Origin of the sequence: Flavonifractor sp. An52, assembly GCF_002159385.1 — a bacterium.
In the GTDB taxonomy this organism is placed as follows: domain Bacteria; phylum Bacillota; class Clostridia; order Oscillospirales; family Oscillospiraceae; genus Flavonifractor; species Flavonifractor avicola.
The window spans coordinates 55,729-100,192 of record NZ_NFIB01000008.1 but is presented as its reverse complement, the minus strand read 5'-3'; the positions used below and the strand labels follow the sequence as shown (position 1 = coordinate 100,192).

Sequence of the window (44,464 nt, the reverse complement as noted above, 5' to 3'; positions counted from 1 at the left end):
CACCAGCACGGATGTGGCCATTCTGGACCGCAACCGCCAGCTGGTGGCGGGATCACCCCCGCCACCAGCTGGCGGTTGCGGTCCAGAATGGCCACATCCGTGCTGGTGGACCCGCTGTCGATGCCCACATAATACCGTCCGCCGCTCATGGCGTTGCCTCCTTTTTTCGCCGTGGTTTGTGCCGGGACCATGGTCTCGGCAAAGGCCTCCAGCCGGGTGGAGAGCTGTCCGCTGCTCCCCGCCGTATAGTCCGACTCCAGCTTGAGCATGGGCACGGTGAGCTCATGGCGCAGGCCGGAGTATTCAAAACCGTAGTAGTCGCAGAATTTCACCGTGTGGTACACCACACCCTTGAGATGGGGATCGTTCACCAGCTGCCGCCGCCCGGCGGCGTCGGTCATGCGCATACAGGGGATCTGCTCCAGCAGGGCCCCGGCGTACCAGCCCATCAGGGCGTCAAAGTCCCCGCCCTCCGGCGGCGGGGCCACGCTGCGGTTGTGAACGCAGGTGTCGTTGCGTACCGGCAGGGGGAGCGCCTCCTCCATGGCCTCAAAGAGCTTGCCCCCTACCCTGCCCCCCAGTACGCTGAGGTAGGGATCCGTGGGCCGGTCCAGAGGCGTGAAGGCCGCCCGGAAGGCTTTTTCGTCAAACTTGGTGCCCTTGTAGGCCCCGTAGGCCTCCGCCAGAGCCAGCAGCTCCCCCTTCATCCGGGTTTTGGCGCAGTCGCCCCCGCAGTGGAGCAGGTCCATCAGGTAGAGAAAGTCCAGCTTGCCGTGCTGGAGCAGGATGTCGTACACGCTGCGGATCACGTCGCAGCAGTTGACCAGCACCAGCTCCTTCACCTGCCCGGACAGGCAGGCCTCCAGCACCGCCTTGCCGAAGCCGCACAGGTTGGGGTGGCCCAGCTGGTCGCTGAGGGGGAAGGAGTCTGGCATCTGGTCCAGCACCACGCACTCGCCCCCCAGGGCGCGCAAAAGCTCCACCGGGGTGTATTTACAGATATAGTGGGTCATGCCTGTCCCCCCTTTCCCTGCTTGAGCAGCTCCACAAAGGCCTCCATGCGGGTGGCCAGCTGGCCCTCGCCGCCGTGGCTGCGGTCGCAGCCGTCGCCGTCCAGTACCAGGGTGGGGATGCCGGCCCCCTCGAAGGTCTCCTTGGCCAGCTGGGCGCCCCCCAGGGTGTGCTTGCAGCCCCAGTGGCAGAACCACACTGCTCCGTCGGCCTTGAGCTGGCGGGCGGCCTCCACCCCCTTCTCAATGCGCCGGGACACCGGGCCGTTGAAGGCGGAGTACACCACCCGCTGGGCCATGGCCTCATAGGGGTCGGATGAAAAGGTGGGCTGGATGCCCTCAAAGCACATATCGCACCCCACGATCTGCACGTCCCGGTTGAAGTCGGTGACCTGCCGCAGGGGGGCCACCCAGAAGGGGGTGGTGTGGTGCCACAGCAGCCGCACCCCCTCCGCCGGTCCCGCCTGCTCCACATCCTTCAAACACTGGAGGGTGAAGGCCTCGGTCTCCGGGGTACCCAGCAGAATGTGGAGGGCGAAGGCGGCGAACATCTCCCCTGTCATCTCGCAGGGGATGCACTTGTCCGCCTTCAGGGTCATATAGCGGTGGTAGTTGGCAAGGCTCCGGTTGCTGCGCTCCACCGTCTCCTCCAGCGCGGACTGGCTCAGCTTCTGGCCGGTCTGCTGCTCCAGAAAGGCAACCATGTCCCGCAGCTGGCCGGCTACATAGTTCACGGCGCTCTGGTCGGTGCGGTAGGGCACGTCCACCATGAAGTGGGGCACGTCAAAGTACTCCGCCAGCCGCCGGAAGGTAAGCATATTGGCGTCGCAGGCCAGGGTGGTGGACAGGATGAACCGGGGCTTGGGCATCAGGCCCTTCTCCGCCGCCCCGATGAAGATTTTATGGTAGGAGCAGAAGGTCTCGGGCAGGCCCTCGCTCTCGGCGTAGCGGAGGAAGGCCCCCTCCGCCTGGGTGCCGGAGAGGAAACAGCCGAAGCCCTCGCAGGAGTATGGGGACAGCCCCAGCACCTGGAGGGGCTCACAGGGCAGAAACAGGCTGACCATGGCCGCCTTGTACGGGTGGGCCAGGGGCGCGATCATGGAGTTCATGGTCTGGACCGCCACCATCTGGGCGGATTTGGTGGTCAGCTTGCCGGGGGCCAGCTTTAATTGCAGGTTTTTGGCCCGGTAGCCGGTGGTGAGCCATTTCCGGGCCTTTTCCGGGTTTTTGTCGCACAGGGTCTGAATCCAGGCCCCGAAGGATGTGACGATGTCTTTCATGGAAAACCTCGCTTGGGAAGAAATAAATGAGGGCGGGCGACCGTAAAGGTCGCCCCTAAAAGAGGTAGGGGCGGGGTTTACCCCCGCCCGTTTCCCCTTAGGGTTTGCAGATGCCGCAGGGAGCATACCCCTGATCGATGAGATCCTGCCGGGAGCCGGTGTAGTCCTGGCGGTTGGAATCGCTCATGGAGGCCACCCCGGAGCAGTCGGGGAAATGGAACTTCATGGAGTTGGTGTTGAGCACATAGGTGCCCTGCTCCTCCTCCGAGCCGCTGGTGGTCTGAGCGGGAATGGAGGGCTGGGGTACCTCCTCACCGCCGGCGGCGCTGGCGCCGGTGGCGTAGTCGATGGTAATGCCGGGCTGCACGTTGTAGGCGTACACGCAGAAGGTGACCCCTTCCCCGCTGTCCTCCACGCTGTAGGCCTCCATCAGCACCCCGGAGGCCACCAGGTTGTCCCCCTCAAAGACAGGGGTCACCCGGTAGAGCACATGGTTGTTTGTCTCCTTCACATAGTCGGCCACCAGGTTCTCAAAGGGCAGCATCCCGTCCACGTTCATGTACCGGGTGCCGGTGATGAGGTTCTTCTCGTTGGCGTTCTCGCCGGTGAGCTGGAAACCGATCAGGTGGCAGCGGTTATAGAGGTACTGCCCGTCATACTCCACGTTGATCCAGCCGCTGGGCTTCACCGAGCTGATGCTCTCCCGGTCCTCGGTGGGCATGAGATCGGACCCCACGCAGGCGTAGGCCACCCCGCAGCGCCCCAGGTCGTCCAGGTCGCTGTAGGACTCAAAGGAGTTGGTGGTGTAGTCGTCCTCTGTAAAGTAAGGAACATTGTCATTGACCGCCACATAGGGATCGCCGCTGTAATCGGGCAGGCTGGTCAGGTCGTAAGAAGCGGCAGGGGTGGAACTGGGGACAGGTTCATTTCCTTTACAGCCACTGAGGGTCAAGGCACACAGCAGAGTCAGCGCCAGCAGAGCGGCAGAAATTCGTTTCATTTGGTGTAGACCTCCTTGGTCAGGGTTTTGTGGGAGGAGCCGGAAAAGTCGGCGGCGGAGACCAGCCGGAACCCTGCCGCCGCCGGGTCAAAATCCAGATACTGGTCGGCGGGATAGGTCCGGTTCCATCTGTAAAGGAGAATCCCCTCCACCCTGTCCAGCACCTGGGCCAGAGGGGGAAACTCGGCAAAGCAGACCTCGCCTGGGCCCGCCCGGAGCAGAAAGTCCTCCGCCGGGCGCAGGTTGGCTGGGGCGGGATCGAACTGTTTGGCGGTGTAGGGGCTCACCCACAGGGGGCCCTCCCCCGCCGCCGTCAGTAAATCGGCCCGCAGCAGCCGGTCCATGCTCTGCCGGCGGCCGTTGAAGGCCATGCCGTTTTTGTCGTCCACGCACAGTGCCAGGATCATGGCGGTCCCTCCTTCCAAAAAGGCAGAGAGCGGAGCCGGGCTCCGCTCTCCGTTTCTGTGGGTTGGCTTACTGCACGCCGGTGAGGGCGCGCATGACGGTGTAGGTCTGCTGATCCAGACCCTTCTTCATCTGCAGGGCCTCGTGGATGTCGTAGTCCACATAGGACTCGCCGTCCATGGCCACCACCCGGCAGGTCTTGCCCTCGGCCAGCAGCCGCACGGCCTCGTAGCCCATGTAGGTGGCCGCCACCCGGTCCCGGAGGGAGGGCGCGCCGCCCCGCTGGACGTGGCCCAGGATGGTAACGCGGGTGTCCAGAGAGGTGGCCTCGTGGATGTGCTGGGCGATGTCGTAGGCGCCGCCCTTCACGCCCTCGGCCACGATGATCATGAAATGGGTGCGGCCCGCCAGACGGGCCCGGCGGATGGGCTCGATCAGGTCCTCCTCGTAGTTGACCACCTGCTCGGGCACCACCACGGCGGTGGCGCCGCAGGCCACGCCCACGTTGAGGGCCACATGGCCGGCGTGGCGGCCCATGACCTCCACCACGGAGCAGCGCTCGTGGGACTGCATGGTGTCCCGCAGCTTGTCGATGGACTCCAGGGCGGTGTTGCAGGCGGTGTCAAAGCCGATAGTGTAAGTAGAGCAGGCGATGTCGTTGTCGATGGTGCCGGGGATGCCGATGACGCTCAGGCCCTTGTCGGCCAGGGTGAGCAGGCCCCGGAAGGTACCGTCGCCGCCGATGCCCACCAGGGCGTCCAGACCCAGCAGCTTGCAGGTGGCGGCCGCCCGCTCCCGGCCCACTTCGGACTTGAAGTCCTCGCTGCGGGCGGAGTAGAGCATGGTGCCGCCCCGGCGGGACAGGCCGCTGACGCTGTCAAAGTCCAGGGGAACAAAGTCGCCGTTGATGAGGCCGTGATAGCCACGGCGGATGCCGATACACTCAATACCCATATGGACGGCGGTACGAACCACCGAACGGATGGCTGCGTTCATGCCGGGGGCGTCGCCGCCGCTGGTAAATACGCCAATGCGCCGAACTGCCTTTTCCATGACAATTTCCTCCTTAAATTCCCGTTTGGTCCCTGTTTATACCTTCAATTCCGCGGTCTTGCCCTCCAGGGCGTGGGGATAGCGCTCCAGCACCGGTTCCACCTCTTCCTTGAGGAACTCCTCCACCTGCTCCGGGCAGCGGCCGATGTAGCGGCTGGGCTCCAGATGGGCGGTGAGCTCCTCCCGGCTGAGCATGGAGAAGGCCGGGTCGGCGGCAATGAGGTCGATCAGGTTGTTGGACAGGCCCAGGTCCTTCACGTTGGTGCCGGCCTGCTGGCTGAGGACGCGGATACGCTCGTGGAGGTCCTGCCGGTTGCCGCCCTTCTTGACGGCGTCCATCATAATGTTCTCGCTGGCCATGAAGGGCAGCTCCTCCAGCACGTGCTTCTCGATGACTTTCTCATGGACCACCAGGCCGTCGGCCACGTTGGCCCAGATGTTGAGGATGGCGTCCACCGCCAGGAAGGCCTCGGGCACGCTGAGGCGCTTGTTGGCGGAGTCGTCCAGGGTGCGCTCGAACCACTGGCTGGCAGCGGTGACGGCGGGGTTGACCGCGTCGGCCATCACGTACCGGGCCAGGGCGCAGATACGCTCGCAGCGCATGGGGTTGCGCTTGTAGGGCATGGCGGAGGAACCGATCTGGTTCTTCTCAAAGGGCTCCTCCACCTCCTTCAGGTGGCACAGCAGCCGCAGGTCGGTGGCGAACTTGCTGGCGGACTGGGCGATGCCGGACAGGGTGGAAACCACCTGATAGTCCACCTTCCGGGAGTAGGTCTGGCCGGACACGGCGGCGGTGGCCTCAAAGCCCATCTCAGCGGCAATCTTGCGGTCCAGCTCACGGCACTTGGCGTGGTCGCCGTCGAAGAGCTCCAGGAAGGAGGCCTGGGTGCCGGTGGTGCCCTTGCAGCCCAGCAGCTTCAGGTTGGCAATGCGGTACTCCACGTCGGCCAGATCCAGCAGCAGCTCGTTCATCCACAGGGTGGCCCGCTTGCCCACGGTGACCAGCTGGGCGGGCTGGAAGTGGGTGAAGCCCAGGGTGGGCAGGGCCTTGTACTGCCGGGCAAACCTGGCCAGCTTGTCCAGCACCCGCACCAGCTGGTCCCGGATGAGGCACAGGCCCTCCCGCATGAGGATCACATCGGTGTTGTCGCCCACATAGCAGCTGGTGGCGCCCAGGTGGATGATGGGCATGGCCTTGGGGCAGGCCTCGCCGTAGGTGTGGACGTGGGCCATCACGTCGTGGCGCAGCTTCTTTTCGTACTGGGCGGCCTTGTCGTAGTCAATGTCGGTGAGGTGAGCCTCCAGTTCGGCAACCTGCTCCGCGGTCACCGGCAGGCCCAGCTCCATCTCGGCCCGGGCCAGGGCGACCCACAGCCGCCGCCAGGTGGAGAACTTCTTGTCCGGGGAGAAAATATACTGCATCTGGTCGCTGGCGTAGCGGGAAGAGAGGGGACTTTCATAACGGGCGTGATCCATGCAAAAAACCTCTTTTTCGTAAAATCGACTCTACATAGTATACTATAAAACCGCCGCCGCCACAAGAAAAACTTCCTGGGGCGGTAAAGCTTGTCAGCGGCGGTATTCGGGTGTAAACTGAGGACGAAACCACACAAAGGAGGCATAAGCCATGCTCAGTGACTTTCCCTTTCACACCGAGCGGCGGACTCAGGCCGAGTGCAAGGCCCTGCTGAAGGTCCGGCGGGAGGAGCTGGCGGGCTTGCAGCAGCGGCTGCAGCAGGCGGGCCTGCCGGTGATCGTGCTGCTGGAGGGCTGGAGCGCCGCGGGCAAGGGCCGCACCATTCAGTCTTTGATCCGGGAGCTGGACCCCCGGTTCTTCAAGGTGATCAGCGTCAATTCCCCCACCGAGACCGAGCAGCGCTGGCCCTTCCTCAAGCGCCACTTTGAGACCATCCCCGCCCAGGGCAAGGTGCTCTTTCTGGATACCGGCTGGATGGAGGAGACTGTCCGGGCCTATTTGCACGGGGAGCTGTCGGAGGACGAGTACCAGGCCCGGCTGGAGAGCATCAACATCTTTGAGCGGCAGCTGGCCGCCGGGGGCTATCTGCTGGTGAAGCTCTTCCTCCACATCGACGCCCAGAGCCAGAAGGAGCGGCTGGACGGCCTGGCCGCCGACAAGGACACCGCCTGGCGGTGTACCGAGGCCGACCGGCGGCAGAACAGGAACTACCAGAAGCACCTGGCGGTCTTTGACGGCTACCTGGCCGCCACCGACAAGCCCTGGGCCCCCTGGAAGATCATCGACAGCACCCAGGCCGTCCAGGCCAACCTGGCGGCGGCGGACTGGCTCCACGACCAGATCTGCGCCGCTCTGGAGGCCCGCCCCGTCCCCGTCCACCCCTCCTATCAGTGGCCTCTGGCCCCCACCCTGCCCCTGGCCCAGGTGGACCTGGACAAGGCGTTGGAGGAGAAGGACTACCGCAAGCAGCTGAAAAAGTGCCGCAAGAAGCTGGCCGCCCTCCACAACGAGCTCTACCGGAAGAAGGTGCCGGTGGTGGTGGTGTATGAGGGCTGGGACGCCGCCGGCAAGGGGGGCAACATCAAGCGGCTGGCCTCCGCCCTGGACCCCCGTGGGTATGAGGTCCTCCCCATCGCCGCCCCCACCAAGGACGAGCTGGCCCGCCACTACCTGTGGCGGTTCTGGACCCGGCTGCCCAAGACGGGCCACATCGCCATCTTTGACCGCAGCTGGTACGGCCGGGTGATGGTGGAGCGGCTGGAGGGCTTCTGCACCACCGACGACTGGCAGCGGGCCTTTGACGAGATCAACGAGTTCGAGCAGGAACTGGTGAACTCCGGCATGGTAGTCATCAAGTTTTGGGTGCAGATCGACAAGGACACCCAGCTGGAGCGGTTCAATGAGCGGCAGGCCGACCCGGCCAAGCAGTGGAAGATCACTGAGGAGGACTGGCGCAACCGGGACAAGTGGGACGCCTACGAGGTGGCGGTGAACGAGATGCTCCAGCGCACCAGCACCGCCTTCGCCCCCTGGCACATCCTGGAGTCGGTGGACAAGAAATACGCCCGCATCAAGGCCATGAAGATCGTCATTGAGGCCCTGGAGCGGGCTCTGGAGCAGCCTTCATAAGGGCGGGGTTTATCCCCGCTCTTTTTTATGCGTTTTTGGTTGACAACTGTCTACCATTGTGTTATGCTCCAATCAGAAGAGGTAGACAACTGTACACCAATGGAGGGATGCCCTATGAAGATCCACCTGTCCGACGGCGAATGGAAGCTGATGGACCGCCTGTGGGAGGACGGTCCGGCCACCATCACCCAGCTGACCCACGCGCTGGAGGGGGAGACCGGCTGGTCCAAGCACACCATCATCACCATGCTCTCCCGGCTGGAGGCCAAGGGGGCGGTGACCCACCATGAGGAGGGCCGGGCCAAGGAGTATACCCCCCTGCTCCCCCGCCAGCAGGCGGAGGAGACCGCCACCCGCCACTTCCTGGACAAGGTGTACGGCGGCAGCCTGGGACTGATGATGAGTACCCTGGTGGACAGCCGGGCGCTGACCCAGGAGGACATTGACCAGCTCTCCGCCATTCTGGAGCAGGCAAAGGAGGAGTCGTCATGAAAGAAGTGGTCCTCACCGCGTCGGTGCTGATTTTAGCCCTGATCCTGTTCCGGTTTCTTTTCCGCACCGCCATCCCCCGCCGGGTACAGTACGCCCTGTGGGCGCTGGTGCTGGTGCGGCTGCTGGTGCCGGTGCAGCTGCCCGCCCTGCCTGTTGTTTCGGTGCTGGATGTGAGCCAGCAGGCCGGGCAGCAGCTCACCGCCGTATTGGAGCGGCCGGTGGAGGTCCCCACCCAACCGGCCGCCGAACCGATTCCGGACAACACCCAGACCCAGGTGATCCAGGACATCCCCAACACCGCAGAGACCAGTACCCCACTCCCCGCCTCCACCCTCTCCCTGGCCCAGGTGCTGGACGTGGTGTGGAAGGTGGGCATGGTCGCTATGGCCGCCTTCTTCCTCCTTGCCAACCTGCGGTTCCGGCTGAGGCTGAAAAAGAGCCGGGTCCCCTTCCCGGTGGAGGGCTGTCCCCTGCCGGTGTATCTCAGCGACCGGCTCTCTTCCCCCTGTCTGGTGGGGCTGGTGCGGCCCGCCATCTACCTGACTCCCGCCGCCGTCCAGTCGGACCGTCTGGACTATGTGCTCCTCCATGAGCGCACCCACGCCAAACATCTGGACCCCCTGTGGGCCCTGCTGCGGTGTGTGTGCCTCACCATCTACTGGTTCCACCCCCTGGTGTGGGCGGCGGCGATCCTGTCCCGCACCGACTGTGAGCTGGCCTGCGACGAGGGAGCCATGGCGGAGCTGGACCACAGCGGGCGGCTGGCCTATGGCCGCACCCTGCTGGCCCTGGTGCCGGTGCGGAGCAGACCCACCAATCCCCTGCTGGCCGCCACCACCATGACCTCCGGCAAGCGGCAGCTGAAGGACCGCATCACCCGCATCGCCCACCAAAAGCGCCCCATCCTGGCCGCCGTGCTGGCGGCGGTGGTGCTGGCGGGTCTGGCGGCGGCCTGTACCTTCTCGGGACCCCGGACCGCTGTATATGAGGATGGGATCTTCACCCTGTCCCTTTCCGACCTGTCCCCCTACTCCGCCCCCGCCGTACCCCAAAATCCCACCATCGAGCAGCACTTCGACCTGGACTCCTATGGTGAGGGCGGCGAAACCCCACCCTGGACCATGCGGGAGGGTCCCAGAAGCGAAAACGCCGGCGCCATGCTCTTCCTGCATAGCAAACAATCCGGCAGCGGGGAGGGGCTGCAGGAGACCTACCAGCTGTTTTACTACCTGGACCTGATGGGCACCGACGGTTTCATCACCTCCTACCCCGGCGTGCCGTCGGAGCGGCAGGATGAATGGTTCTACGACCTGTTTGCCGTGGACGAGGAAGGAAACCGGTCTCTGCTGGCGGAGACCTACGGCAGCGCCGGCGGTCAGCTGCTGACCCAGGACCTGAACGGGGACGGGAAGGAGGAGCTGATCACCGACCGGCAGCTCCTGCTCCAGTGGGAGGATACCCTCTACGCCGTGAACTACGCCGACCTGCTGGCCCAGCGCTGGCCCGCCTTCCGCACCCTGGAGGGGGCCAGACTGTCCGCCAGAGGCAGCTGCATCCTGCTTTCCGGCACGATGGAGGATGAAACCGGCACCACCACCTCCTTCCTGCGCACCCTCACCTTCAGCGGTGACACCCTCACGGTGGACCAGCCTGCCGCCGGGACCGGGGAGCCTGTCGCCGTTCCCCTGGAGGAGCTGACAGTGTATGAGGAGCTCAGCGACCCCCAACCCGAGCCCTGGAGGGAGTCCATCCGGTTCGGCTCCAATTTCGACGACCAGTTCTACTTCGGCATCTACACCCTGGAGGACGGCACCTGCGTCCCCCGGATCACCCTGGAGAATGATGACGTGGTGCCCTCCTTTGACCGTCTCCCCCTGGGGGTTGTGTCCGGCAACCGGTGGCTGGACGACTTTCCCGCCCTGCTGGGCTACCAGGGCCTGCTGGCGGGCTGGAGCAATGACTCCAAGGAGGTCAACTGGACCATCGACCTGTACCGGTGGAACCAGGAGGAAGGTCTGGTCCGTTTCCTGCGGGCAGAGAGTACCCTCCTGGGAAATGTCCGCATCCTGGACCTGAACGGGGACGGAGACTGTGAGCTGATCACCGACAAGCAGCTCTTCTTCCGCCAGGACGGGACCATCTACACCGTCACCTATGCGGACTTTTTAAAGGAGCACTGGCCCGCCTTCCGCAGTCTGGACACCGCCGCCGCCGATCCTTTGGAGGGCTGCGTGGTGCTGGCGGGCACCTGCCAGGACGAAAGCGGCAGTACCGTCTCCTTCTTCCGGCAGCTCTATCTGGAGGACTCCGGCCTGATCCTGGGGGATTGACCCAACGAGAAAGGGCCTGTTGCAAAATAGCTGTTTTGCACAAACCTGTCATTGCGAGCCAGTGCGCACACTGGCGTGGCAATCCGTTTCCCCGGCAAAAGGGGCGGATTCCCACGAAAAACGGCCGCCCGGTGGGCGGCCGTTTTTCTCGGAATGACGGGTCTTTGTACGAGCTGCACATTTTGCAACAGACCCCTTTCCGTCTTTACGAAACTCCCCCGGTCTCCCGCAAGCCCCCCAGCACATGGAGGTACCGGACGGCCCGGAAGGCGTAATTCCCCAGGGGCTTCCGGTCCACGTCGTAGGAGTGGGCGGCTACCAGGGTATTGCGCAGGGTGGGCCGTGCCCCCACCTGGACCACCACGGCGGTATGGGTGAATACCTCCCCCTGGGGGCTGAACTGGACAATATCTCCCGGCAGCAGCAGGTCCAGACTGGTCTCCACGGCGTAAGGGCCGGGGCGCGCCTGGGTCTGGGTCAGGTAGCGGTAGAGAAACTCCACTCCGGTCCAGGCCGGGGCCTTGTTGTTGGCGTCCAGGTAATACCATCCGTATTCCGGGGTATAGTCCATTACACCGATGCCGGCATACAGGCACTGGGAGGCGAAGCTGGTGCAGTCGCCCCCCACCTCCTCATAGTCGTAGTAGGCCGGGTTGCGGCCAAAGGCCCAGCGGTGGGCGTAGCGCACGGCGGCACGGCGGTCGTATGGAACAGGCTCCCACATAACAGTTCTCTCCCTTCCCGCTATTCTATGCGGCAGCGGGTCAGGGTGCAAAAAAAGGAGAGGGTCTCCCCTCTCCTTTTCTGTGGTGATTTTGTTGGATCAGGCCTTGCCGTCGCAGCCCAGAACGTAAACCAGCTTGTGCTTCACCAGCTCCTTGATGGCGGCACGGGCGGGCTTCAGGTACTCACGGGGGTCGAACTTGTCGGGATGATCGTTGAAGAACTTGCGGATGGTGCCGGTCATGGCCAGGCGCAGGTCGGAGTCGATGTTGATCTTACACACAGCGCCCCGGGCGGCCTGACGCAGCTGCTCCTCGGGGATACCCACGGCGTCGGGCATCTTGCCGCCGTTCTCGTTGACCATCTTCACGAATTCCTGAGGCACGGAAGAGGAGCCATGGAGCACGATGGGGAAGCCGGGCAGACGCTTCACGACCTCGTCCAGGATGTCGAAGCGCAGGGGCGGGGGAACCAGCTCGCCCTTCTCATTGCGGGTACACTGAGCGGCGGTGAACTTATAAGCGCCGTGGCTGGTGCCGATGGCAATGGCCAGGGAGTCACAGTTGGTCTTGGAGACAAACTCCTCCACCTCTTCGGGGCGGGTGTAGTGGGAGTCGGCGGCGGACACGTTGACCTCGTCCTCCACGCCGGCCAGAGCGCCCAGCTCGGCCTCGACGACGACGCCGTGATCGTGGGCGTACTCAACCACCTTCTTGGTGATCTCGATATTCTCGGCGAAGGGCTTGGAGGAGGCGTCGATCATGACGGAGGTAAAGCCGCCGTCGATGCAGCTCTTGCAGGTCTCGAAGCTGTCGCCGTGGTCCAGATGCAGGCAGATGGGCAGGCCGGTCTCAATGATGGCGGCCTCCACCAGCTTCACCAGGTAGGTGTGGTTGGCGTAGGCGCGGGCGCCCTTGGAGACCTGGAGGATCAGGGGGGCGTTGACTTCCTTGGCAGCCTCGGTGATGCCCTGGACAATCTCCATGTTATTGACATTGAAGGCGCCGATGGCGTAGCCGCCGTTGTAGGCCTTCTGGAACATTTCCTTAGTAGTTACGAGAGGCATATCAGTCATCTCCTTTTTTTGATGCACCATGATTTTAGCAGGTCTCCTTGATAATTTCAAGAGGACGTGATATGATATTCCCGCAAAATCAAAATTTGTAAAAATTTATTCAACCAACAGGAGGCAACTTTCATGAGTGAACTGAGAGGCGCTTGTATTATCGGCCAGTCCGGCGGTCCTACCGCCGTCATCAACGCCAGTGCTCTGGGCGTGATCCGCACCGCCCTGGACACCGACTGCATCACCCGGGTGCTGGGCGCCGCCCACGGCATCAAGGGCGTGCTGGACGACAAGCTGTATGATATGGGCCAGGAGGACGCCGCTGAGCTGGAGCTGCTCAAGTACACCCCCTCCTCCGCTCTGGGCTCCTGCCGCTATAAGCTGGCCGACCCCGACAAGGACGATACCGATTATAAGCGTATCCTTGAGATCTTCAAGAAGTACGACGTGCGCTACTTCTTCTACAACGGCGGCAACGACTCCATGGACACCTGCAACAAGATCTCCAAGTATATGCAGAAGGTGGGCTATGAGTGCCGCATCATGGGCGTGCCCAAGACCATCGACAACGACCTGAACGGCACCGACCACTGCCCCGGCTTTGCTTCCGCCGCCAAGTATATCGCCACCTCCTGCGCCGAGGTGTGGCAGGACGCCCACGTCTATGACACCGGCATGGTCACTGTCATCGAGATCATGGGCCGTCACGCCGGCTGGCTGGCCGGCTCCGCCGCTCTGGCTTCCGTGGCCGGCTGCGGCCCCGACCTGGTCTACCTGCCCGAGACCGACTTTGACATGGATCAGTTCGTCAAGGACGTAACCGACATCTACAACAAGACCGGCAAGTGCATGGTGGCCGTGTCCGAGGGCATCCACTATGCCGACGGCCGCTTCGTGTCCGAGGCTGAGACCTCCGCCACCGACGGCTTCGGCCACGCTCAGCTGGGCGGCCTGGCTGTCAAGCTGGCCGACATCATCAAGAACAAGACCGGCGCCAAGGTCCGCGGCATCGAGCTGTCCCTGCTTCAGCGCTGCGGCTCTCACGTGGGCTCCAAGACCGACATCGACGAGGCCTTCCTGGCCGGTAAGACCGCCGTGGAGGCCGCTGTGGCCGGCACCACCGACAAGATGGTGGCCTTCCAGTGCACCCGCGACGGCGGCTACAAGTGCGAAACCGTGCTGCAGCCCCTGGACATCGTGGCCAACTTCGAGAAGAAGGTGCCCCGCGAGTGGATCAACGAGGCCGGCAACGGCGTGAAGCAGGAATTCATCGACTACGTCCTGCCCCTCATCCAGGGCGAGGCCAACGGCCCCAAGGAGCACTCCCTCCCCCGCTTTGCCCGCCTGAAGAAGGTCCTGACCGTCGATATGTAATCCAACGACAGAAAAGAGCCGTTCCCACCACGGGAACGGCTCTTTTTTCATATACCGGCAAAAAGAAGAGGCGGCACTGCCGCCTCTTCCCTGTTTTCCTTAGATCTTGGCGCAGATGAGATCGCCCATCTGCTTGGTGCCGATGGGGGTGACCCCCGGCTCGGCAATGTCGGCGGTGCGCCAGCCCTCGGCCAGCACAGCGTCCACGGCGGCCTCCACCGCGTCGGCCTCGGCGGCCAGGTGGAAGGAGTAGCGGAACATCATGGCCACCGACAGGATAGTGGCGATGGGGTTGGCCTTGTCCTGGCCCGCGATGTCGGGGGCGGAGCCGTGGATGGGCTCGTACAGGCCGGGAGCGGTGTCGCCGATGGAGGCGGAGGGCAGCAGGCCGATGGAGCCGGTGACCATGCTTGCCTCGTCGGACAGGATGTCGCCGAACATATTCTCGGTGACCACCACGTCAAACTGGCCGGGATCACGGACCAGCTGCATGGCGCAGTTGTCCACCAGCACGTCCTCGTACTGAACGTCGGAATACTCCTCCGCCAGACGGTGCATGACAGAGCGCCACAGGCGGGAGGTTTCCAGCACGTTGGCCTTGTCCACGGAGGACACCTTCTTCCGGCGGAGGCGGGCCAGCTCAAAGGCACGGCGGCCGATGCGCTCGATCTCCTTCTCGGAATAGGCCATCCGGTCGGCGCACTCCACGCCCCGATCGGGGGTGTCATACTTCTCCCGCTGGCCGAAGTAGATGCCGCCGGTGAGCTCACGGACCATCATCAGGTCGATGCCCTTCTCGGCCGTCTCCTTCTTCAGGGGGCAGGCATCGGCCATAGCGGGCCGCAGGGCGGCGGGGCGCAGGTTGGCGTACAGGCCCAGGTCCTTGCGGATGGCCAGCAGGGCGGTCTCGGGCCGCTGCTCGGCGGGCTTGTCGGAACCCCACTTGGGTCCGCCCACAGCGCCCAGCAGCACGGCGTCGCAGGCCTTGCACTTCTCAGCAGTGCCGTCGGGGTAGCTCTTCCCCACCGCGTCGGTGGCGCAGCCGCCCAGCAGCACGTCCTCATAGGTAAAGCTGTGGCCGAACTTCTTGCCCACGGCCTCCAGCACCTTGACGGCTTCACCCACTACCTCGGGGCCGATGCCGTCGCCCCGGATCAAAGCGATTTTGTAATTCATTTGGCCACACCTCGCGCTTTCAGGGAGTTGAGCAGGCCGCCGGCCTGGATGATGTTGTCCACGAAGGCCGGGAAGGGGGCGGCCTGCCAGGTCTTGCCCTGGGTCTCGTCGGTGATGGTGCCGGTGGCAAAGTCCACGCTCACAGTGTCCCCCGCCTGGATGGCGGCGGCAGCCTCGGGGCTCTCCATGATGGGCAGACCGATGTTGATGGCGTTGCGGTAGAAGATGCGGGCGAAGGAGGGGGCGATGACGCACTTCACGCCGCAGGCCTTGATGGACAGGGGGGCGTGCTCCCGGGAGGAGCCGCAGCCGAAGTTGGCCCCGGCCACGATGATGTCGCCCTGCTCCACGGTGGAGGCGAAGTTGGCGTCAATGTCCTCCATGCAGTGGGAGGCCAGGGATTTTTCGTCGGGGGCGTTGAGGTACCGGGCGGGAATGATCACGTCGGTATCCACGTTGTCGCCGTACTTATATACTTTCATGCCTGAAAACCTCCTTACAGCTTCCGGGGATCGGCCACGCAGCCAGCCACCGCGGAAGCGGCGGCCACGGCGGGGTTGGCCAGAATGATCTCGGAGGACACGGGGCCCATGCGGCCCACGAAGTTGCGGTTGGTGGTGGAGATGGCCCGCTCGTTGTCGGAGAGCACGCCCATGTGGCCGCCCAGGCAGGGGCCGCAGGTGGGGGTGGACACGGCGCAGCCCGCCTCGATGAAGGTCTGGATCAGGCCCTCGGCCATGGCGTCCAGGGTGATCTGCTGGGTGGCGGGGATGACGATACAGCGCACGCCGTCGGCCACCTTGCGGCCCTTGAGCACCGCCGCGGCCTGCCGCAGGTCGTCCAGACGGCCGTTGGTGCAGGAGCCGATCACCACCTGGTCGATGTGGGTGCCCTCCACCTGGTCGATGGTGCGGGTGTTGGAGGGCAGATGGGGCAGGGCCACCGTGGGCTGGAGGGTGTTCAGATCAATGACGATCTCCCGCTCGTACTCGGCATCGGGGTCGGCCTCCACCGCCTCCCACTCACGGGTAACACGGCCCTTCAGGTAGGCCCGGGTCTTGTCGTCCACCGGGAAGATGCCGTTCTTGGCGCCGGCTTCGATGGCCATATTGGCGATGGTGAAGCGGTCGTCCATGGACAGCTCCCCTACCCCTTCCCCGGCGAACTCCAGGGACTTGTACAGAGCGCCGTCCACGCCGATCAGGCCGATCAGGTGGAGGATCACGTCCTTGCCGGACACATAGGGCTGGAACTTGCCGGTGAGGGTGACCTTGATGGCGGCGGGCACCTTGAACCAGGCAAGGCCGGTGGCCATACCGGCGGCCATGTCGGTGGAGCCCACGCCGGTGGAGAACATACCCACCGCGCCGTAAGTACAGGTGTGGGAGTCGGCGCCGATCATGCACTCACCGGGGGCGGTGAGGCCCTTTTCCGGCAGCAGAGCGTGCTCCACACCCATGCAGCCCACGTCATAGAAGTGGGTGATGTTGAATTCCTTGGCAAATTCCCGGGCCTGGGCGCACAGCTGGGCGGACTTGATGTCCTTGCAGGGGGTGGAGTGGTCCAGCACCAGGGCGATCTTGTCTTGATCAAATACCTGAGTCAGTCCCGCCTTGCGGAACTCGGTGATGGCGACGGGCGCGGTGATGTCGTTGCCCAGCACCAGGTCCAGCTTGGCCTCCACCAGCTGGCCGGGTACCACCTGGTCCAGTCCGGCGTGGCGGGCCAGGATCTTTTGGGTCATGGTCATTCCCATACGAGGGCGCCTCCTTATTTCTTGTTGGTATCAGCATACCATACCCCCTTGCCAGAAGAATGTAAACCATGCTACAATCTTACCGTAAGGGCAGGGCTTGTCCCCGCCCGAAAGGAGGAAACCGCCATGCTGCGCAACATCTGGACGCCTCTGGCCGACGGCCAGCCCATTCTGCACAAGGAGCCGGGAGAGCTGATCTATCTCCAGGACACCCGGGCGGATTGCTTTTATTATATTGTATCGGGCACCGCCAAGTGCTTCATCAGTTCCCCCGAGGGCGAGGAGCGTATCCTCACCCTCCCCCACGCCGGCGAGCTGATGGGCGAGGCCGCCTTCTTTGACGGCCAGCCCCGGGTATCCTCCGCCATGGCGGTGACCAAATGCCAGCTGGTGGCGGTGGATCGGCAGCACCTGACCCAGGTCTTTGCCGCCCATCCCGATCTGGCCATCGCCATGCTGGAGGACCTGGCCCGCCGTGTGCGGATGCTGTCCGGCCATGTGGACGGGGACTTCCTCCAGGCGGACAAGCGCATCGCCCGCCACCTGCTGACCATCCTGCCCTGGCCGGAGGATACGGTGCGCTGCACCCATGAGGAGATTGGTGCCTCGGTGGGGGTGAGCCGGGTAACGGTAAGCCGGGTGCTGGGGGAGTTCGATAAAAAGGGCTGGATCAGGACGGGCTACAAGAGCCTGAAGCTGACAGACCGCCGGGGCCTGGAGGGCTTTTTGCAGGATGGAAACTGAATCCGGAATTTTCAGGATTGCCTCTGTACATTTCTGGCAGGAGCCGGTATAATATCATGTCTGCAAAACGGAAAATCACCCGAACTGTGGGGAGGAATTAGATTTGTTCACCATCAAGAGCTACGTGTTTCCCGAGACCCTTGAGGAAGCTGACGAGCTGCTCCAGCGGGACACCCGGACCAGCGTCATTCTGGGTGGCTGCTGCTGGCTGAAAATGGGCCGCCGCCGCATTGGCCGCGCCATTGACCTGACCCGGCTGGGCCTGGACCAGATCGAAGTGAAGGACGGCTATCTGGAGCTGGGGGCCTCGGTCACCCTCCATCAGTTGGAGACTCACCCCGCCGTCACCTCCCGCTTTGACGGCATTCTGGGGGACTGTGTATCCCACATCGTGGGGGTACCCTTCCGCAACTGCGCCACCGTGGGAGGCTCTGTGTTCTCCCGGTTCGGCTTCTCCGACCTGACCTGCGCCCTGCTGGCGCTGGACGCCACCGTGGTGCTCCATCGGGGCGGCGAGCTCCCCCTGGCGGAGTTCATGGCCTCCCCCATCGCCTTCAACGATATCCTGCTGAAGGTACGCATCAAAGACGACGGCCGCCGGGCCGCCTATCAGAGCGTCCGCCGCTCCACCACCGACTTCCCCACCCTGGCGGCGGCGGTGAGCTGCCGGGGCGGCCAGTGGACCGTGTCGGTGGGCGCCCGTCCCGCCCGGGCAGTGCGGTGCGAAAGCGCCGCCGCCTGCCTCAACGAGGGCAAGGGGGCCGCAGCCGCCGGACAGGCCGCCGCTGAGGAGCTGACCTACGGCACCGACCTGCGGGCGGGGGCCGACTACCGGAAGAAGCTGGCCGCCGTGCTGGTGCGCCGCGCGGCAGAGCAGTGCATGGAGGAGAACAAGGGATGAAAGTCAAGATCACCGTCAACGGGATGCTGTATAACAAGCACATCCCCAACGATATGATGCTGCTGGAGTTTCTGCGCAAGTACGGCTACGTCAGCGTGAAGCGCGGCTGCGACACCAGCAACTGCGGCCTGTGTACCGTGTGGGTGGAGGGCAAGCCTGTGCTGTCCTGCTCCTACCCCGCCGCCCGGGCCGACGGCCTCCACGTCACCACGCTGGAAGGCGTGAAGGAGGAGGCCGCCTCCTTCGGCCGGTACATGACCGCCCAGGGCGCCGAGCAGTGCGGCTATTGCAGCCCCGGCTTCATCATGGCTGTGCTGGCCATGCGCCGGGAGCTCACCGACCCCACCGAGGAGGAAATCTCCAACTATCTGGCGGGCAACCTGTGCCGCTGCTCCGGCTACGCCGGTCAGACCCGGGCCCTGCGGGCCTGGCTCCACGACAAGCCCTGGGAGAAGGAGGGTCAGGCATGAATCTGAAATTCGTCAATCAGGCCATCCCCAAGCTGGACGGCGCCGCCCTCACCGGCGGCAAGGGCGTATACACCGAGGACATGGTGCCCCGTGACTGCCTGGTGGTCCAGGTGCTCCGCAGCCCCCACGCCCACGCCCGCATCAAGTCTATCCGCAAGGACGCCGCCAGCCGGGTGCCTGGCATTTCCTGCATCCTGACCTGGGAGGACGTGCCCCAGATCCGCTACACCCTGGCGGGCCAGTCCTACCCGGAGCCCTCCCCCTACGACCGCTACATCCTGGAGCGCACCGTCCGCTATGTGGGCGACCCGGTGGCCATCGTGGCAGGCCGGGACAAGGACTGCGTGGCCAAGGCCATGGGCATGATCCAGGTGAAGTATGACATTCTGGAGCCGGTGCTGGACTTTGAGACCGCTCTGGACAACCCTATTGTCGTCCATTCGGAGGATGACTACTTCCACCACTTCGACATCGGCGGCGACCAGAAGCGCAACCTGGTGTCCAGCGGCTGCGACGCCGATGGCGACGTGGATGCCGCCATGGCTGCCTGCGACGTGGTGGTGGATCAGACCTATTATACCAAGGCCAACGCCCAGGCCATGATGGAGACCTTCCGCACCTATACCTATCTGGACCACAACCGGCGGCTCAACGTGGTATCCTCCACCCAGGTGCCCTTCCACTGCCGCCGCACCATTGCCCATGCTCTGGGCCTGCCCAAGAACATGGTGCGGGTGGTGAAGCCCCGCATCGGCGGCGGCTTCGGCGCCAAGCAGACCCTGGTCAGCGAGCTCTTCCCCGCCCTGGTCACCCTGCGTACCGGCAAGCCCGCCAAGATCGTGTATACCCGGAAGGAGTCCTTCCAGGCCTCCAACAGCCGCCACCAGATGCGGGTCCACGTCAAAGTGGGCGCCATGAAGGACGGCACCATCAAGGCGGTGGATATGCACGCCCTGTCCAACGCCGGTGCTTACGGCGAGCACGCCTCCACCACCATCGGCCTGGTGGGCCACAAGAGCATCCCCCTCTACGCCCGGCAGGCCGATTTCCGGTTCTCCTGGGACGTGGTGTATACCAACACCATGGCCGCCGGTGCCTTCCGCGGTTACGGCGCCACCCAGGGCTGCTTTGCCATGGAGTCCGCCATGAACGAGCTGGCGGAGAAGCTGAACATGGACCCGGCCCAGCTGCGGCTTATGAACCTGCCCCATGTGGGGGAAAATATGGCCGCCTACTACAACGAGCCCCTCACCAGCTGCAAGCTGCCCCAGTGCATTGAGCGGGGTATGGAGATGATCGGCTGGAAGGAGAAATACCCCTGCGTCAAGGTGGACGACCACCGCGTCCGGGGTGTGGGCATGGCGGTAACCATGCAGGGCTCCGGCATCTCCGCCATCGATACCGCGTCGGTGACCATCAAGCTCAACGACGACGGCTACTATACCCTGATGATCGGCGCCACCGACATGGGTACCGGCTGCGACACCATTCTGGCCCAGATGGCCGCCGAGATTCTCAACTGCCCCATGGACCGCATCACCGTGGACGGGGTGGATACCGACCACTCCCCCTTCGATACCGGCTCCTACGCCTCCAGCACCACCTATGTCACCGGCATGGCGGTGGTGAAGGCCTGCACCGAGCTCAACGAGAAGATCGCTGCCGAGGGGGCCCGCCGCCTGAACATCCACCCCGAGCGGGCGGAGTTTGACGGGGACAAGGTGTACGACCGCACCAACCCCGAGAACGCCATCACCCTGGACAAGCTGGCCCAGGACCTGGTGGTAGGCGAGGGCACCCAGTGGCTCACCGCCACCGCCAGCCACTGCAGCCCCACCTCTCCCCCACCCTTCATGGCGGGCTTTGCCGAGGTGGAGGTGGACCTGGAGACCGGCGAGACCAAGGTTGTGGACTATGTAGGCGTGGTGGACTGCGGCACCGTCATCAACAAGAACCTGGCCCGGGTCCAGGCCGAGGGCGGCATCGCCCAGGGCATCGGTATGGCCCTGCTGGAGGACATCAACTACGACCCCAAGGGCCAGATGGTCAACTCCACCTTCATGACCTACAAGATCCCCAGCCGCACCGACCTGCCGGAGATCCGGGTGGAGTTCCAGGAGAGCTATGAGCCCAACGGCCCCTTCGGCGCCAAATCCATCGGCGAGGTGGTCATCAACACCCCCTCCCCCGCCATTGCCCAGGCAGTATACAACGCCACCGGCGTGCGGGTGCGCTCCCTGCCCATCACCGCCGAGAAAATCCTCATGGGCCAGGAATCATAAAGACAGACAAAATGGACGCTGCACAGGCAGCGTCCATTTCTTTTTTCACAGGATGATGCAGATGAGCCCGCCGGAACCCTCGTTGATGATACGCTGGAGGGTCTCCTGCAGCTTGGACCGGGCGTCCTCCGGCATCCGCTTGAGCTTGGCGTTGAGATCCTCGCTGACCAGCTCGTGGAAGGACTTGCCGAAGATGTTGGACTGCCAGATGGCCTTGGTGTCCCCCTCGAACTCCTGAAGCAGGAAGTTGACCATCTCCTCGCTCTGCTTCTCGTTGCCTACGATGGGAGAGACCTCGGTCTCGATGTCCGCCCTTATCATATGGATGGAGGGGGCCGAGGCTTTGAGGCGCACCCCGTACCGGCCGCCCTGCCGGACGATCTCCGGCTCCTCCAGCACCAGCTCGTCGGTGCCGGGCACCACGATGCCGTAGCCGGTGGCCTTCACCTCCTCCAGAGCGCCCGCCACCTTGTCGTACTTGGCCTTGATCCGGGACAGGCGGCTCAAAAGCTCCAGCAGGTCCCCGTCGTCGTGGATGATGAAGCCGGACTGCTGGGACAGGGTGTCGTAGAAGAGGCTGCGGGGCAGCTCCAGGTCGGCGGCGGCCAGACCGGTGCCCAGATTTATGGAGGTGACCTGGGCACGGCTCACCGTGTCGCACTCTCCCATGGCGGCCACCGTGCTCTCTACGTCCCGGATGCGGCGCATTCCCTTGGCGCTCTCCCGGATAGCGGCGTACAGTCCGTGTTTGATGGGGTGATCCCAGGGCAGGGCATCCACCCAGGGGGGCAGAAACAGATCCAGCTCCTTCACCGGGAACTCGTACAGCACCCCCTTGATGATGCCGGTCACTGCCTCCTCCTCCAGCTCCAGGCAGTTGACGCACACGCAGGTGACATCATATCGGGAGGCGATGTCCGCCCGGATGGCCTGAGCCCGCTCAGACCGGGGCTGGGCGGAGTTGAGCACCACCAGGAAGGGCTTACCCAGCTCCTTCAGCTCGGTGATGACCCGCTCCTCCGCCTCCAGGTAGTCCTCCCGGGGGATGTCGGTAACGGTACCGTCGGTGGTGACCACGATGCCGATGGTGGAGTGCTCGGCAATGACCTTCCTGGTGCCGATCTCGGCGGCCTCCGTCATGGGGATGGGCTCCGGGAACCAGGGTGTGGTCACCATCCGGGGCACGTCGTCCTCCAGAGAGCCCACCGCCCCGGGCACCAGATAACCCACGCAGTCGATGAGCCGCACCTTGAAGGTGGCCCCGCTGTCCATGGTGACCTCCACCGCCTCCTCGGGGACGAATTTGGGCTCGGCGGTCATGATGGTGCGGCCCGAGCCGCTCTGGGGCAGCTCATCCTTGGCCCGCTCCCGGCGGTAGACGTTCTCGATGCCCGGGATGACCATGGTCTCCATGAACCGCTTGATGAACGTGGATTTTCCAGTCCGCACCGGCCCCACCACGCCGATATAGATATCCCCCTCAGTCCGCAGGGCGATATCCTCATAGAGCTTGCGTTGTTCCACTGGCAATTCCTCCTTCGGCCATGTTAAGCCGACGTTTTCTCTACATAGGTATGGGGATAAGCCGTGGATTATTCATGGCGGACGGAAAAGGGCCTGTTGCAAAATGCGTAGCTCGTACAAAGACCCGTCATTCCGAGAAAAACGGCCGCCCGGTGGGCGGCCGTTTTTCGTGGGAATCCGCCCCTTTTGCCGGGGAAACGGATTGCCACGCCAGTGCGCGCACTGGCTCGCAATGACAGGCTTGTGCAAAACAGCTATTTTGCAACAGGCCCTGCAGCTTGTCGAAAAAGCCTCGCAGAGTTCGCGCCCGCAGGCGCGAATAAAGTCAAATCCGTTTTCAGTCGCGACATGTGCGTGACTGAAAACACTTCTCAGGCTGCAAGTGTGGATTTTGTCCGCCTATGGCGGGCAAAATCTGCGCGCGGCAGACTGCAACCTACTCGAAAAAGTGGCGTGCCACTTTTTCGACAGTCTCAAGGACCCCGCCGAAGCGGGGTCCTGAACGGTTACTGCATGGATTCCACAATGGAGTCAGCCAGAGACTCCAGCTCGGCAGCCTTGTCGGCGTGGAGGGCGGAGGCGATGGACAGACGGTCATTGAGGACGGTCATGTTCTTGAGCTCCTCATCCACGAACTTCTGCATCAGATCGCCGGACTTGGGAGCCCAGGAGCCGTTCTCGATGAGGGCGAAGGTACGGTTCTGGAGGTTGAGCCCCTTCAGGTGCATGAGATAGTCGTGCATCACGGGGTAGATGCCCAGGTTGTAGGTGACGCTGGCCAGCACGATGTGGCTCAGCCGGAAGGACTCGCTGACCAGGTAGGACACATGGGTGTTGGATACGTCATACACCCACACGTTGGTGACGCCCTTCTCGCACAGCTTGGCGGCCAGCGCCTGGGCGGCGGCCTCGGTGTTGCCGTACATGGAGGCGTAAGCGATCATGACGCCCTTTTCCTCCGGCTCGTAGCGGCTCCACTTGTCGTACTTGTCGATGAAGTAGCCCAGATCCTTCCTCCATACGGGACCGTGGAGGGGGCAGATGTACTTGATCTGGTCCAGAATGCCCCCCGCCTTCTTGAGCAGCAGCTGGATGTGGGGGCCGTACTTGCCCACGATGTTGGTGAGGTAGCGGCGGGCGTCGTCGATCCAGTCCCGGTCGAAGTTGACCTCGTCGGCGAACAGCTTGCCGTCCAGGGCTCCGAAGGAGCCGAAGGCGTCGGCGGAGAAGAGAACGCCGTTGGTGGTGTCGAAGGTAACCATGGCCTCAGGCCAGTGGACCATGGGGGCCGCCACGAAGGTGACAGTGTGCTTGCCGAAGGTCTGGGTGTCCCCCTCCTTCACCTCGATGAGCTCATGGCCGTCGATCTGGAAGCCGAACTGGCGCATGAAGAGGAAGGACTTCTCGGTGGAAATCACCTTCACCTGGGGCCAGCGCAGCAGGATCTCCTCGATGGAGGCGCCGTGGTCAGGCTCCATGTGGTTAATGACCAGGTAGTCCAGGGGCCGCTCCCCCAGCAGATGCTCCACGTTCTCCAGCAGCTGGCGGCAGGCGGACCAGTCCACGGTGTCAAAGAGGACGGTCTTTTCGTCCAGCAGCAGATAGGCGTTATAGCTGACGCCCCGGGGAATGGGATGGATGTTTTCAAACAGGTGGAGCCGGTGGTCGTTGGCACCCACCCAGTACAGATCTTCCGTCACATTGCGGACACAATACATGATAGTCCCTCCTTCTTACTCAGGCTTCAATGAACATATCCTTGCCCTCGGCGCACTCGGGGCACACCCACTCCTCGGGCAGGTTTTCAAACAGGGTGCCGGGGGCCACTTCGGCGTCGGGGTCGCCCAGCTCGGGGACGTACTCGTAGCCGCAGCCACCGCAAACATACCGCTTGCCGATGGGCTCGGGCTTGGGGGGCGCGGGGCGCTTCATCTTCACCATGGGGGGTGCGGGCTGCTTCTCCCCGGTATCCAGGGCGGCGGCCAGCAGAGGCAGGATCTCATTGACATCGCCCACGATGCCATAGTCACAGTTCTTGAAGATGGGTGCGTTGCCGTTCTTGTTGATGGCCACGATGGTGGAGGCGTCCTTGATGCCCTTCAGGTGCTGGATGGCGCCCGAGATGCCGCAGGCGATGTACAGGTTGCCCTTGAACTTCTGGCCGGACATACCCACATACCGGTCCAGGGGCACATACTTCAGCGTCTCGGCCACCGGGCGGGAGGAGCCAATGGCGGCGCCGGCAGCCTTGGCCAGATTCTCCACCAGCTTCATGTTCTTCTTGTCCCCGATGCCCTGACCGGCGGAAACCACACGCTCGGCCTGGCTGATGGGGGTATCCATGGGGATACCAACAGTAAAGTCGTGGCCGTCCTTCTTCAGATGTTCCACCAGAGCGTTGACCTGGTCGGCGGCGCTCCCCTCCTTCAGCAGGATGCGCTTGCGCACGCCGGTGACGGGGGCGGGCTTCTTGGGCCGGCTGGAGGAGCCGCCCTCGCTCTTGGGGGGCTTGCCCATAATGGCGGAGGAGATAACCACCCGCTGGATCTCGTTGGTGCCCTCATAGATGGTGGTGATCTTGGCGTCCCGGTACATCCGCTCCACGTCCATGCCCTTGAGGAAGCCGGTGCCGCCGAAGATCTGGACGGCGTCGTTGGTGACCTCCAGGGCGATGTCGGAGGCATACATCTTGGCCATAGCGGACTCGGTGCCGTAGGGCTCGTGATGCTCCTTCAGGTCGGCGGCGGAGTAGACCAGCATACGGGCACAGCGGATTTTGGTTGCCATATCGGCCAGCTTGAAGCCGATGGACTGGTTAAAGCCGATGGGCTTGCCGAACTGGACCCGCTCCTTGGCGTATTCCACGGCGGCCTCATAGGCCCCCTGGGCGATACCCAGCGCCTGGGCCGCGATGCCGATACGTCCGCCGTCCAGGGTGGACATGGCGATCTTGAAGCCCTGGCCCTCCTTGCCCAGCAGGTTCTCCTTGGGTACCTTCACATCGTTGAAGATCAGCTCAGCGGTGGAGGAGGAACGAATGCCCATCTTGTCGTAGTGGTCGCCGAAGGTGAAGCCCTCCCAGCCCTTCTCCACGATGAAGGCGGAGATGCCCCGGGTGCCGATGTCGGGGGTGGTCACAGCAAAGACCACATAAGTATCTGCCTTGGGGGCGTTGGTGATGAAGATCTTGCCGCCGTTGAGGAGCCAGTGGTCCCCCTTGTCCACGGCGGTGGTCTCAGTGCCGCCGGCATCCGAGCCGGCGTTGGGCTCGGTGAGGCCAAAGGCGCCGATCTTCTCGCCCTTTGCCAGGGGCACCAGGTACTTCTGCTTCTGCTCCTCAGTACCGTAGGCGAAGATGGGCCAGGAGCCCAGGGACACGTGGGCCGACAGGATGACGCCGGTGCCGCCGTCCACCCGGGACAGTTCCTCTACCGCGATGGCGTAGCTCAGGGCGTCCAGTCCGGCGCCGCCGTACTCCTTGGGATAGGGGATGCCCATGAGCCCCATCTCCCCCAGCTTCTTGATGGCCTCGTCAGGAAATAGGTTCTCCTTGTCCATCAGGAAGGCCTGGGGCTTGACTTCCGCTTCCGCAAATGCCCGGATCTTGGCCCGCAGGGCCTCGTGTTGCTCCGTGGTCTTGAACAGCATGGTGTCGTCCTCCTTATCTGTATTTAGAATCAATAATGAGAATCATTATCTTGTGAGACCATCCTAACATAGTGGAGTAAAGTATGTCAATAGGAATTATGGCATTTTAACAAAATATTTCCCATATGAGAACCAGGAATTAGAAGAACAGACAGCGCATCCCACATCAAATGGGACGCGCTGTCTGTTCATTGGGCACAATATTGTTCTTTCAGCACCGCCATCAGGGCCTGAAGGCGGCTGTCTTTGATGGAATAGGTAACGAACTGGCCGTGCTTCTCCGCCTGGACCAGTCCCCCATCCTTCAGCTTGTGCAGGTGCTGGGACAGGGCGGGAGCGGTGATGTTGGGCACGCTCTCCCCCAGCTCCCCCACCGTCTTGGGTCCGTCCAGCAGGGCGCACAGGATGAGCAGCCGGTTCTCGTTGGCCATCTGGGCCATAAGCGAAGCGATGGTTTGGGCCTTTTCCCGCAGTTGTTCGTCCATATGCTTACCTCCGGCAGCCGGAACAGGCGGCGCAGGCCCCCGCCGGGGCCTTGCCTGCCCGCAGGGTGCAGATCAGCTGGGTCATGGTGCCCATGGGGCAAAACACGCACCAGGTCCGGGGCTTGAAGAGCACCATAACGATAAGGCCGATAAGGGTGGAGGTAAGCATGATGGAGTAGAACCCGAAGGCGAACTGGGCCACCCAGGGAGCAAAGAGGGTGCCGTGATAGGCCCAGTGCCAGGGCACCTGGAAGGTCCAGAACAGCTTGACGAGCTCCCCAATGTCTCTGGCTCCCGCCCCTACCAGGTAGGTGGTAAAGAGCATCTGGAAAAACATCACGAAGAAAAAGATGAGAAAGCCGTACCGGAAGGCTTTGGTCCGCATCCACCGGGGGGTGGGCTTGTTCCGGGACAGCTTGAGCCGCCCGCCCAGCAGGGACAGGAACTGCCCCCGGTCGCAGTAGCGGTTGCAGTAGAGCTTGCTGCCGCCGAAGATGGCGATGAGCAGGGGCAGACAGAAGAAGATCATGCCCAGCCAGGCAAAGAGGATGTTGAAGAACCCCAATCCCAGATAGATGGGGGTGACGATCCACAGATAGTCGTACCAGTGTTTTTTCTTGTTCATGCGCCCACCTCCCGGTCCCGCAGTTCAATGGTGCCAGCCGGGCACTCTTTGGCGCACTTGCCGCAGCCCACGCACTTCTCCCGGTCCACTTGGGCAGTTACGCCCCGCCAGATGGAGATGGCTGACATGGGGCACACCTTTACACAACAGCCGCAGGCCACGCAGTGCTTCCCCACAGCAGCATAACGCTTCGACGCCATAGATCGTCCTCCTAGCAATTAAGTAATTAAGCAATTACTAATATAACAGAACAACCGACGGAATGCAAGCGGAAAAATCGGGGCGATGCGCGCTCCATCAAAAATGGCCGCCAAATGGCGGCCATTTTCCCGGCTTATCGTTTTCTGGGGATGAGCAGCAGCTGTCCGTCGGGCAGCTCCTCCTCCAGGGCATTGGCCTGCATCACGTCCCGGGCGGTGGTGCCGTAGGCCTTGGCGATGTCCCACAGCCGCTCTCCCCCGCTCACCATCCGCAGCACGATGGAGGGCTGACCGGCGTGGTCAATGGGGGCATTCTCATCAAAGGACACGGCACTGACGGCGGCAGCCTTGCTGCCGGTGAGGGCCAGCCAGGCAAAGCGCACCGGGAACCGGACCTCCACGCCCCCGGAGGCGGGGGCCCCGTACACCGGAGCGGTGCAGGAACACCAGCAGGAGCACCGTGCCCCCTCGGGCAGATCCACCGGGCAGGACACGGGGATTGTGCGGGTGACAGCCGCCGTCTCCCCCGACTCGGTGCGGCAGAGCAGATGTACATTGGCCTGAACGGTGAGGGATACCCGCTCCCCCTCCCGGTTTTGGGTCACGTCTCCCATGGTCACATAGGCGTCCAGCACGTCCTGGGGGGCCACGCCGGTTTCCAGCAGCTCCCGGACGGCCACCTCCCGCTCTCCCCGGTCGGCCACCCGGCTCAGGTCCATGGTGCGGATCTCGTTGTCCAGCTGATAGAGGGTAGAGTACACGTCGGTAAGCAGGGTGAGGCTCCGCTCCTCCCGGATCACCGCCTGGGCCAGCAGGCCCATGGACACGCTGATGGTGCGGCCGTCCCCGTCGTCCAGCTCACAGCTCAGATCAGTGAGGATCAGGCCCACCTGACACATGGCCTCCTCCCCGGCGCCGCTCACCTCCATCAGCTGGGAGATGGGCAGCTCGAACTCCCCGGTGCTCAGCCCGCCGTCGGCACAGCGGTAAAGCACCTGGAGCCGGGCGGAGCCCTTGAAGATCAGCTTGCTGCCAATGACTTTGGTCTCCCCGCACTCCAGGGACACCCGCCACTTCAGCAGGGCCTCGGCCTCCGGGCGGCTGCCCGCCAGGGTAAGCTCGTCGCTGAATGGGAAGGGTTTTTCCTGTACACACACTGTCACACAGGTGTCACAGCTCTGACTGAGCTGCTCCACCCCCGCCTGCTCCGGGTCCAGCACCGAGGCGGGAGCCCAGTCGGCCACCGGTGCAAACACCTGTACGTCCACCACCAGGTCGGCCCGCACCAGCACCTTCCGGGGGTTGACCAGCCGGGCGTCCGCCCCCCGCAGCCGGGGCTGGGCCACCACCTTGCAGCCGGGGGTGATGTCGGGGGAATCGGCGGTGCAGGTGAAGGGCAGATCCACCTCCAGCCGCCGCAGGCCCACCTCCCCGTCGGGCTGGCACAGCAGCAGGGCGTGGATGGTGCCGGACAGCTCCACCCGGCCCTCCATGGCCTCCTTCCTATGGAGGCACACCACACCTTCGGTATCGCAGACCTCCAGCAGGTCCGGGCAGGCGTCGGGCACGATGCTCTCTACCGTCTCCTCCTGCGCCACGGCAGCGTCCAGCACCCCGCGAAATCCGTCCAGCGCCGTCCGTTCCAGTTCCAGTTCCATAGCGTTCCACTCCTTGTACGGGCCATTGCCCAGACTGATTGCTGCTAGGGCAATATATGTACAAGGGGGTCCGGCTATGACCGGCTTTCCGGCGCCAGGTCGGATTTTTTGATGCCGAATACCAGCCTCAGCAGGCTGCTGAGGGCTTTGGGGGACTTCACTACCACGATCTTCATACCTTATGCCTCCCTGTCAAGCCAATATCGTTTGAGCCAGCCAAAGCCCCGGCGGCCCAGCCAGGCCCCGGCCACAAAGACCGCCAGAGTGCCCGGACGAAACAGCAGCACCGCGCCCACGCCGCACAGCGCCGCCGCGGCAAGGGCCTTCTTGCCCTCCAACGTCAAAACAGCCGCCTCCCTTCACTGGTTCTGTCCCAGTATACGCACAGGAAGGCGGTTGTGTTCATGCCCCAGGGGCGGACAACAAAACAGGAGGCGGCAAAAGCCGCCCCCTGTGAGGTATTCGATATGCTTTTATGGTTCCCGCTGGCTGCGGATCACCAGCACTGCCCCCTGTTCCACGGTGATCTCCATCACCGGCCCGGAGGGCTCATTGCTGACGGTCAGGGTGTCCCCACGGGTGAGTTCCGCTCCTTCCAGAGGGTATTTGACGCCACACAAGGTAACACCCTTTACAGTTTTGTCAAGGGGGATGATGGACAGATAGTGGTAGTGGGGCGCATCTTCCAGTGTAAGGGCGCCGTTTTCCAGAAAACGCACCTCATTGTCCCCGTCGGCCATGACGGCTTTGCCGCCCCGGCGGGCGATCCACTCCAGCAGCACCAGATTGGAGGCGGTGTGGTCCAGCCTGCCGCCGGTGCAGCCACACAGCAGCAGCTCTTTGCATCCCTGTTCCAGGGCCCAGTGAGCCGCCGCCTGGAGGTCGGTAAAGTCCTTCTCCACCGGCAGGGTGGCATAGGGCACGTCCCCGGCGGGGCCGCCGCCGGAGTCCCAGTCCCCGATGAGGTAGTCCGGTTTCAGCCCGGCGGCCAGAGCGGTTTGCAGCCCGCCGTCGGCGCAGATCACCGTCCAGTCCTTTCCCTCCAGATACGCCCCCAGAAAAGCCAGGTCGGCGCAGGGGGCTGCGCCGACGATGAGGGCCTGTTTGGTTATTTTCTCTGCCATTCCGGCACTTCCTTTGCCTGCTGGTACAGCCGCACATAGCTCTGGTGACGGCTGGCCGGGATCTCCCCCGCTTTTACCGCCGCAAGGACTGCACAGCCTTTTTCCTTTACATGGGCGCAGCCGGTAAACCGGCACTGGTCCAGATAGGGAGCGAACTCCCGGAAGGTGTATTGCAGCTCCTCCGGCCGCCGCAGCTCCATCTCCTCGGTATCAAAGGAGGAGAAGCCGGGGGTATCGGCCACGATGGCCCCGCTGTCCAGCCGGAACAACTCCACATGGCGGGTGGTGTGGCGGCCACGGCCCAGCTTGTCGGACACCTCGCCCACCCGAATATGGAAGTCGGGCTGGAGGGCGTTGAGAATGGAGGACTTGCCTACACCGGAATTGCCTGTAAAGGCAGATACCTTTCCAACAATGGCAGCGGCCAGCTGATCAATGCCCTCCCCCGTCTGGGCGCTCACCCGCAGGGTAGTGAAGCCCGCCCTGGTGTAGGTGTCGTAGAGGCTGTCCGCCCCGTCCAGGTCGCACTTGTTGAGGACGATGATGCTCTCGCAGTCCCGCCCCTCGGCGATGGACACCACCCGGTCGATGAGGAAGGGGTCGGTGACCGGAATGGCCCCGGAGGCCACCACCACCAGCTGGTCGATGTTGGCCACCGCCGGGCGCTGGAACTCATTTTTCCGGGGCAGAATGGCGTCCAGGATGCCGCTCTCCCCCTCCAGGCGGGTAAACTCCACCCGGTCCCCCACCAGGGGACTCACCTTCTGATGGCGGAATTTGCCCCGGCCCCGGCAGGCGGTGAGCCTGCCGGAGCCGTCGTCCACATAGTAGAAGCCGCTGAGGGCTTTTAAGATGATCCCTTCCATATCAGCCGAAGTCTTTGGGCTCGCTCAGGCTGAGCTGGCCGTCGAAGTAGACGCCGACGGTCTGGGTGCCGCTGCCCTTCAGGGGCACCGTCACCAGCTGCTGAACCGTATCCATGGTCTTGCGGTACTGCTCCTGTCCGTCCACCGTGATCACCACCTCCACGCTGTCCCGATCCCGGGGCAGATTGACGGTGTAGGAGATGGTTTTCAGCTGGCTGCTGGGGGACTCGGTGGGCTGGTCGGTGGGCGGAGTGGACTCATTGGGATCGGTGCTGGGCTGGGTGGTGGGTTCGCCGGCGGAGGGGTCGGAACCCTTGCTCACCCGCAGGCGGATGGTCTGGCCCTTCTCCACCTCGGTGTTGGGATCGATGCTCTGCCAGCACACATGGCCAGCTTCCACCGAGTCGTCGTACACCTCTTCCACAGAGACCGTCAGGCCCAGCTTGTCGGCGGCATCCCGGGCTTCCTGCTCCGTCATGGTCACAAAGTTGATGACGGTCACCGGCTCCTCCTTCGGGCCGGTGCTCACCACCAAGGTCACCTTGTCCACGCCCTCCAGGCTGGCGTCGGCCTTGGGATCGGTGGAGATGACGTAATCCTTGGTCACGTCCTCGCTGGCCTCCTCCTGGATCACCAGGTTGCCCTTCTCCTCGCTGTAGCCCAGGGCGTTAAGCTCGCTGATGGCGATCCGCTTGTCGCGGTCCACCAGGTTGGGCATGACGCCCTCCTCCAGCTCGTCGGAGTCGCTGCCGTTACTCAGATCCACGGTAATGGTAGCGCCCGCCTGGGCGTTACGGCCGCTCTCCGGGTCCTGAGATACGATTTGACCGGCAGGCAGACTGCTGTCCACCGTATTGCCGACCACGATATGGAAGCCAGCCTCCACCACGTCGGAGTGCTGCTCGGCCTCCTCCACGGTCATGCCAATGAGCCTGGGCACATTATACTGGGTGGAACTGCCGCCGCCCAGGCCATTGAAGAAGGAGAACCACAGGAACACACCCATGCCCACCAGGAACAGAGCCACCGCACCGATGGCCAGGAAGATGGGCAGACGGCTGTTGGCGCCCCGGACCTCCTCATAGTCATCCTCGTACCGCTTATTTTTGGTACGGCTGCGGGGGTCCTCCTCCCGCCGGGGACCTCTGGGCCGGGTCCAGGTATCCTCCTCATAGCGGTCGGCGTGGGCGGGCTGGGTCCGCACATTGCTGGGGGTATTGGCCCCCAGCACCTGGGTAGGCTCATCCCCTTCGGTGACCAGCAGATCCGCCGGGGTATAGTCAAAGTTGATGGAGGGATTCTTGCGGAACTCCTCCAGGTCGGCCAGCATGGCGTCGGCGGAGATATACCGCTGGTTCACGTCGGAGGCCATGGCCTTCATGGTGATGGCTTCCAGAGCCTCGGGGATCTCCGGATCGATCTCTCGGGGAGACAGGGGGATGGAATTGATGTGCTGAATGGCCACTGCCACAGGGGAATCTCCCTCATAGGGCAGGCGGCCGGTGATCATCTCATAGAGCACCACGCCGGCGGAGTAGATGTCGCTGCGGGCGTCGATGTGGCTGCCCCGGGCCTGCTCGGGGGAAATATAGTGGACCGAGCCCAGGGCCTCCTGGGTCAGGGTGGCTTGTGCCGAGGAGGTGAGCCGGGCGATGCCGAAGTCGGCCACCTTCAGGGAGCCGTCCCGCAGCACCATCACATTGTGGGGCTTGATGTCCCGGTGGATAATGCCCCGGCTGTGGGCGTGGGACAGGGCCTTCATGATCTGGGTGATAAAGTGAAGGGCCTCCCGCCAGGCCAGCTTGCCACCCTTCTTCTGCATATACTGCTTGAGGGTGATGCCGTCCAGCAGTTCCATGACGATATAGTCCAGTTCGGGCGTGTGGGACACGTCGTACACCGCCATGATATTGGGATGGGACAGCATGGCGACAGCCTGGGACTCATCGTGGAAGCGGCGGCGGAACTCGGCGTCGGAGGCCAGCTCCTCCTTCAGGATCTTGATGGCCACCAGCCGGTTGAGCCGGTGATCCCGGCCCTTGTACACCACGGCCATGCCGCCGATGCCGATGCGCTCCAGAATTTCATATCGGTTGTCGAGTAATTTCCCTATGTACTGATCCATAGTTCATTACCCCCTTTTCAAAGGATCTGGAAGAGGACCGCCGTCACGTTGTCCGGCGCACCTCTTGAGATGGTGATGTCCAGCAGCCGCTGGCAGCAGCCGGCGGGATCTCCCCCGTGGATGACTTCATAGAGCAGCTCCTGGTCGGAGAGGATGTTGCTCAGCCCGTCGGAGCACAGCAGCAGGTAGTCTCCGCTGACCAGCTCCCGCTCATACAGGTCGGCCCGGATGCGCTCCTCCGCGCCCAGCGCCCGGGTGATCAGGTTCTTTCGGGGATGAGTGCGGGCCTGTTCCGGGGTGATATCTCCCCGGGCCACCATGTCCTCCACCACCGAGTGGTCCCGGGTGAGCCGGGTGATCCCCTCTTCGTTGATGTGGTAGGCCCGGCTGTCTCCGATGTTCAGCAGGTAGGCGGTGTTCTCCACCACCATCACCGCCACCATGGTGGTGCCCATACCGAAGCAGTCGGGATCGGAACTGGCCCGGCGGTATACCGCGCCGTTGGCCTCCTCCGCCGCACGGGCCAGCACCGCCGGCGGCGGGGTATCCGGCTCGCCCTGGGCGTGCTGGAGGGTATCCACGAAGGTCTCCACGGCAATGAGGCTGGCGATGTTGCCCGCCTTGGCGCCGCCCATACCGTCGCACACCACGCCCACAGCCAGGTGTTCCGACGGCACGTCTAAGTAATACCCGTCCTGATTCTGGGTACGCACCACGCCTTTATCGGTGATGCCCCACGCTTTGATCATAGTGAATCAGCCTCTTTTCCAGCCGGCCGGCCCTGCTGCCCGGGCCCGCGGCAAAACAATGGCCTGGCGCCTGCGCCAGTGCAGCTCAGTCATCGGTATGCAGCATGGCCTTCCTGCGGAGCTGACCGCAGGAGGCGTCAATGTCCCCGCCCAGCTTCCGCCGCACCGTGGCAGTGATGCCGTGGGACTCCAGGCGCTTCTGGAACTGGGCCACCCGGCGGCTGGGCTTGAGAGGGCTCTCCGCCACATGGTTCAGGGGGATCAGGTTCACATGGCCCGGGGTGCCCTTCAGGTGACTGGCCAGCAGGTCAGCCTGCCAGTCGGAATCGTTCACCCCGTCCACCATGGCGTACTCATAGGAGATCCGCCGCCCGGTCTTTTCAAAATACCGGCGGCAGGTGTCAAAGAGCTTCTCCACGCCCACGCTTCTGTTCACCGGCATGAGCTTGCTGCGGGTCTCGTCGTCGGGGGCATGGAGGGATACCGATAGGGTTAATTGTAACTGATGCTCGGCCAGTTTGTCAATTTTTTCGACCAGACCGCAGGTGGACAGAGAGATGTGGCGCATCCCGATGTTGAGCCCGTCGGGGCTGTTGACCAGGGAGAGGAACCGCAGCACCGTATCGAAGTTGTCCAGGGGTTCGCCGATGCCCATGAGCACAATATTGCTGATGGTGTGGCCGGAATCGATCTGCGTAAAGAGCACCTGGTCCAGCATCTCAGCAGGGGTCAAGTCTCTTACCTTGCCACCAAGAGTGGAGGCACAGAAGGCGCACCCCATGCGGCAGCCCACCTGAGAGGAGATACACACAGTATTCCCATGATGGTAGCGCATCAAAACGGTTTCAATGCAGTTTCCGTCGGATAAGCGCCATAAATATTTGATGGTGCCGTCCAGAGCGGACACCTGCTTGCGCTCCACCTCCGGCGGACACAGGAGGCAGTCGGCCTTCAGCTTTTCCCGCAGGGCCTTGGACAGGTTGGTCATCTCATCGAAGGAGCGCACCCCCCGATGGAGCCACTGAAAGACCTGTTTGGCACGAAAGGCGGGCTCCCCCAACTCCTTCAAATAGGCGGTCATTTCCGCCAGATCCATAGATTTGATGTCAGTCATGTTACTCTCCCCTGCCGGGCCTTTCCGGCGGTATCAGTCCATATTTTCTATGGAGGAACGCAATCATCTCCTCCGCCGTAGGCTCCCGCTCCGGAGGCGTTGGCTTGACGGGGTGGGCATAAGGGGCCGTGCCCGGCTCCAGAGGACACTGGGCCCGGAAGGACCCGGTCTGGACCCACACCTGGGCAAAGCACCAGCCGTGGTCCTGCTCGTACTCCAGATTTTCCGGCAGCGCCTGAATCAGCTCCTGGAATTCCGGAACCGCCAGCAGCTTGGGGTGATAGGCGCTCTCCCGCCACAGCTCCAGACCCAGTGCGGGAAATTCATAGGTACAGGCCAGCTCATGGTCCTCACAGTCACACACATAGCCGGTCTCTTTGGCCAGGGCCGGGATCAGGTCCTCGGCGTGGGTACCCATCAGATCCAGGCCTCGGTACAGGACCTTGAGATCCTCGCACCGGTCCAGTCCAATGCGGCTCAGCTTTCCGTCCTCATACTCCAGCTGGAAGGTCTGGGGCGAGCCGTACCCGCCGAAGCGGTGCCACACCTCCACGGCTTGGTGCTCTTCCTCATTCAGCTTGTTCAGGGCGTCCTCCGCCTCGGCCTGGGTCATGCCCAAGGTGAAGGGACCCATGCCCTCGTTAGGCCGGACCTCATACACCCCCCGCATCCGCCGCAGCTTGGCGAAGAAAAAGCCGTCGGTGCCGTGGCGGTGGGGCCAGCAGGTCACCATGCCCTCCCTGGCGCCTTCAAAGTCGCCGGGCAACTGAAAACGCTCTAATGTAAAGTCTTTATGCTTGTCTAAAAATGCCCGCACTACGTCCTCATTCTCCCGCTCCAGCAGAGTGCAGGTGGCATAGAGCAGCACACCGCCTGGACGGACGTAGCGGCACACATTGTCCAGAATGGCCTTCTGGACCCGGGGCAGCCCCTCCAGGGGCTTGGGGTCCTTATAGCGGATGTCCGGCTTCTTGCGGATGATACCAAGGCCGGAGCAGGGCACGTCGGCCAATACCAGGTCAAATCCGTCAAGGAATTCTTCTTTACACTCCCTGCCGTCCAGCACTTCCGCTGTAATACAGTCCAGGCCTAACCGCTTGGCTCCCGCCTGGATCAGGTCCATCTTATGTGGGTGGATGTCGCAGGAGACCACCTTTCCCTTGCCCCACATGGCAATGGCGGCGGCAAAGGACTTGCCGCCGGGGGCAGCGCAGGCGTCCAGCACGTCCATCCCCTCCCTGGGGTCGGCGGCCAGCACCGCCAGCTTGGCGGCGACGTCCTGAATGTAAAAGAGGCCCTCCCGGAAGGCGGCCAGCTCCTCCAGGCTGCCGGTGTGGGACAGCAGCAGGCAGTTTGGCAGCCAGGGGTGAGGCTGGACCTCCACTCCCTCCGCCCGGAGGGAATCGGTCACTTCTTCCACCGTGGCCCTGGTGGTGTTCACCTGGGCGCAGGTGGGCGGCTCCCCGTTGTTGGCCGCCATAAGGGCGGCGGCCTCCTCCCTGCCCAGCCGGCGGGTAAAGAGGTCGGCCAGCCACTGGGGATGGCTGTACCGCACCGCCGGGTCCTCCGGCGGCTCCAGGCTGTCCTTCTGCCGCACCAGGGACCGAAGCACACCGTTCACCAGACCGGCGGACCGGGGATTCTTGGAGCCCTTCCGGGCCAGATCCACCGCCTCGCTGACGGCGGCGTGGTCGGGCACTCTGTCAAGGGAAAGCACTTGATACGCCCCCAGCCGCAAGCTGTTGCGGACAGCGGGCTCCATCTTTTCCAGCTTTACCGTGGACAGCTTGCCCAGGTAGTAGTCCAGCAGCAACCTGTTCTGGAGCACACCAAAGCACAGCCGGGTGGTCAGGGCTGCGTCCCGGCTGTCCAGTCCGGCGGTACGCAGGATCTTCTTCAAAAAGCCGTCCGACCAGGCGCCCTGCTGTTCGCAGGCCACCAGGGCCCGGAGGGCCGCTTCTCTGGCAGTCATATGTCAATCCCTCCGGCGGCTGTTGAAAGCCAGGATATAGCGCAGCAGCTGGGCAATGGACACCAGCAGAGCGGCCACATAGGTCATGGCGGCAGCCCCAAGCACCTTCTTGGCCCCACGCAGCTCCTGGTCGTCCAGCATATGGGTATCCTGCAAGGATTGGATGGCTCTGCGGGAGGCGTTGAACTCCACAGGCAGGGTGACCACCTGGAAGAAGGCGGCCACGGCAAAGAGCACCACGCCCACGGCAAACAGGGGCCGGGAATACAGGACAAAGCCCAGGATAATGAGCAGGATGGAGATCTGGGAGCTGAAGTTACATACCGGGATGATGGCCCCTCTCAGTTTGATGGGACCGTACTCCTGGGCGTACTGGACGGCGTGGCCCGCCTCATGGGCGGCCACTCCCACCGAGGCGATGCTGGTGGAGCCGTACACCGCGTCGGACAGCCGGATGGTATTGGTCCGGGGGTCATAGTGGTCGGTAAGCTTACCGGACACCCGGGTGATGCGCACGCCGTACACCCCGTGGGCCTTCAGTACCTCCTCCGCAGCCTGAGCGCCGGTAAGGCCCCGGCGGCTGGCAATGCGGGAATAGCGGTTGAAGGTAGAGGACACATTGATCTGGGCCAGCAGGGCGATGAGCATAGCTGGCACCAGAATGATCCAGTAATAGGTGTCAAAATAGTAGAAAAAGGGCATAATGACCTCCAGTCACATGACCTGGCCCCCGGTAAGGAACCAGAACAGATTGAGCAGGAATCCCGCCCCCATGGCGGTGGTGATCGCCGCTGTCAGCTTGGGTCTCCCCTCGGTGAGGGCGGCGGCAAACAGGAAGAACGGCAGGGCGCAGGACAAATAGCGTCCGGCGCTGAGCAGCCAGGACAAAGAATAGTTGAGCACCAGGTAGACAAAGCCGTACAGGGTGTACATACCCCGGAACTTGTTCCGCGCCCACACCAGCAGGGCAAAGAACACCGGGAAGAGCACAATGGTGGGAATCCAGATCTGGTACCGCACCAGCTCCGTAGGGTAGCTCAGGGCGTTTTGCAGCACATACCACAGGGTATCGGCAATGGGACAGAAGCCCTGACTCCAGTGCTGCTGCATAACTGTAAAGGCAAATGGGTTGCCAGTTACAGACCAGTTGAGGGTCAAATAGATCAGGGTGCCCACAGCTGGCAGCAGTAGAGCTGGCAGTCTGCGGGCAATGGTTTTCCAATCAAAGCGGCCCATATGCTCCACCAGCTCGGCAGCTGCCGCCCCAATGAGCAGGACGCCGTGCATCCGGGTCATGGCGGCCAACAGTCCCCATACCCCCGCCAGCCACCAGCGGTGGCGGCGGATGTACCACAGCCCTGCGGCGGTGGTAAGCAGGAACAAGCTCTCCGTCATAATGCCGCCGAAGAAGAAGGCGTAGGGATACACCGACAGAAAGAGCACCGTCCGCCGGGCTCCTCCCCTGCCCAGCTCAAAGGCGGCCAGTTTGTAGAGAAAGACGCAGCCCGCCCCGTAACAGACAAAGGAAATCAGCAGCCCCGCCGCCATAGTATTGCCCGTGATAAGGGAAATCACCCGCATCAGCCAGGGATACAAGGGGAAAAACACCAGAAACAGATTTTTCCCGTCCTCCACATAGCCAGAATAGCCCAGCTCCGCCAGATTGACGTAGTGCAGGCCGTCCCATTTCTTCCAGATCCACAGGAAGGCGTCGGGACCGGAGCCGGGATAAAGCACGAAACAGGCCACCAACCCCACCAGCAGGAAGATCAAAATACGGAATCCAAATGTAACGGCAAATGCCTTTACACATTCTCTGCTGTCAGGCATATAGCCCTTGGCTGCAAGTCCTTTGGCGGCCAGGGGCACCGGCACACCGGCCCGGCCCAGCCACCGCAGCACCAGGTACAAACCCAGGGCGGCCACCACGCCGGTGACCGCCAGGGTCCAGATCAGGTTCATTTCCCCTGCTCCGGCAGGGACAGCACGGTCCCCACCTCAATGGGATGGCCCCGCAGGTAGTCAGCAGCCTTCATGCGCTTGCCGCCGTCAGGCTGGATCTCCTCCAGCCGCAGCACGGTGCCCTCCCCGCAGGCCACCGCCAGGCCATCCTTCCCGGCGGCCAGAACAGTGCCCGGAGCAGTGTTGGTGCGCTCCTCAGAAACGACAGTTTTAAATACTTTACACCGTTTGTCTCCCAAGATAGCCACGGCGGCGGGCCAGGGAATCAGGCCCCGGACCTGGTCGTGGAGCTGCCGGGCGGTGCGGGTGAAGTCCATGGGGGACAGTTCCCGGCTCAGCATGGGGGCCAGGGTGGCCTTGTCATGGTCCTGAGGGGTGCGGGTAGCAGTACCAGCGTCAATCTGAGCCACCGTCTCCACCAGCAGCTGGGCCCCCAGCACAGCCAGCCGGTCGTGGAGGGTCACCACCGTCTCATCGGGATCGATGGGGGTGGATGCCTGAGAGATGATGTCTCCGGCGTCCAGGTCGTGGGCCATGTGCATGATGGTCACGCCGGTCTCCTTATCCCCATTGAGCACCGCCCAGTTGATGGGAGCGGCGCCCCGGTAGTTGGGCAGCAGGGACGAATGGACGTTGATGCAGCCCTTGGGAGGCGCGGCCAGAATGTCGTCGGGCAGGATGCGGCCGTAGGCGGCCACCACGATGAGCTCGGGGGCCAGCTCCTGGATGAGGGCCAGGGCGGTGCCGTCCCGCAGCTTGGTGGGCTGATGCACCGGGATATCGTGGGCCAGAGCGCACTCCTTCACCGGCGGAGCCTGAAGCTTCATGCCCCGGTTCTTGGGCTTGTCGGGTTGGGTAAACACCCCGCAGATCTGGTGACCCGCCTGGATCAGGGCCTCCAGAGAGGGCACCGCGAAATCGGGCGTACCCATAAAGAGGATTCTCATGCGTCGTCCTCCTCCGCCATCATCTCTTCCAACTCCTCGTTGGTGTACAGGCGGCCAGCCAGCTCGGTAAACAGATGGCCGTCCAGGTGGTCCAGTTCGTGGCAGAAGCAGCGGGCCACGATTTCCTCGCCCTCCACCTCAAAGAAGTTGCCGTTGCGGTCCTGAGCCCGCACCTTGGCCTTCATGGGACGCTTCACCACGCCCCAGCGGCCGGGAACGGACAGGCAGCCCTCAAAGCCCTCCTGCTCCCCTTCCCGGGCAATGATCTCCGGGTTGACCAGCTCCAGCATCTCATCGTTGGCATCCACCACGATGACCGCCCGGCGGAGGATGCCCACCTGGGGAGCAGCCAGTCCGGCGCCGTTGGCCTTGGCCAGCGTCTCCTTCATGTCGTCCAACAGGTCGTGGAGTTTTTCATCAAACTGGGTCACAGGACGGCAGACCTTGTGCAGGGCGGGATCGCCGTCGGTGAGAATGGTACGCAGTGCCATAATGTTCTTCCTCCTAATCCAGTGGGTTCACGTCGGCGGTCACCGACACCCCTTTGTTTTCTTTATCGGTCTGGGCCGCCCGCAGCAGGGCGGCGATCATATCACGCACCGGCTTGGTGTTGGCGCAGGCCATGGTGAGCCGATAGCGGTAGCGCTCGTTGATTTTGGCGATGGAAGCCGGGGCGGGACCCAGCAGCTGGACCTCCAATCCCTCATAGGCGGGCAGCCTCAGCCAGCCCTCCAAAGTACGCCGCAGCCGCATACAGGTTCGCAGCACCGCCGCCTCCAGCTTGCCTGAGGCGGTGAGTACGAACAGATCCCGGAAGGGCGGGCAGCCCCGCAGCCGCCGCAGGGCGATCTCCTGCTGATAGAAGCCGTCGTAGTCCTGGCGGGCGGCGCAGCGGATCACGTCGTTGTCGGGGGTATAGGTCTGAATGATGGCCCGCCCCCCCCGGGCTCCGCGGCCCGCTCTACCCACCACCTGGGTGAGCAGAGAGAAGGTGCGCTCACCCGCCCGGTAGTCGTCCACATACAGGGACTGGTCGGCGTTGATGACACCCACCAGAGTCACGTTGGGAAAGTCCAGACCCTTGGCCACCATCTGGGTACCCAGCAGCACCGGAATGTTCTCCCGTTCAAACCGGGCGAACAGCTTCTCGTGGCTGTGGGTGGCCGAAATGGAGTCGGCGTCCATCCGCAGAACCTCCCGACCGGGCAAAGCCTCGGTCAGCTCCTCCTCCACCTTCTGGGTACCCGCCCCGATGAAGTTCAGGGTACCGCCGCAGGACGGACAGGCAGGGGGCAAAGGCTGGGAGTGGCCGCAGTAGTGGCACATGAGCCGCCCGTTGGCCGAGTGGTAAGTGAGGTGGACGGAGCACCGGGGGCAGGTGGGCACCTCGCCGCACTCCCCGCAGCTCACCATCCGACTGGCACCCCGGCGGTTGAGCAGTAAAATGGCCTGCTCCCCCCGGGCGGCGGTATCCTCCAGGGCCCGGGTAAGCACGCCGCTCAGGTCAGTGCCGTTGCCGGAGCGCAGCTCGCCCTTCATATCCACGATCTCTACCGGGGGCAGAGGCCGCTGATTGTACCGCTGTTTCAGGGTAAACAGCTGGTAGGCGCCCTGCCGGGCCTGGTACATGGTCTCAATGGACGGGGTGGCCGAGGCCAGCAGCAGCAGAGCCTTGTGCTGGACACAGCGGAACTTGGCCACGTCCCGTGCGTGGTACTTGGGCACGTTTTCTGACTGATAGGTCCCCTCCTGCTCCTCATCCAACACAATGAGACCAAGGTCTTTCAGGGGGGCAAAGACAGCGGAGCGGGTACCGATGACCACACGGGCCTCCCCCGCCTTGATGCGCTTCCACTCGTCGTACCGCTCCCCCGCTCTCAGGGAGGAGTGGAGTACGGCGATTTGCTCCCCGAAGTGGGAAGAGAACAGGCGCATCAGCTGGGGGGTCAGAGAGATCTCGGGCACCAGCACCAGAGCGGTTCTCCCCCGCCGCAGGGTTTCATAGATCAATTTTAGGTATACTTGGGTCTTGCCGCTGCCGGTGACGCCGTAGAGCAGCGCGGCGGCGGCCTTATTTCCGGCAGCCAAAGCGTTGAGGCCGTCAAAGGCGGCCTGTTGTTCGCCGTTGAGTACCGGCTCGGCCAGCTGCTCCACGCCCTCCACCTGTACCCGGCGGTAGACCTCCCGCTTTTCCAGGGTAATGACCCCGCTTTTGGTCAAGGCCCGGAGGGTGGACGAGCTGGCCCCGGTAAAGTAGCACAGCTCCTTGGTGGAAGCTTCGCCGATGGCACACAGCAGCTCCACCACCGCATATTGCAGCGGGGCGGTTCGCCGCCGTGCGGCAGCCTGATCCAGGGCCTCCTGGGCGGGCATAGCCAGGGACGCAACCTGTTCGGTCTTGTCCCCCACGCCCCGGGCGGCACTGGTTTCCAGGGTGATGATCCCCTTGTCCCGCAGCAGCTTAAGGGCGGGATTGGGGTCGTTGATACCGAAGGCCTCCCGGATGGCGGTCACATCGGCGCAGCCGCCGTTTGCAAAGAGCAGCTCCACCACCTGCCGGGCGTGGTCCGATTTGCCGGCGGCCTCAAAGGCCGCCTCCCGGTCCACCCCATCGGCCACCTTCCACTGGTCCTGGAGGGCATAGTACAGCCCCGCCGGCAGCATGGCCCGGGCAGCGTCGTACACGGTGCAGAACCACCGCTCCCGCATCCACAGGGCCAGCTTGATGGCCTCACCGTCCAGCACCGGGCTGTCATCCAGCACGGTGAGCACCGGCTTTAGGGACACACCTGCCGGACCCTGGGCTTCCAGGGCCAGTACAATGCCCTCGGTGCGGCGGTTGCCCGCGCCGAAGGGCACGATGACCCGCATCCCAGGCCGCAGAGTAGCAGTTAGCTCGGCAGGCACGGCGTAGTCGTAGGGCTTGTCGATGGCGTAGGTGGCGGCCTTGAGGGCGATTTTCGCTACCATGTCCATCTCCTCCCCATTTCCCCTAGGCTTTGTTTGAATATTGGCGATATGCCCAGCGACGAGGAATTTTGGCCGCTGGCAAGCAATTTTTTTGCAGGAATCCTGACGGATTTCAAGGAAAAATTGTGCCGTCCAGGGGGCAAAAGGCCCGCCGATTGGGCTTGTTGACAATCTTCAAACAAGGCCTAAGGACAGCCCGAGGCAAGCGACAGGCCGGAAAGTCTGTCGCTTGCCTCTCATTCCTCTCATATCAGGCCTCTTCCTGGTTCAGCTCCACCTTACCCTCGGCCACCTCACGGATGGCGATGGTGACAGGCTTATCGTCCAGAGAGATGCCGGCGTCCTCCGCCTCGGTGGCCACCTGACGGGCCCGCTGGGCCACCACGTTCACCAGCATATAGCGGCTGGGCACCTGCTCCAGCAGTTTGTTCATAGGGGGTTCGAGCATCATATTCGATCAGACTCCTTCTACCAGATTCATGCGGTTTTTGGTGCGGCATCCCTCGGCGGTGAGGATGGAGATGATCTCCTCCGCCGCGTCGGACACCTTGTCATTGACCACCAGATAGTCGTAATTGGGGATCTCCCGGTATTCCTCCCGGGCCTTCTGGAGCCGGCCCTGGATGACCTCCTCGCTGTCGGTGGCCCGGCGGTGCAGCCGGCGGGACAACTCCTCAAAGGAGGGGGGTACGATGAAGATACACACCGCGTCGGGGCACTTGGCACGCACCTTGGCGGCGCCCTGGACCTCGATGTCCAGCAACACGTCGATACCGGCATCCAGCTTCTCCCGGATCACCCGCAGAGAAGTGCCGTAGTAATTATGGACATATTCGGCGTATTCCAACAGCTCGTCGTTGGCGATCATCCGCTCAAATTCCTCGCGGGCGACGAAGTTGTAGTTCACTCCGTCCTCCTCGCCCACCCGGGGCTGCCGGGTGGTGAAGGACACGGAAAAATGGATGTCCTTGCGTTCGCTGAGCAGCTCGGCGATCACGGTGCTCTTTCCGACTCCCGAGGGGCCGGACAGCACGATGAGCGTGCCCCGTTCCTTTTTCTTTCCCATCAAGGCGCTTCTTCCTCCTCTGCGGCTTCTGTCTCTTTTCCGCCCAGTCGGCCTGCCACCGTCTCCGGCTGGAGGGCCGAGAGCACGATGTGGTCGCTGTCCATGATGAGCACCGCCCGGGTACGCCGTCCATAAGTGGCGTCGATCAGGTTGCCCTTATCCCGGGCCTCCTGCACCATACGCTTGATGGGGGCGGATTCCGGACTGACGATGGCGATAAGCCGTCCCGCCGATACCATGTTGCCAAAGCCGATGTTGATC

The 44,464-nt window shown here is 63.3% G+C and carries 42 protein-coding genes (1 of these 42 cut by a window edge); 8 read left to right on the top strand and 34 right to left on the bottom strand.

What is annotated here, in order from left to right; all coding sequences use genetic code 11:
• From B5G06_RS04870 to purB, 6 genes are all read right to left on the bottom strand, one after another.
• Nucleotides 1-1,013 (bottom strand): 2-hydroxyacyl-CoA dehydratase family protein (locus B5G06_RS04870; protein WP_143382710.1); only part of this gene is annotated, 1,013 nt, incomplete at its 3' end.
• Nucleotides 1,010-2,290, bottom strand: coding sequence for a 2-hydroxyacyl-CoA dehydratase subunit D (locus B5G06_RS04865; RefSeq protein WP_087187961.1), 1,281 nt, complete (start codon nucleotides 2,288-2,290; stop codon nucleotides 1,010-1,012). The genes B5G06_RS04865 and B5G06_RS04870, both read right to left, overlap by 4 nt.
• 97 nt (nucleotides 2,291-2,387) lie before the next feature.
• Entirely contained in the window at nucleotides 2,388-3,290 is a 903-nt protein-coding gene (locus tag B5G06_RS04860) for a DNA/RNA non-specific endonuclease (protein ID WP_087187960.1), read from the bottom strand.
• Nucleotides 3,287-3,697 carry a hypothetical protein gene (locus B5G06_RS04855; protein WP_087187959.1) on the bottom strand — a complete coding sequence of 137 codons (411 nt, stop codon included), beginning with the start codon at nucleotides 3,695-3,697 and terminating at the stop codon, nucleotides 3,287-3,289. Before B5G06_RS04855 ends, B5G06_RS04860 begins: the two co-directional genes overlap by 4 nt.
• Nucleotides 3,698-3,764: 67 nt before the next feature.
• Nucleotides 3,765-4,748 carry an ATP-dependent 6-phosphofructokinase gene (locus B5G06_RS04850; protein ID WP_087187958.1) on the bottom strand — a complete coding sequence of 328 codons (984 nt, stop codon included), beginning with the start codon at nucleotides 4,746-4,748 and terminating at the stop codon, nucleotides 3,765-3,767.
• 36 nt (nucleotides 4,749-4,784) lie between these two features.
• Nucleotides 4,785-6,224, bottom strand: a complete 1,440-nt coding sequence (gene purB, locus B5G06_RS04845; protein WP_087187957.1) for an adenylosuccinate lyase — start codon at nucleotides 6,222-6,224, stop codon at nucleotides 4,785-4,787.
• A 151-nt stretch (nucleotides 6,225-6,375) separates the two neighbouring features.
• On the opposite strand from purB, the gene pap reads away from it, so the two are divergent.
• From pap to B5G06_RS04830, 3 genes are all read left to right on the top strand, one after another.
• Nucleotides 6,376-7,854, top strand: coding sequence for a polyphosphate:AMP phosphotransferase (gene pap / locus B5G06_RS04840; protein ID WP_087187956.1), 1,479 nt, complete (start codon nucleotides 6,376-6,378; stop codon nucleotides 7,852-7,854).
• Between the two features lie 114 nt (nucleotides 7,855-7,968).
• Nucleotides 7,969-8,346, top strand: a complete 378-nt coding sequence (locus B5G06_RS04835; protein WP_087187955.1) for a BlaI/MecI/CopY family transcriptional regulator — start codon at nucleotides 7,969-7,971, stop codon at nucleotides 8,344-8,346.
• Nucleotides 8,343-10,676, top strand: coding sequence for a M56 family metallopeptidase (locus B5G06_RS04830; RefSeq protein ID WP_087187954.1), 2,334 nt, complete (start codon nucleotides 8,343-8,345; stop codon nucleotides 10,674-10,676). The genes B5G06_RS04835 and B5G06_RS04830 overlap by 4 nt, the downstream gene beginning before the upstream one ends.
• A gap of 205 nt (nucleotides 10,677-10,881) precedes the next feature.
• Here B5G06_RS04830 and B5G06_RS04825 read toward each other — a convergent pair whose 3' ends face one another.
• Together B5G06_RS04825 and fba are read right to left on the bottom strand one after the other, a co-directional pair.
• Nucleotides 10,882-11,400 (bottom strand): amidase domain-containing protein, encoded by a 519-nt coding sequence (locus B5G06_RS04825; RefSeq protein WP_087187953.1) that lies wholly within the window; start codon nucleotides 11,398-11,400, stop codon nucleotides 10,882-10,884.
• 99 nt (nucleotides 11,401-11,499) lie between these two features.
• Nucleotides 11,500-12,465, bottom strand: a complete 966-nt coding sequence (fba, locus tag B5G06_RS04820) for a class II fructose-1,6-bisphosphate aldolase (protein WP_087187968.1) — start codon at nucleotides 12,463-12,465, stop codon at nucleotides 11,500-11,502.
• Nucleotides 12,466-12,597: 132 nt separating this feature from the next.
• Between fba and B5G06_RS04815 the strand changes: the two genes are divergently transcribed.
• Complete coding sequence (locus B5G06_RS04815) at nucleotides 12,598-13,839, top strand: 6-phosphofructokinase (protein WP_087187952.1); 1,242 nt, start codon at nucleotides 12,598-12,600, stop codon at nucleotides 13,837-13,839.
• A gap of 99 nt (nucleotides 13,840-13,938) precedes the next feature.
• Here B5G06_RS04815 and leuB read toward each other — a convergent pair whose 3' ends face one another.
• The 3 genes from leuB to leuC are packed head-to-tail and all read right to left on the bottom strand — an operon-like array spanning nucleotide 13,939 to nucleotide 16,771.
• On the bottom strand, nucleotides 13,939-15,015 hold the full coding sequence (leuB, locus tag B5G06_RS04810) for a 3-isopropylmalate dehydrogenase (RefSeq protein WP_087187951.1): 1,077 nt from the start codon (nucleotides 15,013-15,015) through the stop codon (nucleotides 13,939-13,941).
• Nucleotides 15,012-15,497 carry a 3-isopropylmalate dehydratase small subunit gene (locus B5G06_RS04805; protein WP_087187950.1) on the bottom strand — a complete coding sequence of 162 codons (486 nt, stop codon included), beginning with the start codon at nucleotides 15,495-15,497 and terminating at the stop codon, nucleotides 15,012-15,014. The genes leuB and B5G06_RS04805 overlap by 4 nt, the downstream gene beginning before the upstream one ends.
• 14 nt (nucleotides 15,498-15,511) lie before the next feature.
• Complete coding sequence (gene leuC, locus B5G06_RS04800; RefSeq protein WP_087187949.1) at nucleotides 15,512-16,771, bottom strand: 3-isopropylmalate dehydratase large subunit; 1,260 nt, start codon at nucleotides 16,769-16,771, stop codon at nucleotides 15,512-15,514.
• 126 nt (nucleotides 16,772-16,897) lie between these two features.
• Here leuC and B5G06_RS04795 point away from each other — a divergent pair, with 126 nt between their 5' ends.
• From B5G06_RS04795 to B5G06_RS04780, 4 genes are all read left to right on the top strand, one after another.
• Nucleotides 16,898-17,515, top strand: a complete 618-nt coding sequence (locus tag B5G06_RS04795; RefSeq protein ID WP_087187948.1) for a Crp/Fnr family transcriptional regulator — start codon at nucleotides 16,898-16,900, stop codon at nucleotides 17,513-17,515.
• Between the two features lie 103 nt (nucleotides 17,516-17,618).
• Nucleotides 17,619-18,416 carry an FAD binding domain-containing protein gene (locus B5G06_RS04790; protein WP_087187947.1) on the top strand — a complete coding sequence of 266 codons (798 nt, stop codon included), beginning with the start codon at nucleotides 17,619-17,621 and terminating at the stop codon, nucleotides 18,414-18,416.
• A complete protein-coding gene (locus B5G06_RS04785; protein WP_087187946.1) occupies nucleotides 18,413-18,886 on the top strand; it encodes a (2Fe-2S)-binding protein in 474 nt (157 codons plus the stop codon). The genes B5G06_RS04790 and B5G06_RS04785 overlap by 4 nt, the downstream gene beginning before the upstream one ends.
• Nucleotides 18,887-18,888: 2 nt before the next feature.
• Nucleotides 18,889-21,168: a xanthine dehydrogenase family protein molybdopterin-binding subunit gene (locus B5G06_RS04780; protein ID WP_087187967.1), complete on the top strand. Its 2,280-nt coding sequence runs from the start codon at nucleotides 18,889-18,891 to the stop codon at nucleotides 21,166-21,168.
• Nucleotides 21,169-21,213: 45 nt separating this feature from the next.
• Here B5G06_RS04780 and spoIVA read toward each other — a convergent pair whose 3' ends face one another.
• The 23 genes from spoIVA to B5G06_RS04675 form a co-directional block, all read right to left on the bottom strand.
• A complete protein-coding gene (gene spoIVA, locus B5G06_RS04775) occupies nucleotides 21,214-22,692 on the bottom strand; it encodes a stage IV sporulation protein A (protein ID WP_087187945.1) in 1,479 nt (492 codons plus the stop codon).
• Nucleotides 22,693-23,198: 506 nt separating this feature from the next.
• Complete coding sequence (locus B5G06_RS04770; protein WP_087187944.1) at nucleotides 23,199-24,410, bottom strand: FprA family A-type flavoprotein; 1,212 nt, start codon at nucleotides 24,408-24,410, stop codon at nucleotides 23,199-23,201.
• 19 nt (nucleotides 24,411-24,429) lie between these two features.
• A complete protein-coding gene (locus tag B5G06_RS04765; RefSeq protein WP_087187943.1) occupies nucleotides 24,430-26,340 on the bottom strand; it encodes an acyl-CoA dehydrogenase family protein in 1,911 nt (636 codons plus the stop codon).
• 188 nt (nucleotides 26,341-26,528) lie between these two features.
• Nucleotides 26,529-26,825 carry an ArsR/SmtB family transcription factor gene (locus tag B5G06_RS04760; protein ID WP_242955348.1) on the bottom strand — a complete coding sequence of 99 codons (297 nt, stop codon included), beginning with the start codon at nucleotides 26,823-26,825 and terminating at the stop codon, nucleotides 26,529-26,531.
• Between the two features lie 4 nt (nucleotides 26,826-26,829).
• The gene (locus tag B5G06_RS04755) at nucleotides 26,830-27,450 is read right to left on the bottom strand and encodes a 4Fe-4S binding protein (RefSeq protein ID WP_087187942.1); all 621 of its coding nucleotides are present in this window, start codon (nucleotides 27,448-27,450) and stop codon (nucleotides 26,830-26,832) included.
• Nucleotides 27,447-27,650 carry a 4Fe-4S binding protein gene (locus B5G06_RS04750; protein WP_087187941.1) on the bottom strand — a complete coding sequence of 68 codons (204 nt, stop codon included), beginning with the start codon at nucleotides 27,648-27,650 and terminating at the stop codon, nucleotides 27,447-27,449. The genes B5G06_RS04755 and B5G06_RS04750 overlap by 4 nt, the downstream gene beginning before the upstream one ends.
• 134 nt (nucleotides 27,651-27,784) lie before the next feature.
• A complete protein-coding gene (locus B5G06_RS04745) occupies nucleotides 27,785-29,308 on the bottom strand; it encodes a DUF3794 and LysM peptidoglycan-binding domain-containing protein (RefSeq protein WP_087187940.1) in 1,524 nt (507 codons plus the stop codon).
• Between the two features lie 74 nt (nucleotides 29,309-29,382).
• Nucleotides 29,383-29,484, bottom strand: coding sequence for a stage V sporulation protein SpoVM (gene spoVM, locus B5G06_RS13835; protein WP_140399822.1), 102 nt, complete (start codon nucleotides 29,482-29,484; stop codon nucleotides 29,383-29,385).
• 3 nt (nucleotides 29,485-29,487) lie between these two features.
• A complete protein-coding gene (locus B5G06_RS14000; protein ID WP_158094663.1) occupies nucleotides 29,488-29,652 on the bottom strand; it encodes a hypothetical protein in 165 nt (54 codons plus the stop codon).
• A 129-nt stretch (nucleotides 29,653-29,781) separates the two neighbouring features.
• Nucleotides 29,782-30,432, bottom strand: coding sequence for a thiamine diphosphokinase (locus B5G06_RS04740; RefSeq protein WP_087187939.1), 651 nt, complete (start codon nucleotides 30,430-30,432; stop codon nucleotides 29,782-29,784).
• Entirely contained in the window at nucleotides 30,417-31,298 is an 882-nt protein-coding gene (gene rsgA, locus B5G06_RS04735; RefSeq protein WP_087187938.1) for a ribosome small subunit-dependent GTPase A, read from the bottom strand. Before rsgA ends, B5G06_RS04740 begins: the two co-directional genes overlap by 16 nt.
• A gap of 1 nt (nucleotide 31,299) precedes the next feature.
• Nucleotides 31,300-33,423 carry a Stk1 family PASTA domain-containing Ser/Thr kinase gene (pknB, locus tag B5G06_RS04730; RefSeq protein WP_087187937.1) on the bottom strand — a complete coding sequence of 708 codons (2,124 nt, stop codon included), beginning with the start codon at nucleotides 33,421-33,423 and terminating at the stop codon, nucleotides 31,300-31,302.
• A 17-nt stretch (nucleotides 33,424-33,440) separates the two neighbouring features.
• Complete coding sequence (locus B5G06_RS04725; protein WP_087187936.1) at nucleotides 33,441-34,172, bottom strand: Stp1/IreP family PP2C-type Ser/Thr phosphatase; 732 nt, start codon at nucleotides 34,170-34,172, stop codon at nucleotides 33,441-33,443.
• Between the two features lie 85 nt (nucleotides 34,173-34,257).
• Entirely contained in the window at nucleotides 34,258-35,286 is a 1,029-nt protein-coding gene (rlmN, locus tag B5G06_RS04720) for a 23S rRNA (adenine(2503)-C(2))-methyltransferase RlmN (RefSeq protein WP_087187935.1), read from the bottom strand.
• Between the two features lies 1 nt (nucleotide 35,287).
• The gene (rsmB, locus tag B5G06_RS04715; protein ID WP_087187934.1) at nucleotides 35,288-37,258 is read right to left on the bottom strand and encodes a 16S rRNA (cytosine(967)-C(5))-methyltransferase RsmB; all 1,971 of its coding nucleotides are present in this window, start codon (nucleotides 37,256-37,258) and stop codon (nucleotides 35,288-35,290) included.
• Between the two features lie 3 nt (nucleotides 37,259-37,261).
• Nucleotides 37,262-37,960, bottom strand: coding sequence for a zinc metallopeptidase (locus tag B5G06_RS04710; RefSeq protein WP_087187933.1), 699 nt, complete (start codon nucleotides 37,958-37,960; stop codon nucleotides 37,262-37,264).
• 12 nt (nucleotides 37,961-37,972) lie between these two features.
• Entirely contained in the window at nucleotides 37,973-39,220 is a 1,248-nt protein-coding gene (locus B5G06_RS04705) for a glycosyltransferase family 39 protein (RefSeq protein ID WP_087187932.1), read from the bottom strand.
• Complete coding sequence (fmt, locus tag B5G06_RS04700; RefSeq protein WP_087187931.1) at nucleotides 39,217-40,167, bottom strand: methionyl-tRNA formyltransferase; 951 nt, start codon at nucleotides 40,165-40,167, stop codon at nucleotides 39,217-39,219. Before fmt ends, B5G06_RS04705 begins: the two co-directional genes overlap by 4 nt.
• On the bottom strand, nucleotides 40,164-40,658 hold the full coding sequence (gene def / locus B5G06_RS04695; RefSeq protein ID WP_087187930.1) for a peptide deformylase: 495 nt from the start codon (nucleotides 40,656-40,658) through the stop codon (nucleotides 40,164-40,166). Before def ends, fmt begins: the two co-directional genes overlap by 4 nt.
• A gap of 13 nt (nucleotides 40,659-40,671) precedes the next feature.
• Complete coding sequence (gene priA, locus B5G06_RS04690; protein ID WP_242955347.1) at nucleotides 40,672-43,137, bottom strand: replication restart helicase PriA; 2,466 nt, start codon at nucleotides 43,135-43,137, stop codon at nucleotides 40,672-40,674.
• Between the two features lie 250 nt (nucleotides 43,138-43,387).
• Complete coding sequence (gene rpoZ / locus B5G06_RS04685) at nucleotides 43,388-43,588, bottom strand: DNA-directed RNA polymerase subunit omega (protein ID WP_087187928.1); 201 nt, start codon at nucleotides 43,586-43,588, stop codon at nucleotides 43,388-43,390.
• 6 nt (nucleotides 43,589-43,594) lie between these two features.
• Nucleotides 43,595-44,203, bottom strand: a complete 609-nt coding sequence (gmk, locus tag B5G06_RS04680; protein WP_204220746.1) for a guanylate kinase — start codon at nucleotides 44,201-44,203, stop codon at nucleotides 43,595-43,597.
• Nucleotides 44,203-44,464: the 3' portion of an extracellular matrix/biofilm regulator RemA gene (locus B5G06_RS04675; RefSeq protein ID WP_087187926.1), read on the bottom strand. It continues 8 nt past the right edge of the window; only the last 262 of its 270 coding nucleotides appear in the window; its start codon lies off the right edge, out of view; its stop codon occupies nucleotides 44,203-44,205. The genes gmk and B5G06_RS04675 overlap by 1 nt, the downstream gene beginning before the upstream one ends.

Excerpts from the sequence above, each read along its gene's own strand:
- B5G06_RS04865 (WP_087187961.1), bottom strand. The coding sequence starts at position 2,290 with ATGAAAGACATCGTCACATCCTTCGGGGCCTGGATTCAGACCCTGTGC.
- B5G06_RS04860 (WP_087187960.1), bottom strand. The coding sequence starts at position 3,290 with ATGAAACGAATTTCTGCCGCTCTGCTGGCGCTGACTCTGCTGTGTGCC.
- B5G06_RS04855 (WP_087187959.1), bottom strand. The coding sequence starts at position 3,697 with ATGATCCTGGCACTGTGCGTGGACGACAAAAACGGCATGGCCTTCAAC.
- B5G06_RS04850 (WP_087187958.1), bottom strand. The coding sequence starts at position 4,748 with ATGGAAAAGGCAGTTCGGCGCATTGGCGTATTTACCAGCGGCGGCGAC.
- purB (WP_087187957.1), bottom strand. The coding sequence starts at position 6,224 with ATGGATCACGCCCGTTATGAAAGTCCCCTCTCTTCCCGCTACGCCAGC.
- pap (WP_087187956.1), top strand. The coding sequence starts at position 6,376 with ATGCTCAGTGACTTTCCCTTTCACACCGAGCGGCGGACTCAGGCCGAG.
- B5G06_RS04835 (WP_087187955.1), top strand. The coding sequence starts at position 7,969 with ATGAAGATCCACCTGTCCGACGGCGAATGGAAGCTGATGGACCGCCTG.
- B5G06_RS04830 (WP_087187954.1), top strand. The coding sequence starts at position 8,343 with ATGAAAGAAGTGGTCCTCACCGCGTCGGTGCTGATTTTAGCCCTGATC.
- B5G06_RS04825 (WP_087187953.1), bottom strand. The coding sequence starts at position 11,400 with ATGTGGGAGCCTGTTCCATACGACCGCCGTGCCGCCGTGCGCTACGCC.
- fba (WP_087187968.1), bottom strand. The coding sequence starts at position 12,465 with ATGCCTCTCGTAACTACTAAGGAAATGTTCCAGAAGGCCTACAACGGC.
- B5G06_RS04815 (WP_087187952.1), top strand. The coding sequence starts at position 12,598 with ATGAGTGAACTGAGAGGCGCTTGTATTATCGGCCAGTCCGGCGGTCCT.
- leuB (WP_087187951.1), bottom strand. The coding sequence starts at position 15,015 with ATGAATTACAAAATCGCTTTGATCCGGGGCGACGGCATCGGCCCCGAG.
- B5G06_RS04805 (WP_087187950.1), bottom strand. The coding sequence starts at position 15,497 with ATGAAAGTATATAAGTACGGCGACAACGTGGATACCGACGTGATCATT.
- leuC (WP_087187949.1), bottom strand. The coding sequence starts at position 16,771 with ATGGGAATGACCATGACCCAAAAGATCCTGGCCCGCCACGCCGGACTG.
- B5G06_RS04795 (WP_087187948.1), top strand. The coding sequence starts at position 16,898 with ATGCTGCGCAACATCTGGACGCCTCTGGCCGACGGCCAGCCCATTCTG.
- B5G06_RS04785 (WP_087187946.1), top strand. The coding sequence starts at position 18,413 with ATGAAAGTCAAGATCACCGTCAACGGGATGCTGTATAACAAGCACATC.
- B5G06_RS04770 (WP_087187944.1), bottom strand. The coding sequence starts at position 24,410 with ATGTATTGTGTCCGCAATGTGACGGAAGATCTGTACTGGGTGGGTGCC.
- B5G06_RS04765 (WP_087187943.1), bottom strand. The coding sequence starts at position 26,340 with ATGCTGTTCAAGACCACGGAGCAACACGAGGCCCTGCGGGCCAAGATC.
- B5G06_RS04760 (WP_242955348.1), bottom strand. The coding sequence starts at position 26,825 with ATGGACGAACAACTGCGGGAAAAGGCCCAAACCATCGCTTCGCTTATG.
- B5G06_RS04755 (WP_087187942.1), bottom strand. The coding sequence starts at position 27,450 with ATGAACAAGAAAAAACACTGGTACGACTATCTGTGGATCGTCACCCCC.
- B5G06_RS04750 (WP_087187941.1), bottom strand. The coding sequence starts at position 27,650 with ATGGCGTCGAAGCGTTATGCTGCTGTGGGGAAGCACTGCGTGGCCTGC.
- B5G06_RS04745 (WP_087187940.1), bottom strand. The coding sequence starts at position 29,308 with ATGGAACTGGAACTGGAACGGACGGCGCTGGACGGATTTCGCGGGGTG.
- spoVM (WP_140399822.1), bottom strand. The coding sequence starts at position 29,484 with ATGAAGATCGTGGTAGTGAAGTCCCCCAAAGCCCTCAGCAGCCTGCTG.
- B5G06_RS04740 (WP_087187939.1), bottom strand. The coding sequence starts at position 30,432 with ATGGCAGAGAAAATAACCAAACAGGCCCTCATCGTCGGCGCAGCCCCC.
- rsgA (WP_087187938.1), bottom strand. The coding sequence starts at position 31,298 with ATGGAAGGGATCATCTTAAAAGCCCTCAGCGGCTTCTACTATGTGGAC.
- pknB (WP_087187937.1), bottom strand. The coding sequence starts at position 33,423 with ATGGATCAGTACATAGGGAAATTACTCGACAACCGATATGAAATTCTG.
- B5G06_RS04725 (WP_087187936.1), bottom strand. The coding sequence starts at position 34,172 with ATGATCAAAGCGTGGGGCATCACCGATAAAGGCGTGGTGCGTACCCAG.
- rlmN (WP_087187935.1), bottom strand. The coding sequence starts at position 35,286 with ATGACTGACATCAAATCTATGGATCTGGCGGAAATGACCGCCTATTTG.
- rsmB (WP_087187934.1), bottom strand. The coding sequence starts at position 37,258 with ATGACTGCCAGAGAAGCGGCCCTCCGGGCCCTGGTGGCCTGCGAACAG.
- B5G06_RS04710 (WP_087187933.1), bottom strand. The coding sequence starts at position 37,960 with ATGCCCTTTTTCTACTATTTTGACACCTATTACTGGATCATTCTGGTG.
- B5G06_RS04705 (WP_087187932.1), bottom strand. The coding sequence starts at position 39,220 with ATGAACCTGATCTGGACCCTGGCGGTCACCGGCGTGGTGGCCGCCCTG.
- fmt (WP_087187931.1), bottom strand. The coding sequence starts at position 40,167 with ATGAGAATCCTCTTTATGGGTACGCCCGATTTCGCGGTGCCCTCTCTG.
- def (WP_087187930.1), bottom strand. The coding sequence starts at position 40,658 with ATGGCACTGCGTACCATTCTCACCGACGGCGATCCCGCCCTGCACAAG.
- priA (WP_242955347.1), bottom strand. The coding sequence starts at position 43,137 with ATGGTAGCGAAAATCGCCCTCAAGGCCGCCACCTACGCCATCGACAAG.
- rpoZ (WP_087187928.1), bottom strand. The coding sequence starts at position 43,588 with ATGATGCTCGAACCCCCTATGAACAAACTGCTGGAGCAGGTGCCCAGC.
- gmk (WP_204220746.1), bottom strand. The coding sequence starts at position 44,203 with ATGGGAAAGAAAAAGGAACGGGGCACGCTCATCGTGCTGTCCGGCCCC.